29 protein-coding genes and 3 pseudogenes are annotated in these 45,440 nt (G+C 38.7%); 6 read left to right on the forward strand and 26 right to left on the reverse strand.

The features are described from left to right. The first annotated feature begins 216 nt into the window (after positions 1 to 216). Positions 217 to 1,677 (forward strand): pentapeptide repeat-containing protein, encoded by a 1,461-nt coding sequence (locus tag ACP6PM_RS25995; RefSeq protein WP_426589801.1) that lies wholly within the window; start codon positions 217 to 219, stop codon positions 1,675 to 1,677. A 445-nt stretch (positions 1,678 to 2,122) separates the two neighbouring features. On the opposite strand, the gene ACP6PM_RS26000 is transcribed toward ACP6PM_RS25995, so the two are convergent. The 7 genes and pseudogenes from ACP6PM_RS26000 to ACP6PM_RS26030 form a co-directional block, all read right to left on the reverse strand. After that, positions 2,123 to 2,953, reverse strand: a complete 831-nt coding sequence (locus tag ACP6PM_RS26000; protein WP_426589802.1) for a spondin domain-containing protein — start codon at positions 2,951 to 2,953, stop codon at positions 2,123 to 2,125. Positions 2,954 to 3,383: 430 nt separating this feature from the next. Beyond that, positions 3,384 to 3,530, reverse strand: a pseudogene (locus tag ACP6PM_RS26005) (multicopper oxidase domain-containing protein); the annotation flags it as partial. A 347-nt stretch (positions 3,531 to 3,877) separates the two neighbouring features. After that, on the reverse strand, positions 3,878 to 3,958 hold the full coding sequence (locus ACP6PM_RS26010; protein ID WP_426589887.1) for a helix-turn-helix domain-containing protein: 81 nt from the start codon (positions 3,956 to 3,958) through the stop codon (positions 3,878 to 3,880). Positions 3,959 to 4,153: 195 nt separating this feature from the next. Continuing rightward, positions 4,154 to 4,684, reverse strand: coding sequence for a hypothetical protein (locus ACP6PM_RS26015; protein ID WP_426589803.1), 531 nt, complete (start codon positions 4,682 to 4,684; stop codon positions 4,154 to 4,156). 229 nt (positions 4,685 to 4,913) lie between these two features. Then, positions 4,914 to 5,687, reverse strand: coding sequence for a 1-(5-phosphoribosyl)-5-[(5-phosphoribosylamino)methylideneamino]imidazole-4-carboxamide isomerase (gene hisA / locus ACP6PM_RS26020; protein ID WP_426589804.1), 774 nt, complete (start codon positions 5,685 to 5,687; stop codon positions 4,914 to 4,916). Positions 5,688 to 5,714: 27 nt separating this feature from the next. Further along, entirely contained in the window at positions 5,715 to 6,410 is a 696-nt protein-coding gene (locus tag ACP6PM_RS26025; protein ID WP_426589805.1) for a DUF2459 domain-containing protein, read from the reverse strand. A gap of 151 nt (positions 6,411 to 6,561) precedes the next feature. Continuing rightward, a complete protein-coding gene (locus tag ACP6PM_RS26030) occupies positions 6,562 to 7,233 on the reverse strand; it encodes a TetR/AcrR family transcriptional regulator (RefSeq protein WP_426589806.1) in 672 nt (223 codons plus the stop codon). 203 nt (positions 7,234 to 7,436) lie between these two features. Here ACP6PM_RS26030 and ACP6PM_RS26035 point away from each other — a divergent pair, with 203 nt between their 5' ends. Both ACP6PM_RS26035 and ACP6PM_RS26040 read left to right on the forward strand, forming a co-directional pair. Further along, a complete protein-coding gene (locus ACP6PM_RS26035; RefSeq protein ID WP_426589807.1) occupies positions 7,437 to 7,991 on the forward strand; it encodes a carboxymuconolactone decarboxylase family protein in 555 nt (184 codons plus the stop codon). Between the two features lie 431 nt (positions 7,992 to 8,422). Then, positions 8,423 to 9,376: a Rieske 2Fe-2S domain-containing protein gene (locus tag ACP6PM_RS26040; protein WP_426589808.1), complete on the forward strand. Its 954-nt coding sequence runs from the start codon at positions 8,423 to 8,425 to the stop codon at positions 9,374 to 9,376. 288 nt (positions 9,377 to 9,664) lie between these two features. Here ACP6PM_RS26040 and ACP6PM_RS26045 read toward each other — a convergent pair whose 3' ends face one another. The 8 genes and pseudogenes from ACP6PM_RS26045 to ACP6PM_RS26080 form a co-directional block, all read right to left on the reverse strand. Next, positions 9,665 to 10,831: a TPM domain-containing protein gene (locus tag ACP6PM_RS26045; RefSeq protein ID WP_426589809.1), complete on the reverse strand. Its 1,167-nt coding sequence runs from the start codon at positions 10,829 to 10,831 to the stop codon at positions 9,665 to 9,667. Between the two features lie 556 nt (positions 10,832 to 11,387). Next, a complete protein-coding gene (locus ACP6PM_RS26050) occupies positions 11,388 to 11,699 on the reverse strand; it encodes a muconolactone Delta-isomerase (RefSeq protein ID WP_426589810.1) in 312 nt (103 codons plus the stop codon). 747 nt (positions 11,700 to 12,446) lie between these two features. Next, on the reverse strand, positions 12,447 to 12,953 hold the full coding sequence (locus ACP6PM_RS26055; RefSeq protein ID WP_426589811.1) for a PAP/fibrillin family protein: 507 nt from the start codon (positions 12,951 to 12,953) through the stop codon (positions 12,447 to 12,449). Between the two features lie 51 nt (positions 12,954 to 13,004). Then, entirely contained in the window at positions 13,005 to 13,211 is a 207-nt protein-coding gene (locus ACP6PM_RS26060) for a hypothetical protein (protein ID WP_426589812.1), read from the reverse strand. A gap of 92 nt (positions 13,212 to 13,303) precedes the next feature. Next, complete coding sequence (locus ACP6PM_RS26065) at positions 13,304 to 18,796, reverse strand: trifunctional serine/threonine-protein kinase/ATP-binding protein/sensor histidine kinase (RefSeq protein ID WP_426589813.1); 5,493 nt, start codon at positions 18,794 to 18,796, stop codon at positions 13,304 to 13,306. Positions 18,797 to 18,971: 175 nt separating this feature from the next. After that, positions 18,972 to 24,395 carry a trifunctional serine/threonine-protein kinase/ATP-binding protein/sensor histidine kinase gene (locus ACP6PM_RS26070; RefSeq protein WP_426589814.1) on the reverse strand — a complete coding sequence of 1,808 codons (5,424 nt, stop codon included), beginning with the start codon at positions 24,393 to 24,395 and terminating at the stop codon, positions 18,972 to 18,974. Positions 24,396 to 24,745: 350 nt separating this feature from the next. Then, the gene (locus ACP6PM_RS26075; RefSeq protein ID WP_426589888.1) at positions 24,746 to 24,844 is read right to left on the reverse strand and encodes a hypothetical protein; all 99 of its coding nucleotides are present in this window, start codon (positions 24,842 to 24,844) and stop codon (positions 24,746 to 24,748) included. A gap of 55 nt (positions 24,845 to 24,899) precedes the next feature. Beyond that, positions 24,900 to 25,088, reverse strand: a pseudogene (locus ACP6PM_RS26080) (hypothetical protein); the annotation flags it as partial. Positions 25,089 to 25,163: 75 nt separating this feature from the next. On the opposite strand from ACP6PM_RS26080, the gene ACP6PM_RS26085 reads away from it, so the two are divergent. Next, positions 25,164 to 27,173: an EAL domain-containing protein gene (locus tag ACP6PM_RS26085; protein ID WP_426589815.1), complete on the forward strand. Its 2,010-nt coding sequence runs from the start codon at positions 25,164 to 25,166 to the stop codon at positions 27,171 to 27,173. Positions 27,174 to 27,326: 153 nt separating this feature from the next. On the opposite strand, the gene ACP6PM_RS26090 is transcribed toward ACP6PM_RS26085, so the two are convergent. From ACP6PM_RS26090 to ACP6PM_RS26130, 9 genes and pseudogenes are all read right to left on the reverse strand, one after another. Next, on the reverse strand, positions 27,327 to 27,506 hold the full coding sequence (locus ACP6PM_RS26090) for an ATP-binding protein (RefSeq protein ID WP_426589816.1): 180 nt from the start codon (positions 27,504 to 27,506) through the stop codon (positions 27,327 to 27,329). A 22-nt stretch (positions 27,507 to 27,528) separates the two neighbouring features. Beyond that, on the reverse strand, positions 27,529 to 28,818 hold the full coding sequence (locus ACP6PM_RS26095) for a hybrid sensor histidine kinase/response regulator (RefSeq protein WP_426589817.1): 1,290 nt from the start codon (positions 28,816 to 28,818) through the stop codon (positions 27,529 to 27,531). Next, the gene (locus tag ACP6PM_RS26100) at positions 28,808 to 30,889 is read right to left on the reverse strand and encodes an ATP-binding protein (protein ID WP_426589818.1); all 2,082 of its coding nucleotides are present in this window, start codon (positions 30,887 to 30,889) and stop codon (positions 28,808 to 28,810) included. Before ACP6PM_RS26100 ends, ACP6PM_RS26095 begins: the two co-directional genes overlap by 11 nt. Before the next feature lie 288 nt (positions 30,890 to 31,177). Continuing rightward, positions 31,178 to 31,363, reverse strand: a pseudogene (locus ACP6PM_RS26105) (ATP-binding protein); the annotation flags it as partial. Between the two features lie 19 nt (positions 31,364 to 31,382). Beyond that, a complete protein-coding gene (locus tag ACP6PM_RS26110; protein WP_426589819.1) occupies positions 31,383 to 32,732 on the reverse strand; it encodes a hybrid sensor histidine kinase/response regulator in 1,350 nt (449 codons plus the stop codon). Between the two features lie 2 nt (positions 32,733 to 32,734). Beyond that, positions 32,735 to 35,602, reverse strand: a complete 2,868-nt coding sequence (locus tag ACP6PM_RS26115; RefSeq protein ID WP_426589820.1) for an ATP-binding protein — start codon at positions 35,600 to 35,602, stop codon at positions 32,735 to 32,737. 29 nt (positions 35,603 to 35,631) lie between these two features. After that, positions 35,632 to 38,325 carry an ATP-binding protein gene (locus ACP6PM_RS26120; RefSeq protein ID WP_426589821.1) on the reverse strand — a complete coding sequence of 898 codons (2,694 nt, stop codon included), beginning with the start codon at positions 38,323 to 38,325 and terminating at the stop codon, positions 35,632 to 35,634. A gap of 259 nt (positions 38,326 to 38,584) precedes the next feature. Continuing rightward, entirely contained in the window at positions 38,585 to 38,788 is a 204-nt protein-coding gene (locus ACP6PM_RS26125; protein ID WP_426589822.1) for a hypothetical protein, read from the reverse strand. Positions 38,789 to 38,967: 179 nt separating this feature from the next. After that, positions 38,968 to 39,276 carry a hypothetical protein gene (locus ACP6PM_RS26130; protein ID WP_426589823.1) on the reverse strand — a complete coding sequence of 103 codons (309 nt, stop codon included), beginning with the start codon at positions 39,274 to 39,276 and terminating at the stop codon, positions 38,968 to 38,970. 206 nt (positions 39,277 to 39,482) lie between these two features. On the opposite strand from ACP6PM_RS26130, the gene ACP6PM_RS26135 reads away from it, so the two are divergent. Beyond that, entirely contained in the window at positions 39,483 to 40,880 is a 1,398-nt protein-coding gene (locus tag ACP6PM_RS26135) for an aromatic ring-hydroxylating dioxygenase subunit alpha (protein WP_426589824.1), read from the forward strand. A 657-nt stretch (positions 40,881 to 41,537) separates the two neighbouring features. Here the strand turns inward: ACP6PM_RS26135 and ACP6PM_RS26140 are convergent. Next, a complete protein-coding gene (locus tag ACP6PM_RS26140) occupies positions 41,538 to 41,711 on the reverse strand; it encodes a hypothetical protein (protein ID WP_426589825.1) in 174 nt (57 codons plus the stop codon). Positions 41,712 to 42,410: 699 nt separating this feature from the next. After that, positions 42,411 to 43,958, reverse strand: a complete 1,548-nt coding sequence (gene crtD / locus ACP6PM_RS26145; RefSeq protein WP_426589826.1) for a C-3',4' desaturase CrtD — start codon at positions 43,956 to 43,958, stop codon at positions 42,411 to 42,413. Positions 43,959 to 44,446: 488 nt separating this feature from the next. Here crtD and ACP6PM_RS26150 point away from each other — a divergent pair, with 488 nt between their 5' ends. Then, positions 44,447 to 44,608 (forward strand): hypothetical protein, encoded by a 162-nt coding sequence (locus tag ACP6PM_RS26150; RefSeq protein WP_426589827.1) that lies wholly within the window; start codon positions 44,447 to 44,449, stop codon positions 44,606 to 44,608. Positions 44,609 to 45,440: the final 832 nt, after the last annotated feature.

A 45,440-nucleotide genomic window follows, 5' to 3' on the forward strand; every position in this document is an offset into this window, starting at 1 on the left:
TTTTATGAGTTTGCAAACAGCTTCTAAAACCTTGAGATTGCTTCCTTTGAATCCGTTCCAGTCGCAATGACTTTACAATAATACAACCTATTTTCGTCATTGCGACCGATAGGGAAGCAATCTCAAGTCCCTAGTTTTTCGTACCTAATGCGTAAGTCCTGAATAACTAATTATCGGGACTTGATATGATAAATATAGTAGGCGGAAATATTAGAAATGACATTAAGCTCAAAAAACTTTGATTCTCTAAATCTGTATCGGGTGAATTTGTCAGGATTAGACCTGAAACAAGCTAGCTTTCGTAATGCTAATCTTCGCTATGTTGATTTGAGTAATACCAACCTAGATGGAGCTGACTTTACAGATGCCGATCTAACCCAGACTAATTTGGCAGGAGCGCAACTAAATGAGGTTAATTTCACTGATGCCAATTTATCCGAGGCTAACTTGCAAGGGAGTCAATTGTGTAATGCTATTTTAGAGCGTGCTTGTTTACAAGGTGCCAATCTCAATCAAGCCGATCTGACAAATGCCAACATTTGCAATTGGAAAATTAGCAGCTCCACAACCATTGAAGGAATACAAGGAATATCTGATAATGAAATTAATATTGACCTATCACAACAGCAATGGAAAAAGATCGACGCTACCCTAGAGGAACTCTACCAACTCAAAGGGATGGCCGATCGGGAAACCTGGAATGAACATTTTTTTGACAAAGCCAAAGATATGGAACTTCCGCCCCATATTTACAATCATCTGTTTAATAAATACTATGAGAGTCACCTTTTCCGAGAATCTCGAAATTCCTTCAGGGTTTACTTGCTGCGTGACTTACAATTTCTCAAAATAGAACGCTCGATCGAATCTCTGAACTATTCTATTGCTCACTTAGATATTTTTCCGATTTTGGAGAAGTTAGAGAAACTATCGATTATTGGTGCTTTATTTCTTCTGATTAATACATTAATTGAAGTTGACTATGAATCTCAGTATCGCACTTGGGAAATTATTAACTCTGATCAAGAAGAAGTTTTTGGTGGTACTCATCTAGGATTGGAAAGACTAGCCCAAGAAGGAAACAGTTTGGAGTGGCTACAGGCAGAGAATACAGAGTTAAACGGTATTAACCTGCGGAATGCCAATTTAAAAAAGGCTAATTTCAGCAAGGCTAAATTGAGAGAGGCTGACTTAAGAAATAGCGATCTAAGAGAGGCTGACTTGAGAGAAGCTGACTTAAGAAATGCGAAATTGAGAGGGGCAAAACTGGAAGGAGCAGATCTGGAAGGAGCAGATCTGGAAGGAGCAGATCTGGAAGGGGTTGACCTCAAAGACATTGACCTCAAAGGCGTTGTCCTTAAAGGGGCGAAGTTGACAAGGGTTCAACTAAAGGATCTTAAGCGAAAGAAGGCTAACCTGAGTGGGGTTGACCTGAGTAGTGCTAATCTGAGAGGGATTAACCTGAGTGAGGCTAATCTGAGAGGGATTAACCTGAGTGAGGCTAATCTGAGAAGGGCTAATCTGAGTAAGGCTAACCTGAGTGAGGCTAACCTGAGAGGGGCTGACCTGAGAGGGGCTAAAGGACTAACAGTCGAACAAGTACGCCAAGCTAAAAATTGGAAATCAGCAAAATTCGATTCATATTTCCAAAATCAACTAGATAACCCCAAACCTTAGAAGCTGTTTGAGAAATATTGCATAGAACCTATGAATCCGCGCAAACCTAACCCCCCTGCCCCCCTTCCCTTGTAGGGAAGGGGGGTCTCAAAGCCTCTCTCCTCCTAGGAGAGAGGTTTTTATAAGTTGACAAACAGCTTCTTAGAAAAATCTATGAACTATCCGTTCTACTAAACTTACCTAAAATTACCCAGTCTGGTAGGGTGCGTTAGGCAACGCCGTAACGCACCTTGAATTACACATATTTTATGATTACTGGTGCGTTACACTTCATTAACGCACCCTACTGGACTGTTTCAGCTAATATCCCAATGACAAAAAGAGCGATCGCCTTATTATAAATCCTGTTGTACCAGCCATCCAAAAAGAGCGATCGCCATTTACGCTATAATCAAAGGAGGTAAAAAAATACCCCCTGTATAATCTTTAGCCAGTAACTGTTTAATTACTTTTTAAAAGATTTCCGAGCTGAATTTCCCAAGAACAACAAGCCACCAAAAGCAAATAATCCTAAAGTGTTTGTAGGTTCAGGTACTGACTCAACAGTAATGCGTGCAATCTGATAGCCAGGAGCTGTGAAATCACCGTTTGGTGCTGCTGCTAGAATATTACCACCTTCTAGGAAACCGGGATGAAAAGTGACAACTCCATTCTCATCAGCACCAGTGTTAGGAGCAGCTTGGGCAAGGGCAGCAGTATTTTCTGGTATTTCATCATTAACTTCTGTTCCTGCATCCCAAACTCGATCGCCAGTCACAACAAAGTCAGCACCTAAGAAACTGCCATCATCATCAAAAATCTTGATTCCAAAAGGGTTTTCATTAGCAATAAAAGCATCATTACTAGGTAAACCCATTGCTGCATAACTGAAATAACGACTACTATCCAGACTACTATCTAGGTCAAATATCATAGAAGCAGTATCGCCAGAAGTCAGCACCTGAAAAGGACCTGTAGGTCCTAATATTGTAGCTTGAGTCTCGCCTGCGCCACTGTTGGCAAAAGCAGCAGTAATTGGTGCAGTATTAGCATCTTCGGCTAATGCTTCGAGATATTCAGGGGCAGCTACATCTAAGTCGAAAGTATCGAAGTTACCATTATGAAAGCCTACCCATAATGGAGAGAAAAAGAACCCTTGAGTAGGGGCAATATTTTCTACTGTAACTTTTAATCTTGCTGCTGTTGCTGCGGAACTAATAGTTAGGGTCGAAGTTACGGCCATTGCTGTGGCGATCGCTCCACGAATATTTAACCAAGTTTTACCATTTATATTCATTAGACATCTCCAAATTTATTTGATTATCTGTACTCTCCGTAAAATTTAGGATGAGTGCTTAGGTTTGATATTAAAAACCAGAGATTAAAATTATCTGAATTTTGTCTGAGTTTTTTCTCTGGATTTTTTATTGAATTTTCTCATTTTCTTGACTGATAATAAATCTCCAAAAAAAGTATGGAAGTTCAATGAAACTTACCTACAGGGGTTCGGTTATTATGTTTTCTGATATCATGTCCGGTAGCATCGGTATTGTATAGCAAAGCTAGGGAACAGGGAACAGAGAAGAGGGACCAGAGAGAGGAAGGTTTAAGAGCAAGAAAAAACTTAAATTTCCTGTTGATATTTACGCTAACTTTTACACAAACGATATAAACGGACATGATATGACTCCTTACTTCAATCATAAACCCTCCAGTCAAGTGGAAAGTCAAGCCTTAATTTCTAAATTTCCGATCATCCCCAAATCTTCGTGGTCGAGAATATGACAATGGTAAACAGTCTTTCGAGCAAAATCTCGTAATGGCATCCGAATTAAAACAGTCTCTGCTGGTCTGACTAATACTACATCTTTCCAGACGTGATAGGATTCTAGCCAATTCTTGGTAACTTAATACGATTAAAACCTACTGATATTGAACCGTCCAGAGTAAAACTATCATCTCTACCTTTTTTCTTAAGTCTAGGTTGACTAGACACAAGGAGTGAATCTTCGTTTCCAAGAGTAAAGACAAATGCCTCAAAGCATCCATACGGCTCTGTTTTAGATACTTAGTACCCACCAATAGTTATTCGGTTTAAGCATTGCTACTAAAAGTTTATGCAGGTCGATTGCAGTAGGAAATTTAAGTTTATTATCAGGATTATTTGAATTGTGCTATACGAATGTTTCTAGTCAACCACAATCCCCAATTGTAAGCGTACCTAGCTACAAAGCGCGTGTTTAGCTAGTAATGTTTTTTGTTCGTTTGTGGGGTGTAGTTCAGTTTTGAATCCAAGTAGCATAAAACAGATAATCCCAGATTTTTATAGACAATAGACCTCTCCGGAAAAGAGGGAGAAGGGAGCAGGGAGCAGGGAGCAGGGAGAAATAATTGATAATTTATACGAGATAATTGATTTAATTTTTGATTATCGGAGATGTCTAATACCAGATTTTAGCCAACAGTTACAAACCCTCTCCACGGGAACTTCAAAAAATCAACTAAACCAAACTAACCCACTTAAAGTCAGAACTATCAATAGTAAAGCGACCCAAACAAACTGATTATCTTTTGTATTGACCTTGCTGGGATCGACAACTTCTAATTGAGCAGTTTTTGGCTTCGGTGGAGGCGACTTAACTTGGGAAACTAGACCGCTACCCCTACGATCTTTAGCATCACTCTCAGATATTGCGCCCAAGTCAGGAATTTTTGTTACCCATTCTGGTCGGGTTCTCAGTACAGGTGCTTCCAGAATAGCTAATATACGTTTTGCTTGTTGCCTGGTTTGTAAATAAGAATGACGAGTGAGTTTTTTACAAAGGGCAGTAGCTTCTTGAACTTTGCCTGCAGCTTGATATGCTGTCACTAGCCATATTTGTGTCTCTCCTCCTAACCGAGAATTAGGATTGATATTTTCTAGGGCAGTTTCTAAATGCTGTAATGATTTGCTATATTGACCACGTTCAAAGGCGTGTTTCCCAGCTTTATATTCAGTTTCAAATAACTCTAGGTTTTCTGAACTCACAATCTCTATTAATTTTTTTAGATATTTAAAGTAATTTAATTAGGACTTACGCAAGTACAACATATTTTCGTCATTGCGACCGACAGGGAAGCAATCTCAAACCCTAGTTTTTCCTACCTGATGCGTAAGTCCTGTTTATATTATGTTCGGTTAAATAGTTATAATTAGAGCTTCCTAGTAGGGCTTGAACAATTAAAATAGATAGGGCTAAAGCCCTACTACAAACAAATTAGGCAAATGCAGAATAGCCCAAGTTGGGAGGGACATCTTGCCAACGCCCTTGACCTACTGCTTGATTTGCTTCTGTGATACTAATATCTCCAGTGTATAAGGCACGACCAACAATTGCGCCTTCAACGCCAATGGGTTCTAATGATAGTAAGCTTAATAGATCCGTAATTGAACTAACACCACCAGAAGCAATTACAGGAATGTTAACTGAAGTAGCTAACTCCCTTAAGGCTTCTATATTAGGTCCTTTGAGAGTACCATCCCGGTGAATATCAGTGTAGACGATCGCTGCAACTTTAAATTTGGCCATTTGACGCGCCAGGTCAGTTGCTGATACTTCTGAAGTTTCTAACCAACCTTTGGTAGCAACCTTACCATCTCTGGCATCAATACCTACAATAATTTGACCAGAAAATTCTTGGCAAAGGTTGGAAACTAACTGAGGTCGCTCTAGGGCAACAGTACCCAAAATAGCCTGCTGCACCCCAAGAGCAAGTAGACTTGCCACTGCGGAATAGTTGCGTAACCCACCGCCTACTTGTACTGGTACATCTACTGCTTTGACGATCGCTTCAATTGTCTTTTGATTAACTGGTTGTCCTGCTTTTGCACCGTCTAAGTCTACTAAGTGTAGCTTAGTTGCTCCTTCCTTTACCCATCTTTTCGCTACATCAACTGGATTATCATTGAAAACTTGCGTTCGCTCATAATCTCCTTGATACAACCTTACACAACGTCCACCTAATATATCGATCGCGGGAATTATATTCATAAACTTGATATTTTGTATACAAAACTACTAATTTTGTTCACAGTTGCACCCACTGTTAACATGATACATAATCGAACTAGAAAGTCCTGACCATAAAGGAGTTTTTACTCCTGCTAACCTCAGAGCTTCTGCAGTCCAATCATTACAAGCTCTTAAAATTGAATAAGTATCTTTTGCTGCATAAAAACCAACTCTATAATTAGGGTCTATGGTCAGACTTCTTCTATTACCCTGGGCATCAAACTGGAAAGAATCATTGATAAATTCCATTAGCCTATGGTAATTAGATTGGGTAATTATAGCACACTTAATTTCATATTGTTTAGGAACATTTTGATAAGCTAATACCCTCATTGCAGAAGGTGTGGGCAGGAATAGGGCCTGAAAAATTGTTACAATTGGTAATAATGTCCCAGTATAAGTTTCTAGAAAATAAGCTCTATCGCCAAAGCCAAAAGCTAGATAATTTATTGAAACTGATGGATTAACTATTAATTTTAAGTTTAAATGTTCTTGCCAATCCCAACTTTTAGTCTTGGCTGGAACTAGAATATCTGTATGGATACCTGTATTGTAAATGTATATTGGTATACCGTTTTTTAATAAGTTTAAATCACAAGAATTATTCCCCAAATTTCTAGGAGAAAAGTAACCAATATTTAAGCAAATAACTACAGATAAAATAAAAATTAATAAAATTTTAGTAATTCTCTTTTTTAGCATAAAAAAATTATGATTTATTGATTGGGATCGTCAACATAACCCCCCATAATGATTGGCTCATTTTTTGAATTTCACCCACATTCTCAAAAAAGTATCAATATAAAAATTAATGAGTTGAATTATGCAACAGTAATTGAATTTTGACTCTACCTTAAACTCTACAGGATTTTTCTGTATGCAGCAGCACTCCTCCTAGAACTAGATTGATTGCTTCTTGAGTTTGTTTTTCAATCATTTCTTGGCTCAAAAGTTCCCGTTCTGGCTTGAGATAATTGAGATTTTTCTGGGCATCAAAATAAAATACACAGATCCCCAGAATGTTAATGGCTGTTAAAAATGGATCGAGCTGCCGAAAATTTCCTTCTGCTATTCCTCGTTCGAGAATATTTACTAAACAGACAAAACTTTCTTGCCAACCACTTAGTTTACCATATTTACCCTGATTTTGGATCGCTTCGTGAAACCATAGTCTCCCTCTATGAGGATGAGATGCTTCGTAGGCGATCGCTGAACGTACTAGCATTTTCAATGCTACTTCTGCTGGTAACTTCTCTAGTTGCGACGGATGAATCATTTGATTAAGTTCTCTCGCCAGTCTTTGAAAAACCTCCTGATACAAACCTTCTTTACTGTTGAAGTAATAATAAATCATGGCCTTTGTTACTCCTGTACGATCCGCGATCGCATCTATTCTTGCCCCAGCTAAACCAGACTTAGCAAACTCTTCCTCTGCTGCATCTAAAATTTCGGCTTTTGTTGCTTCTCGATCTCGCAATTTTCGTTTCTTGTTAGGCAATGATTTTTCTTTGGCAGGATGGTTCACGAGTATATAGACTCCCAACAAATTTACTAGCTTGAACTGAAAAGGCCAAGCTTTACACTCTTAACTATGGCCAACACTTGGCCTTGACCCGTAGCTAATTAATATTAGCATTTGCTTCGTTAACTCTTGACAAAGCAAATTTAATAGTTTTATAGTAATTACTAACTAAAAATTTAGTTAGTAATTACTAAGAGGAGTACTAAATGGCATATATAGATATACCATCAGGTTTTCCCGGCATTGCCGGGTTAATGAAATATCGACCCGATACAGGCAAACTGCTGTTGGAATTGAGCGAAACTTTGTTGAGAGGAGACTCACCCCTATCACTAGAAGAGCGAGAAATCATAGCTGCTTATGTATCTCACCGGAACGAATGCAACTTTTGCACAGGTGTTCATGGAGCGGTAGCCAAACAATTGCTCAAAAACGATAGTAATGTAGTTGATACAGTTTACCAAAATCTTGAGAGTGCAAATATTACAGACAAACTCAAGGCGCTACTAAAAATAGCAGCAAAAGTGCAACTTGATGGTAAACAAGTTTCTGAGGATGATATTCAACAAGCAAAAAATTTAGGTGCAACAGATAGGGAAATTCACGATACAGTATTAATTGCAGCAGCTTTTTGTATGTTTAATCGTTATGTAGATGGTTTGGCAACTACTATACCAAAAGAACCTGGAGCTTATGAACAAATAGCTTGTCAAATAGTAGAATCTGGTTATAGTGGATCTAAAGAATTATTATTTGAATAGACATCTCCAGAAAAAAGGGAACAGGGAACAGGGAACAGGGAAAAAGAATTGATTTTATTTTTGATTTTTGGAGATGTCTAATAGTAATATATAGCTTTAAGTATTCAGCTATCAGCTAGCCTCTTGCCTTCTGGGTCGTAACTGCGAACTTCAGCTCAAATAAAAACTATTGGTTGTAAAGGATTTCAATTTTATCAATGTCCTAAAATTTTTTTGTATTGCTATACCAATTTCATAAAATGTTGCAGAGTGTGAGTTTGTTGGAAGGTGTTAGGTGTTAGAAGGAGTGCAAAAATATTAATAGTTTTGCAAATGATTTTACAGTAACTATACTTTTTTAAATTTGCTCTATTCTAGTTTAGAAACAAGATAACCCTATAGATAAATTTAGGGCAAACATTTTTTTAGTAAATCTGATTTGAGAGGAAGAAATGGAACCAATTTTACCAGGCGCACCTTGGTTGATTGCTCATAAATCAATGTTGGGTTTTAATCAACCACAAAAAATTACTTTAAACGGGAAAGATTATGTTATTTGGCAAAACCAAAAAGGCAAAGTTTTTGCCCTCGATAATATCTGCCCCCATTTACAAGCTCCTCTATCTGAAGGGTGGGTTTGTCAAGAACGAAACACAATAACTTGCCCCTTTCATGCTCTAGAATTTGATGTAGAAGGAAAATTATATAAAGAGGGTAAATTAGATACTCAACCAGTTACTCAAACTTTAGAATTAATAGTTAAAGATGATTGTATCTGGACTTACGGTGGCTATGAACCAAGACTGCCAATTCCTGAATTAATTCACAGAGTAACTAAGGAATATGAATTTCTAGGAGTAACTGGAGAAAAGAGTATTCAGGCAGATTTCTTAAGGAGTATGCTTGTGAACTACGATTATAATCATCAAAATGGTACTCATAAGGATTTATTTCAAATTACTTCATGTGATGTTAAGTCATACCAAACTGATGGATATTATGCCAAAGTAGAACAAAAAGCAACAAGAGCAAAAAATACTCTCGGAGAAATTTTGAAAAATCCAGCTTTGGGGATAATTCCTAAAGTTATGAATAATATTTTGGAATATTCTTTTCCTTCAACTACAGTTTTATTTGCTGAAGCACCAGTTGGTAGTATTGCTCAAACTCATATTATTTATCCAGAAAGAGAGAATCTAACAAAGACTTTTATTTTGTTATATGGAAAATTCAAAAATCCACTATTAAAGTTTTTGTTTCAAAAATCATTTTTGCAGGCAGCAGCTACTGTTATTGAACAGGATACAAAAGCAGTAGAAAATCTTTATCCGCGACAAAAACCTAAAATTAGATTGCCAAATGAAGAGATTATGTTTGATGCCGAAAAACTTTATTATGATTGGTGATATCCAGTCCACTAGCATCAGTATTATAAAGTAAGGGTCATTTCAGTTATCAGTTGTCAGTTGTCAGTAAGAAGGAAGAGGGAAAAAACTTAAACTTGGTATAGATATTTTTCCCAGGATTTATAGAAACCGACATGATGTAAAGTGTTAGGAAAAGGGAAGAGGAATTATTATTTTTCCCTCTTCCCGATCTATTGAATTGAAGTATTAATTTACTTTGCTATCTTTCTGTAATTTTCAGTCTCAAAACCCAATGACTATTATTTTGCCATACTAAAAGTATAGTTATTACCAGCCACCACCATCACCTCCACCATCACTGCCACCACCACCAAAACTACCACTATCATAGCTTCCAGAGCTACTGCTACTGCTACTGTGACTGTAGCTACTATCATCACTGTAAGAGCTACTACTACTGTTATTCGATCTACTACCAGTAGTTTTACGATCGCTACTGCTACTACTCAAGCTCTTACCTTTATTGCATCTAGAGCTACTGCTACTACTCTTGTAAGAACTATTGCTAGTTTGAGTCGAACTATTGTCAGCATTTTTAGTAATAGAGATGGAAGCTTTCTTACTACCAGAGGTGCTGCTGCCAGTTTGAGTCGAACTATTGTCAGCATTTTTAGTAATAGAGATGGAAGCTTTCTCACTTCCAGAAGTACTGCTACTACTATAGATGCTTTTCGCACTCATCTGGGTTTTGTTAAAACTTTTGAATATACCCCGGAACATCCATATCAGTAAGATACCTATGAAGATACCTATACTTATAAAGAAAGTCTGTGTATTTGGAAGTGCTGTTACAAATGCTAGGATAATATTTTCCAGATACCCTAGTTGAAGTACTGATACCAGAAAAATACTGATGAAGATACCCATAAAGATACCTGCGATGGAAGTTTTACTTAACTGAGATTTCTCTGTTTTCAGAGATGTTACTAATTCTTTTGTACCTGCAACCACACCATTTTCAAAGTTTCCTGACTTAAATTCAGGGATAATTTTAGTGTCGATAATATTACTAACCTTAGCATTTGGTAAAGTTTGCTGTATTCCCTTACCAGTTTCAATTTCCACACGGCGATCGCCTACAGAAACTAAAAACAGCACACCGTTATCTTGACCTTTTTTACCAATTCCCCAATAATTAAACAACTTAGTAGCAAATGCTTTGGGAGTTGCTGCTGGTTGAGTTTCTGGCACAGTTACAACAGCAATTTCCGAGCCATTTTTGGCTTCTAAGTCGGAAATCATTTGGTTAAGTTGATTTTCTGTACTTTGACTGAGAATTTCAGCCATATCTGTCACCCAACCATGATAATGTTGTCGGGGGTTTGATACTTGTTGTACCGTTAGAGCAAAACTAGGCAAAGGATGTATTAGCCAAGTTTGGACTACAAAAATTATTGGCAAGACACATCTCAAGATAATTAAAGGAAAATTCATAATTTCTACCTCTTGGAGAAACAAGAAAATGTTCGCTATTAATTACTCAGGTGCAGTTGATTAATTTATGATTTCTGGAATGGCCAGTTTGGTTAGAATCTTGGAATTTTTAGCTATGTAGCAATCCGCGCATTGGTTGTGACAATTTTTATAATAGACATCTCCAGAAAAGAGGGAACAGGGAACAGGGAACAGGGAACAGGGAACAGGGGGGAGTAATTGATAATTTATGGATAAGAATAGATTTTATTTTTCATTTTTGGAGATGTCTAATAGTTAATTTGAACTGAAAAGCTTTAAAATTATGACTCCTGTAGGGGGGAATGGCCATTCCCCCCTACCAGCAAAATATTACAACTTAAATAGGATTACTATAGAAGCCATTTGGTATTTTTACCTGGAAGTAAATTTTTGAAGTACGGAGTCATTTGTGGATATAGGAAATAGACCGAAAAGATGGAAAAATATTTCAATACACCCCATCTCCCCATCACCCTATCACCCCATCACCCCATCCATTTTTCAATAGACCTCAAATGGGTTCTATAGATGGCTCTTAGCTTTTTCTCGCTTTCAAATCGGTAGCAAAATCTTCATAGGGTCGTAATGATGTAACCTCGATATTCACATATTGTCCCAATTTTTTCACAATTGGTAAATCCATAATTATTTGGTCAAGTTGATCGGGAGATTCCACATCAACAATAGCTATTACTCTACGAGTTCCCACACACTTCCATAAATTTACTACAATTCCTGCTTCCTTAGCACTCATTGCAGCATCTGCTTCTTCGCTCCAAATAGTAAATAGTTCTTCTTGGCTCATAGTAGCAGGATATTCTACTCGAAAGTCTAAGTGATACAGCATAGATACCTTAGTTTAAATAATACATAAAATTATTTTCTGATCCTATCATACAAAAAGAGTTAGAGACTGTTTGTAAAGGAAATATAAAAAGGATATAGGGAACAGGGAACAGGGAACAGGGAATAGGGAATAGGTATGGAGGGAGGAAGAAATCAAGACAACTATTTGTAAGTTAAAAATCTGGGAATATATGTACCTTTAAACCTCTGGTATCTAGGAAATTTCAATCTCTTGAAGTACTACCGCTTTTAGATTTTAGTCATTATTTGCTCTGTTAAGACTTATTTTACAAACAGTCTCTTAGGAGTTAAGAGGGAAGAGAATTTAGAAAGATTTGGTAATGACGCTCAAATGGAACATTTTTTTATACCGAATTAACCGGATTTGATATAATACTTTACGTGGCTAGAATTTCTCGGTTGGTCAGTAGGGAAAACGCATCTAAATTCTGGAAACTTTTGCCATTAAGCTTTAGAGAAATGATGAGTATAAATACTCATAAGCTTGACATCCTTGCCCTATAAGAACTTCAAAATAAGATGCGTTTGCCCTGGGTTGCTCAGAAAGACTTTATCATCCACTAAAAACCTAGAAAATCATTTAGGAACTACGCGCGTATTTGATTCTTGATTATAATCAAGAATTTTCCTGCGCGACATTAAAGGTGGAGCAAATGCGGCAGCTATATCGCCTGACCACAATTTTATCACTACATATATAGGACTACCAATTGTTAATTATTAATTGTTAATTATTAACTTTTGAAGCCAAACGTTCACAGACTAAAACAGTTCCCTTTTCTCCCTTTGTAATGCGAAGTTCTTCATCTAGATAAAGGAGTTCTAAACGACCTTTAGGCGATCGCTTCATTGTAAAAGAAATTTCTCCTGTTTCTGTATTCATACCTTGGGGAGGTATTAACCCAAACATCAACTTTAAAAATACAGACATTAATTGTTCTTTTAACCCTTTCTTTGATGCTTTAGGTTGAACAAATATATCTTTCCAAATTGATAAATCTTCACCCTTTTGTGGAGCTAAAGTTCCTCCTGTAAATTCGACTTGTAAGTTTTTATTATCGGCAGGATAACAAACACCTAAATTACGAACTATACCTTTTAATGGTGGGAATAATTCATCAATAATACTAAACTCAACTACAATATCATGGCTACGTTTTTCTCCTTCTCCTAACAACACAACAGGTTGTCTAACAGAGTCAATAACTAACTTTAAATTGGTAGGTTCAAACATATTAAATGCTAATCTTCCCAGAGTATAAGCATATTTACCATTAGAGAGTTTCTATCCTTGAGGAAAAGAAGGGGCACTAATTAATAGCCAGTCTTGAGATTCTAAGAGTGAGCTATGGGTTGGGTCTACTATAGGGTTAAGTTGAGAAAGTTGCTCAATTTTTTCCTTAACCTTGTGCTGTTTAACATCTCCGTCATAGGTCTTCAAAGCTTCTCTCAAAGCGATTTTTGTTTCAAGTATTGTTGCTGTATCATTCATAATTTTTGCCCCAGATTATAGATTAATTACCTGTATTAAATTAATTTAACATTAATAGGGTAGGGATTTGCTCTCCAAAGAAGGGCAAGATTTTATCTGGGAATAATAATGGTAAAAATTGTACCTTCCCCAACTATAGAATTACAGGTAATCTTACCACCGTGTTTTTCTGTTACTATTTGATGAGCGATCGCCATGCCCAAACCCGTCCCTTTTCCTACTCCTTTGGTGGTAAATCCTTGCTGGAATATTTTTGCTTTTACCTCTTCTGTCATTCCCGTTCCATTGTCAGCAATACTCACGATCGCCTGCTTGTTGTCTTCACTCAATTCCGTTCCTATCGTAATCCGATTTGGTTCTTTTTCTATTTCTTGAAAGGTTTTTCCTTGATTGCTTCCATCTAAAGCATCGATGGCATTAGCTAACAGATTCATAAATACTTGATTTAGTTGCCCCGCATAGCATTTCACTTGAGGAATATTACCGTAATTTTTAACCACTTCAATAGCTGGACGGTTTTCGTTAGCTCTCAGCCGATATTTTAAGATTAATAAGGTGCTATCTATTCCGTCGTGCAGATTAAACTCGGTTTTGGCTGCGGTATCCGTGCGAGAGAATGTTCGCAGAGATGTGCTGATATGGCGAATTCGTTCGCATCCCTCTGCCATTGATGCCATCAATTTGGGAAAATCTTCAGCAATAAATTCAGGTTCTAGAGCCTCAATCTCTGCGATAATTGACTCTGGTGGAGATGTATTTTTTTGATATATTGAAAGTATAGTCAGTAAATCTTGCAAGTGCTCAAAACCTGCGTCAATATTACCTCCAATAAACCCAACAGGATTATTGATTTCGTGAGCCACTCCTGCTACCAAATTCCCCAAGGTGGCCATTTTTTCACTTTGAACTAATTGCAGTTGAGCCTCTTGTAAATCTTTCAGTGCTTGTTGCGCTTGTTGATACAATCTGGCATTTTCCAGGGAAATTGCTGCTTGAGCGCAGAGGGTATCTAAAATTTCTAGGCGCTCCCTAGTAAACGCATCTGCAGTTAAACGATTTTCTAAATAGAGAATACCGATTAATTTCCCTCGTTGGAGTAAGGGCATACACAGCAAACTTTGGGGATGAAAACGTAGCAAATAACTATCGGCAGCAAACTGTTCTTGAGCAGCTTTGGCATCTAAAAGTGCAGTTTCTGTGGTGCGTCTAACATAGTTAATCAATCCTACTGGTAAGTCTTGACTATCTTCCAGAGGAATGGATTGATTGAATGAATTTATAGTTAATTGACTGCTTTCTCCAGTACGAGTTGCAATCGCTTCTATGGTCAATCCTTGTGCCCCTGTTAATAATAATGCACCTTTGGTAGCTCCAGCATTTTCCAGGATAATATTCATCAGAGTGGAGAGCAGGCGATCTAGTTCGATTTCTCCTGAGAGATTTTGAGAGGCTTTTAAGAGGGAGGAGAAATCGAAAATAGAGGAAATATTGGCAACAGTTGCGGTTTGAGAATAAGAATTACTTGTAAGTTTGGAAATGCTGGTATTTGAAGACAAGGAAGTCAGATCGCGTTCTAGAATTGGTCTTAATAGTTCGGGATAGCGTACTTCGAGGTCTTTAACTTTAGCTTTAGCTCCCCATTGAGCATAGCAATAGTAGGCTTCTTGTAGATAAAGCATGGCAAATTTTTCTTTGCCCCAGTCGAGGTAGAATTTGGCAGCAAGTTCGTTAGCCAAGGCTTCTTCTTGGATATATTTGTTTTCTTTGGCTCCAGCAATGGCGCGATCGTAAAGGTCAATACAGTCTACTTCATTTCCTAACAAACTGTTCGCAGCCGCATCAACTAAAAAGTATTTGTGGGAAAAATTTTCAGGGCAACTTGCTGCCCACTGCCTGAGTTTTGCTTGGTTGAGCTTGACTTTTTCAAAATAATCATTATTTGAATTTAAGGAATAAAGACGACAATATTCTATCGCAGCTATCGACTGATAAAAATTAAGAGCTGCAACCTGATATTTACCGGGGATAACATTAATAATTTCATCTGCAGAGCGTGCTGCTATCAGAGCCTCTTCATAGCGACCATACAAACACAAAACTTTCGTTTTTAAGATCCAATAATGACAAATAGCATAGGTGCTGTTATTAGCCTTACAATTCTCTAAATACTCCTGTTCGGTGGAAAGATCGTTCGAGGACTTTTGGGTGATATCGGCAAGCCAAATATTCAAGCCAACCATAACATCCACCGCAAGTTGATAATTGAGCGTCTGAGTAGCAAACTCCAAATGTTGTGGAAGGATTTCCTGAATTTCTAGAATATTATCCCCCGCATAAAATGGGTTCAGGGACTTGTACATTAGAATATTTGCCGAAAAAATTAGTTCTCCAGACTCCAAACCTGCAACCAACCCTTCATTGAAAATAGATTCTGTTTCACGCAGAGGGCGCACCCAAGACAGGATGTTATTCCCAAGAATGTAACACGCTTTACAGAGATCGCTGCCCTGATGGAAACGTTTAGCTAAATTTTCTGCAAGTTTGCCAAATTCATAGCCCAATTGATAATTGCCCTGTTTTCCTCCCACATACATCCCATAGGAAGAAAATCCATAGCTTGATTCAGCGACCATACCAAAGTTGAGGGATATAAAAACAATCGATAATGTAATCAGAAAGTACAGGTCTTCTTTTTGCAGGACATAAGTTGGCACTAACAAATTATTGAGTATTTTTATAATTGCACGCTTCTCTGGATCGGTTGCTTCAGGCTCTGAAACGATCTCTTCTATCTTCCGATTACCAAGCTTGAGGTCAATCTGAGCTTGACAAGATTCAATTTTTTCTTTTAGGTTCGTTTCTGATAAGTCGAAATTCAAGCAGTCTAAGGCTTTTTTTCCATATTCAAGCGCTTGCAGGAATTCCCCCTGTAAGGTAAATTGCAAAACAGCTAGATTAAACGCTTCAGCTCGATCGATAGCCTGTTTTGTGGATTGCACGATCGATTCAACAAGCGCAAGAGATGTAGCAAACTTTCCTGACAGATAGTTAACTTCTGCTAGGTTAAGGTAAACCTCCAAAGTGACTTCATAGCACTGCTGCCAACTATCGGTTGGTAAAAGTTTCCTGGCTATTTCAAAATAGTCAATCGCCGATTCATATGCTGTGGTTTCTTTGGCTCTAATCCCTGCAATGCGGTTGAGACGAAGGAGTTCCGAGCGTTCTTTCTGGGTTTGAGGATTGTTAATCCCTTTATTTAAGTGATTGACAATTGCAAAAATGCGTTCGACAAGTCTATCTGGCGATATGTTAGCAAGCAACAACCGACCAATTTGAACGTGCGCGATTTGCTTTTTTTTCTCTGGAATTAAAGCATAAGCAGCTTGTTGAACGCGATCGTGTAGGAAACGATAATTTATATCAATTCTCTCAGCTTCAGCAGAGTTAATTTCACCTTGAAAAAACTTGTAAGCTTGGCTAGTCGGTAAAACCATCCCTTCTTGCAGCGCACTCCAAAGTTGGCTCGCCACTTCCTCTGATGGAGTTTCACAAACAACAGCCAAAGTTTCCAAATCAAACTGATTGCCAATACAAGCAGCTAACTTCAACACCTCTTGTGTCCCTTCTGGCAACTTCTGCAACCTTCCTGCCATAAATTCTACCACATCATCCGTGAGAGCTGCATCTCGGACCTTCACCAAATCGCATTCCCAATATCCCAAATGAGGATTAAATAAAATCAATTTATCTTCATACAACCCTTTCAAAAATTGCGTAGTAAAGAAGGGATTTCCTTGAGTCTTTTGATAAACCAATTCTGTCAGTGGTTGAGATTGTTCCACTTGACAAATTAGGGTTTCGGCTATGAGCATATCAATGTGATGTACGGACAAGGGGGCAAGAGTTATGGTGGAAATTGCTGCTTCCTGCTCTCTTGGTGCGCATTCCCTCTCTTGGTCAGCATTCCCTTGCGTCTTACACCGACGCGGGTTATGACCGCTTGCACCTGTCGGCGACGCGAGGTCGCACCGCTTTTCCAATTCTGCTAAGGTCAACATCAGAGGATGAGCGGGGAAAACTTCGTTATCCCGATATGCTCCCAGAAGTAGTAGATATCCTGTTGTACTATTCCTCATCAATATCTTCATTAGATTTAATGATGCCGAATCTGCCCATTGCAAATCGTCTAAAAATATTGTCAAAGGATGTTCTTTGCTAGTGAAGACGGCAATGAATTTCTCAAATAGTAAGTTAAAGCGATTTTGGGCGGCACTTCCGGATAGTTCGGGGACGGGAGGCTGTTTTCCAATAACTGCTTCGAGTTCGGGGATAACATCAATGAGAACTTGTCCATTATTTCCCACCGCTTCCAGGATTTGAGTTTTCCACTCAAGCAATTTGGTATCGGATTCTCCGAGTAATTGCTCCATTAAGCTGCGAAAGGCTTGGACAAAAGCAGAGAAGGGAATATTTCGATTGAATTGGTCGAATTTCCCTTTGATAAAGTAACCTCGTTGCCGGACTATGGGTTTATGAACTTCATTAACCACCGCAGTTTTCCCGATACCGGAGAATCCTGCCACCAGTACTATTTCGCTTTTTCCTTCAGCAACACGCTCAAAGGCATCAAGTAGTGTTTTGACTTCGGCTTCACGTCCGTAGAGTTTTTCGGGAATCAGGAAGCGATCGCACAAGTCCCGCTCTCCTAATTCAAAAGCCTCTATTTTACCACTTTCTCTATATTCCACCAGACATTTTTCTAGGTCATATTTTAGCCCCAAAGCACTCTGATAGCGTTCTTCGCCATTTTTAGCCATCAGCTTGAGGACTAGCTGTGATAGTGTTGGTGGACATAAAGAACCCCCTAATACCACCGAGTTACTGAGAGGGTCTGGGGACAAAGCTATATGAGCATGAATCAATTCTAAGGCATCATCCCTGCTAAAGGGTAAAGTTCCCTTCAGTAATTCATAAAATGTCACTCCTAGTGAATAGAAATCACTGCGATAGTCAATTCCTCGATTCATCCTTCCTGTTTGCTCCGGCGACAGATAGGCGAGGGTTCCTTCTAAGACATTGGGGGTTTGAATGCTTTGGATTTCTTTCGGTAAAAGGCTAGAAATACTAAAATCAATTAATTTTACTTGTTTGGTTTCTGGATGAATCAGGATATTTGCTGGTTTAATATCTTTATGAATAATCCAATTATTGTGGAGTTGGTGTAGAATTTCAGACATTTGAATAGCAATATCTAGAAATTCAGGGATACAGAAGGAGGATTTTCCTTCATACTCGGCCAAGGATACACCCCCCATATCTTCCATAATCAGGGCATAGCGGTTTTCGTAGCGCTCTAGGGCATAGGTTTTGATGATGTTTTCTATCTCTAGGTTTTTGCTAATTGCATATTGATTTCTAAACTGAACTAATTCTCTAAAGGAAGGATATTGATTGCGGATTAATTTGATAATGACTGGTTGTCCATTCTCCACATTCTGACCGCGATAAACTATGGTCCTATCGCTTTCGTGAATGAGTTCAAGGGCTTGATAATTGGCAATTTTAATTGTTTTTGTCTCAGTCATTGGCTCAGTTTGTTCGTCGTTGAGTCTAATTTTGGTTATATTTAGCCCAGTTTACTTCATTTTTGGCCAATAGTCTAGCTCATAGGAATATTTACAGTTGTCTGTTTGAATCAACTGCATAACCATAAATTTAGATATTGTTTGTCAACAATTATGAAGTGTTTTTGCCCCTTACTCATGCACTACCGGCGAGATTTGATCTCGGAATCATAATTGTAAAAATTGTACCTTGCCCAACTTTTGAATTACAGGTAATCTTACCACCGTGTTTTTCTGTTACTATTTGATAGGCGATCGCCATCCCCAAACCCGTTCCTTTTCCTACTCCTTTAGTGGTAAATCCTTGCTCGAATAGTCTGGCTTTCACTTCTTCTGGCATTCCCGTCCCATTGTCAGAAATTTGCACGATTGCATTCTGGAGGTCTTCGCTCAATTGAGTCCTGATTGTAATGCAATTGGGATTGTTTTTCATATCGGGATAGGTTTTCCCTTCATTGCTTTCATCTAAGGCATCAATCGCATTAGCCAACAGATTCATAAACACTTGATTTAGTTGCCCCGTATAGCATTTTACTAGGGGAAGAGCGCCATAATTTTTAACCACTTCAATAGCTGGACGGTTTTTGTTGGCTTTGAGGCGATATTTTAAGATTAATAAGGTGCTATCTATTCCGTCGTGCAGATTAAACTCGGTTTTGCTGGCGGTATCGGTGCGAGAGAATGTTCGCAGAGATGTGCTGATATTGCGAATGCGTTCGCATCCCTCTTCCATTGATGCTATCAATTTCCGAAAATCTGACGCTACAAAATCCAACTCTAGGTCTTCAATCTCTGCAATAATTTCATCGGGAATAGAGGCATATTTTTGATACAGAGAAAGACCATTAAGTAAATCTTGCAAATACTCAACAGCTATGTTAATATTCCCTCCAATAAACCCAACCGGATTATTAATTTCGTGAGCTACTCCTGCTACCAGATTACCCAAGGTGGCCATTTTTTCATTTTGTACTAATTGCAGTTGAGCCTCTTGTAAATCCTTGAGAGCTTGTTGTGCTTGTTGATACAATCTAGCATTTTGCAGGGAAATGGCTGCTTGAGCACAGAGTGTATCTAAAATTTCTAGGCGCTCCCTAGTAAACGCATCTGCGGTTAAACGATTTTCTAAATAGAGAATGCCGATTAATTTCCCTCGTTGGAGTAAAGGCATACAGAGCAAACTTTGGGGATGAAAATGCAGTAAATAACTATCGGCAGCAAACTGTTCTTGGGCAGCCTTGGCATCTAAAAGTGCAGTTTCTGTGGTGCGTCTGACATAGTTAATTAATCCTACTGGTAAGTCAATACTTTCTTCTAGGGGAATTGATTGATTTAGTGAATCAATGGTTAATTGACTGCTTTCTCCAGTACGACTAGCGATCGCTTCTACCATCAATCCAGTTTCACTGGTTAATAATAATGCACCTTTAGTTGCTCCGGCATTTTCCAGAATAATCTTCATTACTGTTGAGAGTAAGCGAGAAAGTTCAATTTCTCCAGAGAGAGTTTGGGAAGCTTTCAATAATGAAGAAAAATTGAGAATAGAGGAAATATTAGTAATTGTTGCTGTTTGAGAATAAGTATTACTGGTGATTTCAGAAATAGTGGCTTGAGAAGATACAGATTGGCGATCGCGTTGCAGGATGGGTTTTAGCAATTCGGGATAGCGTTGTTCGAGGTCATCTGTTTTAGCTTTAGCTCCCCATTGAGCATAACAATAATAGGCATCTTGCATATGAATAGCAGCATATCTTTCTTTTCCCCAGTCTAGGTAAAATTTGGCAAATAGTTCATTAGCAAGCGCTTCCTCTTGAATATAACCGTTTTCTTTCGCTGCCGATATCGTTCGATCATACAGTTCTATTGCTTCTTCTTTTTGATTCAAAATTCGAGATTTTTCTGCTTTAATCAGTTCAAGTTTATGGATATAGTTCATGGGTGCATTATTCGCCCATTTTTCCATTTTTAATTGATAGGATAAGATTTTGTCGAATGCTATTTCTTTTTCTTCATTATCTAGGTGACAATAAAGAGACAGCCACGATAAGGTAGTATAGAAATAAAATATTGGTACAAATACCTGTCCTGGTATTCCTTCTAAATAGGATTCAACTTGATGAGCAAGTTTTGTAGCTTCCAGACTATTTCCAAATAGATAACAAAGAAATAGTTTATCAATGTAAAACAACGCCAGAGAACTAAAGTCATTTTCTTGTTCGTGAATAGGAACTTTTTTGTCTTCATCATATGCTTTTCCTTTTAACAATGATGGTGTTGTATTTCCTTCGATCAAATTTAGAACGGTTTGTCGATGAAGTTCGTTTACATTAAAAATCATCGTTTGTTGAAGTTTCTCAATTGCCCTACTGTAATGGAACATCGTTCTTTCCATTTCAATAAGATTGATTCCTAACACGAAAGAATGAGCGCAGTAATCATAGGCAGCAAAAGCTGCAGACTCAAAATCTCCCAATTCCAAACCTGTATTATAAGCCTCTAGAAGCAGGGGTAGGGTTGAATTGATATGTTTTTTCCAATGTTGGACACAAAGACAAACAATTTCAATTGTTTTAGCATAAAATTCTCGAGAATCGATTTTTTCTAAGAGATTGAGTGCCAAATTACCGAAGCGATATCCTAGATCGAGATCGTTAACAATACTACAAAGAATTAAGCCATAGTTGGCGTAAGCAGAAGGGGAAACATCCGTATTGCCGTAGGTTATTGATAGATATACCTGTTTGGCAATAAGGATAGGCAGTAAATTGGGCTGTCCTAAATATGCTGCATTTAAAAGACTCGAAAGAATGCGCATTACCAGTATTTGTTTTTTATCAGTCGATATTGGTAAATTGTTTAATGACTCTATACAATCGCGATCAAGTTTTTGTTCGACTTCTAATAAAGCACGATCTACATCACGATCGTTGGGATCGATAGGAAGTTTGACATCCAATCCTCCAAGAAATTCCAAGCCAATTCTCATCGCTTCTAATAGCTGATTTTGACTTATTAACATCTGAATTTTGATTTCACAACCCTTTGCTCTATCTAAGACATCTCTTGCGCGTTCGCAAATCTCGTTAATCGCAATCTCTGCTGTTGGGAAATCCCCTATTAAATAAGCTGTTTCCGAGTATAATTCAAATATCGATAAGGTAAATTCAAAATCTTGTTGCCAACAATCTTCTGATAGCAAGCACCGTGCAGTGTCAGCATATTGATGAGCGGCAGCATAAGCTGTGGAAAGTTTTGCTTTTTTTCCAGCAATAAAATTTAATTTTGCCAACTGATACTTCTCGGATAGTTGAGTAATGAGTTCCAGACCAAGATTAGTTTGGTTGACAATATCAAAAATTTTTTCTTCAATATCTCCATCAGTAGTGCAACTCAGCAATTGTCTGCCAATTCTTAAGTGAGTCGATTGTTTTCGTTCTTCACGGATCATAGAATAAGCAGCTTGTTGAACGCGATCGTGCAAAAAACGATAGCTAACGTTGGTTGTCTCACTAGGTTGGGAATCAATGTCCCCTTGGAAAAACTTATAGGCTTCTCCTATTGGGAGTAAAATACCTTCCTGAAGGGCACTCCACAGCTCCGAGGCGACTTCTTCTAAACCACTATCTCGTACGATTGCCAACGTCTCCAAATCGAACTGGTTGCCAATACAAGCCGCCAATTTCAACACCTCTTGCGTTTCTACGGGCAACTTCTGCAACCTTCCCGCCATAAATTCCACCACATCACCAGTCAGATAAGCATCTTGTACCTTAATCAGATCGCATTGCCAAGATCCCAAATTGCGATTAAATACAATTAATTCATCTTCATATAATCCTTTTAAAAACTGGGTGCTAAAGAAAGGATTTCCTTGGGTTTTACCATAGATTAACTTCGTTAAAGGAACAGCCAACTCCATGGTACAACTGAGAGTTTCCGCCACTAACCGATTAATATGATGTTGAGTCAAGGGAGCGAGAGTAATGGTTGAAATAGCCGCTTGTTGTTTCTCTAACTCTGCCAAGGTTAACATCAGGGGATGAGCTGGAAACACTTCATTATCTCGATAGGCACCCAGCAACAGTAAATATCCTGTATCATTATCTCCTATCAATACTTTCATTAGGTTTAACGATGCCGAATCTGCCCATTGCAAATCGTCTAAAAACATCACTAAGGGATGTTCTTTTGTGGTGAAAACTGCAATAAATTTCTCAAAGAGCAAGTTAAAGCGATTTTGGGCTGCACTACCGGAAATTTCTAGGACGGGAGGTTGTTGACCAATTACTTTTTCAAGTTCGGGGATAACATCAATGAGCACTTGTCCGTTATTTCCCACCGCTTCCAGGATTTGAGTTTTCCACTCTAGCAATTTGGCATCAGATTCGCTGATGATTTGCCCCATTAAGCTGCGGAAGGCGATGACAAAAGCAGAGAAGGGAACATTGCGGTTAAATTGGTCGAATTTGCCTTTGATAAAGTAACCTCGTTGCCGGACTATGGGTTTGTGGACTTCATTAACCACTGCCGTTTTCCCGATACCGGAAAATCCCGCCACCATTACCATTTCGCTTTTACCTTCAGCAACACGCTCGAAAGCATCAAGTAGTGCTTGAACTTCAATTTCGCGCCCGTAGAGTTTTTCAGGGATGATGAAGCGATCGCACAAGTCTCTTTCTCCCAATTCAAACGCTTCTATTTTCCCACTTTCTCTATATTGTGCGAGGCATTTCTCTAAGTCATATTTTAGTCCTAAAGCACTCTGATAGCGCTCTTCTGGATTTTTAGCCATCAGTTTGAGGACTAGCTGCGATAGGGTTGGCGGACATAAAGAACTGCCTAAGAGCGCCAACTCACTCAGGGGTTCCGGAGAGATGGCTATATGAGCATGAATCAGTTCTAAGGTATCATTACTGCTAAAGGGTAGAGTTCCCATCAGTAATTCATAAAATGTGACTCCTAGTGAATAAAAATCACTGCGATAGTCAATTCCTCGATTCATCCGTCCTGTTTGCTCTGGAGATAGATAAGCTAGGGTTCCTTCTAACAGATTAGGGGTTTGAACTACTTGGGTTTCTTTCGCTAACAGAGTAGAAATACTAAAATCAATTAATTTTACTTGTTTGGTTTCTGGATGAATCAGTATATTTGCGGGTTTAATATCTTTGTGAATAATCGAGTTATTGTGGAGTTGGTGTATAATTTCTGAGAGTTGGATAACAATATCTAGAAATTGAGAGAGACACAAGGATTCTCTTGGCTGATATTCGGCTAAGGATACTCCTCCCATATCTTCCATAATCATGGCGTAGCGGTTTTCGTATCGTTGGAGGGCATAGGTTTTGATGATGCCTTCTATCTCTAGGTTTTTGCTAATTGCATATTGATTTCTAAACTGAACCAATTCTCTAAAGGATGGATATTGATTGCGCATCAATTTGATAATGACAGATTGTTCATTCTCCACATTCTGAGCGCGATATACTAGGGTCCGGTCGCTTTCGTGAATGAGTTCTAGGGCTTGATAATTTGCGATTTTAATTGTTTTTGGCTCTGTCATTGGCTCAGTTTGTTTGTCGTTAAGTCTAATTTTTATTATATTAAGCCTAGTTTACTTCATTTTTTGGTGAAAGTCCAGCTAGTTAAGAATATTTACAGTTGTCTGTTTGAATCATTAGTGCAGTCGGAATGCTTGCTTGGTGGTTCTGGCTACAGTTGAAAGAAGTGCGAGATTTTATCTAGGAATCATAATGGTAAAAATTGTACCTGACCCAACCAGAGAATGACAGGTAATCTGACCACCGTGTTTTTATGTGACGATTTGATAGACGATACTGCTAACGCAACGCTTTCCTATCGGAATGCTCCGCAAACGCGTTTCATGTCGCGTAGCGTTAACGAAGTTGTGCGTTAGCTAAACGCCATCCCTAAACCTGTTCCTTTGCCTACTTCTTTGGTAGTAAAACCTTGCTGGAATATTTTTGCTTTTACATCTTCTGGCATTCCCATTCCGTTGTCGGCAATTCGTACTATTGCCTTCTGTTTATCCTCGCTTAATTCTGTCGTAATGATGTAACCGATTATAAACGACTCCAATAGAGTTATTGGCCATTTGAGATATGTTTTTCCTTTCACTTGCCCCTAGTAATCCACCCAAATAATGGCGGAATCCGGTTTTTTGAGGTGGGTTTTTCCAACAATCATCAAACTGTTTGCACCACTTTTCGATCGAATTTCTATAAATTCTTGTTATATGATAATATTTCCTTAAGTTAAAATGATATTAATTCAGCCTTTTTCCAAAATTAGATATGTAAACTATATTTTTATGATTAATCTTTTTGAATCGAAGAATCTTCTAATTATCAGAGAAACATTCCTTTCTTTATTGCCGATTGTTTTAGTTATGAACACATTAGTCCTTTTGAGTGGCTTGACTAATTTATTAGACCCTTCAAAGATGACAGTCATATCTGCGCATGACAATGAATTACATCGATTATACTTTTTTTTAAAACCTTTGTTTGTCAACTTATCCCTTAGTCATTTATTAGCAAGGGAAAAGTCTCTTGACTCAATTGGTACAGTTTTAATTGCCATGGTCTGTTTTTTTCGGATTTCTGGTTTCCTCAGTATTAATGAATCAAGTCAGCTTGTTTCTTCAAATGGTTCAATTCTTATCAGTATTCTCTGTACTTGGATTGCCATCACACTACTACAGTATTTTTCAAGGATTTCCCACTTTCGGTTAATTCGCAATAAGTCTAATATTAATCCTCGTCTCATAAATACATTCAACCTAATGATACCTGGTCTCTTAACTGTTTTCAGTTTTGAATTGACAAGGCAACTTCTGGGATTTATTGTTAAAATAGATATTAGTAACATTCAACTAAGAGAAATTAGTGGGATTCAAGAACTGATATTATATAAGCTAATTTCACTTTTTGCATGGTGTTTTGGTTTACATGGAGAACATAGTGCAGATGGTATATTTCGGCTGATCAATAATATTCCATCAATAGAAATATATGGTATTCAGCTTAAAGCATTTCATGATGTATTTATGAACATCGGTGGATCTGGGTCAACATTTATCGTTCCATTCCTCATTCTTTTTAACAAACCCATGACTCCTTTCAAATCTATTGCACAGTTGAGCTTAATATTTTCATTTTTTAATGTCAATGAGATACTTTTGTTTGGGTTGCCTATTGTTTTAAATCCACTATTTGTGATTCCGTTTTGTTTAGCGCCGTTTGTCAATATGATGATCGCTTTGACTGCCATTCATTTTGGAGCCTTTTCCATTTCTCTAAATCCCATACACTGGATGTTACCCCCGATCTACAGTGCTTATATTGCCACGAATGGATCGGGATGGGCAATCGTAACTCAACTGCTCTGCATTATAATAGATGGGTGTATTTATTTCCCTTTTTTGGTGTTAGCATCTCGCCAATATCGTACTCCTCTGCGTTTACTCAAACTATTTGGAGAAGATGCCTATAGCTTTATCAATGAAGAAATTGATCGTCAGCAAGAACGCCTATTTCTAGCTAAACAAAAGTCCGCACTAAATGATATGACTGCAGCGCAAAAGGTTTTGCAACAATTCCAGGGCGGACGATTTATACTGTACTTTCAACCAAAGGTAGATGCGGTATCGTTGAAGTTATTAGGTTTAGAGGCATTACTTAGATTTGAGGATTCAAGAGGAAAGATTGTGCCACCTACGTTTTTACCGATACTTTATCAGCAAGGTTTATCAAAGGTAATCGATAAAAAAGTCGTAAGCATGGTATTCTCGCAAATCTTACAATGGCGACGCATGGGATTACAAGTTCCTGCGCTCGCAATTAACTTTGATAAGGATTTTCTGCTAGATCGAAAAGCGATTAAAGAATTCATTAGTCAGGCAAATAAAGAGCAGATATGCTTTTATATTGAAATCACCGAACATACCTATACTGTAGAATGGGAAACGCTAAAATCGGTTATTCATCAATTGCGAGCGGCAGGTCATCGAATTTCAATTGACGATTTTGGTGCAGGGTATTCTTCGTTAAATAGTTTGTTAGTCTTAGAAGCAGATGAAATTAAATTGGATCGAAAGCTAGTTGTTGCTCATGAAATTGAGGCTGAACGAGGTCAAGTGTTGCTAGCATCTACTATACAGTTATGTCACGATCTCGGTTTTGCTGTAGTGGCAGAAGGAGTAGAAACATCTTTCCAATTACAGCTACTTCAACGCTATGGAGTAGAGGTTATACAAGGATATTATGTGGGAAAACCAATGCCTTCTCATGAAGTCTGTCGGTTATTTAGAAGCTATTGATGAAGTAAATCTAAATAGCCTATGAATAATATTTGGTTAACTCAAACTGATTTTAATTCGGGATTTTTACAAAATTGAGATTCACCCGATTGTGAAAAATTTGTGAAAGTTGCTGGAAAAATCATCTGCGCTATCAAAAAGCAATCGCTTTCGTTATTCTAGCTGATGGGCAATGCAATCGCAAATTCCGTATTCTGATGTACAGGTAATTGTCCCCTTATGTTTTTCGGTAATAATTTGGTGGGAGAGCGCCATGCCTAGACCCGTTGCTTTTCCTACTCCTTTTGTGGTAAATCCTCGATCAAAGATTTTCGCTTTTACCTCTTCGGACATTCCAGTAAAGAAAGGGCAGATTTTATCTGGGAATTATAATTGTAAAAATTGTACCTTCCCCAATTCTTGAATCACAACTAATCATACCACCGTGTTTTTCCGTAATGATTTGATGGGCGATTGCCATGCCCAAACCTGTTCCTTTGCCTACTTCTTTGGTGGTAAATCCTTGCTCGAATAGCCTAGCTTTTTTTACTTCTTCAGGCATTCCCCTCCCATTGTCAGCAATTCGCACTATCGCTTTCTGTTTATCCTCGCTTAATTCGGTTAGAATAGTAATCCGATTGGGTTCTTTTTCCATTTCGTTAAAAGTTTTTCTGGGATTACTTTCATCTAAAGCATCAATCGCATTCGCCAAAATATTCATAAATACTTGATTGAGTTGCCCCGGATAGCATTTTACTGGTGGCATATCGCCATAATTTTTAATGACTTCAATGGCCGGACGGTTTTCGTTGGCTTTGAGCCGATATTTTAAGATTAATAAGGTGCTGTCAATTCCATCATGTAAATTAAAGTCAGTTTTGCTGGCGGTATCCGTGCGGGAGAAGGTACGCAAAGATGTGCTGATGTTGCGAATGCGTCTGGTTCCTTCCTCAATTGATGCAATCATTTGGGGTAAATCCTGTCGCACAAATTCTAGGTCAATTGCATCAATTTTTGCTTCAATCTCTTCGTCGGTATCTGTAAGTTTCTGTTGATATAAGTCAATTAACTCGAACAAATTCTGCACATAATCCCGAGCAAATTGCAGGTTTCCGGAGATGTATCCTAAAGGGTTGTTGATTTCGTGTCCCACACCTGCAACTAAATTTCCCAAGGCTGACATTTTCTCGCTTTGCGCTAGGTGCAACTGAAACTGTTTGAGTCGGTCGAGGGCAATTTGCAATTCGCGAGTGCGTTCGGAAACGTTGTCTTCCAAGGTTTTATTCCACTGTCGTAATTTGATATGATTTTTTACTCTGGCTAGTAGTTCCTGTTCCTGAAACGGTTTAGTAATATAATCGACTGCTCCTAGATCGAAGCCTTTTATTTTACTTTCAATATCATTGAGTGCTGTCATAAAAATGATGGGAATTACTGCTGTTTCTGGATTGGATTTTAATTGTTCGCAGGTTTCAAAGCCATTAATTCCTGGCATTTGAACGTCTAGTAAAATTAGGTCTGGAACGTAATTTTTAACACGCTTTAGGGCGCGATCACCACTAGTTACAGCAGCAACAGTATAGCCAACAGAGGACAGTGTTTCAGTCACGACCTCTAAGTTAGTCGGCATATCATCGACGACTAAAATTTCGATATTATGCTCCATGAGCTGCTTCCTCACTTAAATACTGCTGTAATAGTTCCTCGATTTCTTCTGTTTGAAATTGTCTGGATAGTTGCAAAATCGTTTCAGCAAAAGCCGTATAAGCTTTGTCCGTATCCAGCAATTGCTCAATTTGCTCTCGTAACGCTTTGATATTGTCTCGTCGAGCCAAATCCAAGAATACTTTCAGAGTCTGAGCAGGGGGTAAAATCGCTTCATTCTGTAACGGTTCCAGCGATACCGACTCCTTGTCTTGGGATTCGCAGATCCAATCCAAGTTTAAATGAACGGAAATGAGCTGAAATAGAGATTTGGCATCCACTGGTTTAGCCAGAAAATCATCACCTCCTTTATTAAGGGAGCGTTGTCGTTCGATTGGAGAAATTGAAGCAGAAGAGACCAGCACCTTTATCTGTTTGAGATATTCAGAGGCGCGAATGCACTCTAAGAACTCGAAGCCGTTCATCACAGGCATCACCAAATCAGTAATAACCAGATCGGCTTGCTGGGAAAGGAGTTTATCCAATCCCTCTCGACCATTTTCTGCTTCAAGGATCTCAAAGCCGAGAGGTTCTAATAGATTTGACAATACGGCACGGTTTTCCCAACGATCGTCTACAATCAAAATCTTATGGCGTTTTCCAGCATACCCAATAATACGATCGCCACCATTCAAGAGACTAAGTTGTTCGACCCAATTTTCCGTCACCGGCAACTCCAGGGTGAAAAAGAATTCGCTGCCTTTACCAAGTTGACTTTTTACCTGGATACTACTTCCCATAAGTTGTAGGATGCGCTTGCTAATGGCAAGCCCGAGTCCAGTTCCTTCTGATTGCTTCTGGCGATCGCCCACTTGCTGGAAAGGTTGAAACAATCGATCCAGATTTTCCTGGGCAATACCGATGCCTGTATCAATGACTGCAAAAAATAGAGATACTTGAGTATCGGAGCGTTTTAGCAGCTCTACTCGCAGCTTTACGGAACCGCTATCGGTAAATTTAATGGCGTTACCGATCAAATTGAGCAATACTTGCCGCAGGCGTTTTTCATCGGCGATAATACCTTCTGGTAGGCCGGAAGTTGGTTCGTAAATAAATGCAATCCCCTTGGATTCGGCTCGGATTTTACACATTTCTATGACACTTTGCAGCAGAGACGGCAAATGCACTGCTGTTAGCAAAAGTTCGAGTTTACGAGCTTCGATTTTGGAGAGGTCTAAAATGTCGTTAATCAGTGTCAGCAGATGAGAGCCACATTGATAGATAACATTTACTCCCTCTTGCTCTTTAACCTTGATATTTTGAGAGCGTCCTAGAATTTGCGCGTAACCGAGGATGCCGTTGAGGGGAGTGCGCAGTTCGTGGCTCATATTAGCGAGGAAATCGCTTTTGGCTTGATTAGCGCGATCGGCACTCTGTTTAGCTTGTTTTAGCTCCACAGTACGTTCTTCAACGCGCTCTTCTAGAAGTTCATTGAGCTGTTTTAATTGCAGTTGCGCTGCCTTGAGAGCCTTCACATCCTGTAAATTTTCGTACCCTTCGCGACGCAACCAAATCGCCAAATAAGCCATCATGCCAACGAACGGTAAAAAGTAGGCAACGTGGATACTAAACATCAACCAAAAATGGGAGTTGGCGAAGACATAAATGGGTAAACCTAGGGTTTGAGTGTAGCCCAGGACGAGATGGTGCAAATAGATGAAGACCGTTGCTGCAACGATAGTTCGCCAGTCGCGGTAGTAGAGTAGCACACCGATCAGACCGAAGGCTGAGAAATGTGCTTCGGTCATGCCGCCGTTCTGATGGATAATTAGTCCAGTATAAATCATGAAGCCACAGCCCATAAATAATCGGGCCACTAGGGTGCCGGGATGTTGGCGCATCAACCAGATGGAAAGCAGTAGGGTGGGTAAACCGACGAATAAGACAGCAACGAATGTACCTTGCAATGGCGCGAGAGCTAGACACACGTTCAGGAGGAAGAAATTCATGCCAACCATAATGCGATCTGCGCGAACGCGGTATGGTTCTAATAGTTGGTCGAAAGTTGCCTCGATCATGAAAATGTTAGGCATGGTTATAACAGCTTAATATTTACAATAGACTTGAGTGACATTTTATTATTAGGACTCGTGTAAAAATAACCTGAACAGTTTTTCTGATGGAAGCTATATTTCACAATTTATCCTAGATAAAATTTGTACAACTTATTTTTATATGGCTTCTTATTATTTAGTCTAGTTTACTTCATTTGTTTCTCAAAGTCCAGTTAGTTAAGAATATTTACAGTTGTCTGTTTGAATCATTAGTGTAGGGGTAATGCTTGCTCGAACTCTCGCCACAATTTAAAGAAAAGGTAGATTTTATCTGGGAATAATAATAGTAAAAATTGTACCTTCTCCAACTTTTGAATCACAACTAATCATACCACCATGTTTTTCTGTTACTATTTGATGAGCGATCGCCATGCCCAAACCCGTTCCTTTTCCTACTCCTTTTGTGGTAAATCCTTGATCGAAGATTTTCGCTTTTACCTCTTCGGACATTCCAGTAAAGAAAGGCTAGATTTTATCTGGGAATAATAATAGTAAAAATTGTACCTTCCCCAATTCTTGAATCACAACTAATCATACCACCGTGTTTTTCTCTGACTATTTGATTGGCGATCGCCATCCCCAAACCCGTTCCTTTTCCTACTCCTTTGGTGGTAAATCCTTGCTCGAATAGTCTGGCTTTTACTTCTTCTGGCATTCCCGTCCCATTATCAGAAATTTGCACGATTGCATTCTGGAGGTCTTCGCTCAATTGAGTGCTGATTGTAATGCAATTGGGATTGTTTTTAATCTCGGGATAGGTTTTCCCTTCATTGCTTTCATCTAAGGCATCAATCGCATTAGCCAACAGATTCATAAACACTTGATTTAGTTGCCCCGTATAGCATTTTACTAGGGGAAGAGCGCCATAATTTTTAACCACTTCAATAGCTGGACGGTTTTCGTTAGCTTTGAGGCGATATTTTAAAATTAATAAGGTGCTATCTATCCCGTCATGCAAATTAAACTCGGTTTTATCCTCGATATCAGTGCGGGCAAATGTTCGCAGAGATGTGCTGATATTGCGAATGATATCGTATCCCTCTTGCATTGACGCAATCAGTTTTGGGAAGTCTTCAACAATAAATTCTAGGTCAAGGTCTTCGATTTTTTCGACGATTTCATCATCAAGGTGGGAATGTTTTTGATAGAGAGAAAGTCCTGCAAATAAATCTTGCAGATATTCTTGTGCGACCCTGACATTGCCACCGATAAACCCAAGAGGATTGTTGATTTCGTGGGCAATTCCAGTCACGAGATTGCCCAAGCTTACCATTTTTTCATTTTGTACGAGTTGCAGTTGTGCCTCTTCAAGTTGTAAGTATTTCTCTTTCAGCTCTTTATTTGCCTTTTCCAGTTCTTGATTGAGTGTCTTTAGTTGTCGATTTTGTTGGGCTAATTTTTGAGACTGAATAAAGTTAGTTTTTTGGAGCATTTCTCGCAAGCGAAAAAGTTGTAAATGAGTTTCAACGCGAGCTAAAACTTCTTCTGCTTGTACTGGTTTGGTAATATAATCTACTCCCCCCACGCTAAATGCTTTAACTTTATCAAATATTTCGTTTAATGCACTGATAAAAATCACGGGAATATCTCGCCATTTTTCATCTTCCTTGAGATACTCGCACATTTCATAACCATTCATTTGTGGCATCGTAATATCCAATAAAATCAATTCCGGAAGGAAATTTTTCATTCCCATTAGGGCTAACTTTCCACTGGGGAAAGCTCTAACTTCATAATCACGTTCCTCCAAAAGATTAGATAATAAATGTAAATTAGCAGGGGTATCGTCAACAACAATAATTCGACCATTATTTTCAATCATAATTAATCTTTTTCAGATAAAATATTCAAAATTTTTTCATACTCGAAGTTATAAAGACATTTTTGTAAAGCCTCTGCTAACTCCTCATGCTCCACAGCAATTTTCTCCACTATACCATTCATGGTTTTGCGGTCTGAACTCAGAATAGCATCCTTTAATCCTAGAAGCCATTCTTCGGGTAATGTCCCTAAATTTTCTGGCGTTAATATCTCTGTTGTGAGTTTGATTTCTTTCTTCTGTACTTCTTCATAGATAAACTCGACACCGATATGTTCGTGCATGGCTTCAAATATATCTTCTTCTCGAAATGGTTTCCTCATAAAAGCATTACACCCTGCTGATAAGACTACCGCTTTTTCTTCTTCTAGAACGCTCGCTGTCAAGGCTATTATTGCTGGTGCTTGTCCTTTTGTTGTGGCTTTGATTTTCTGGGTGGCTTCATAACCGTCCATCATAGGCATCCGCATATCCATCCAAATCAAATGAGGTTCCCATACCTCGAAAATTTCGATGGCTTCTTTGCCGTTGCTGGCTTCTTTGAGTTCAAATCCAAGAGGATTAAGCAATTTCACTAATAGTTGTCGATTCAGGATTTTATCATCGACGATCAGGATGCGATAGCGGGGTTGGTTGGGGGCGAGGGCGATGACTCTCTGTTTGGGTTTTTGGCTTTCTATGGCTTCGGCTTCGACTTCTTGTGCTTGAATTTCCCAACTAAAGGTTGTGCCTTTTCCCACTTGAGAGGTGACTTGGATATCCCCGCCCATCAACTGTACGAATTTACGGGATATGGGCAACCCCAAACCTGTTCCTTCTTGTGCTTGTTTGCCGGTTTCGGTTTGGACGAAGGCTTCAAATAGTTGGTCGAGTTCTTCCGGGGCAATTCCCGCTCCGGTGTCTTCCACGACAAAGGATATCCGTTTTTGTACGGAACTATCTGGGGTTTCGATGGGAGTTGCTCGCAGGGTCACACCTCCTGATTCAGTGAATTTGATGGCATTGTTGAGCAGGTTGATCAATACTTGGCGCAGTTTCATTTCGTCGGTGCGCAGGTAACGTGGGATTGTTTCATCTCTTTCGAGTAACAGTTGCAACCCTTTGCCGTCAGCTTTGAGTTGGAACATATCGTGAATGTCGTCGAGGAGTTGGTACAGGTCGAAGTTCTTTTCGTTGAGAGTGGTTTGACCAGATTCTATTTTAGAGAGGTCGAGGACGTTGTTGATGAGAGTCAGGAGGTGTTCGCCACTGCGGTAGATGATGCCGACGTTTTCTTGGTGCTCAACGGGGAGGGTTTGGGAGCGGGTCATAATTTGGGTGAATCCCAGGATGGCATTTAATGGACTTCTCAACTCGTGACTCATGTTGGCAATAAATGAACTTTTGGCTTGGTTAGCTACTTCAGCTTTTTCTTTGGCTATTTCAAGTTCAGAGGTTCGCTCTTCAAGTTCGGCGGTTCGCTCTTGCACTCGTTGTTCAAGTTGGGTATTAGCTTGTTCTAAAGCACTAAAGGATGCTTGCAAGCGATCGGACATTCTGTTGAAGGATGTGCCGAGATTCTCTAATTCAGTGATACCTCGAATGTCAACTTTGTGAATGAGTTGGCATTCATTGGCGATCGCCCCTGCGGATTCTTGCAAGCGCAAGATTGGCTTGGCTATCCACCCGGATGAGAACAGACCTAGAGTGGTTGCTCCTCCTAGAGCCAGCAAACAGAGAGCGATGGTTTGCCGACGGTTGGCATCGATCTGTTCCATGAAGTCTTTTTCGGGAATGGTGAGAACAATCAGCCATTCAATACCCCGCTCGTCTTTAAGGGGAGTTACTTGCAGAAATTGATGCTCCCCATCCAATTTAAAGTCGAGTTTTTTAGGAGTTTTGATTTGGTCTAACGCGTCGAATTGCCCTACAATATAGTTAGCACTGGCACGAGTTAACTTGTTCTGGCTTTCTGTTGCTGTGATTCTTTCTGTAACTGACTCTTGATTCTCTTTTTTAATCAGGAGGGGGGATTCACCTGTAGATGTGGCAACTAAAGAACCATCCAATTCAACAATAAACACTTGCCCTGATTTGCCGATTTTTAGCTCTTCCAAGAAATTGCTAATGTGTTGGAGGGTTATATTGACTCCAGTGACACCCTTTACAGTTTTAGAGTCTGCTTCAAAGACAGGAGTTACAGCAGCAATGCCAATTTTTGGCTGACTCACAAACACAAAGATGGGCGACCACACCGCTTTTCCAGTTTCAACTGCCGATCTATACCAGGGACGCTCCGTCGGATCGTAATTAGGGCTTTGAGAAAATACTCGTCCGAGTTCTCCTTGCTCGTCAATCTCATAAACAACTTGAGTGAAACCTGTTGATTGACCGGATAGGGTGACGATCATCTTCTTGTCATCCCCAACGATTTCCTTCTCTAAATCAAGATATTCTAATTTTTCATTAGCATAACCAATAACACTAACTGTATCGAATTGTTGAATTTGATTGAGGAAGTAACGTCTTAAGGGCAAATTAATATCAAGGGAAGAATCTACATCCAAATAACCTTGACGAATAGCATCTAGATTAATGCGAGTAACTTGGTGAGGAACTTCTAGGAAGGAAAGGACTGTTGCTTCTACCCGGTCAGTCAGTTCTTGTTTTAACTGCTCTACAACATTATTCACTGCTTGCCGTCCATTGCGAAAGGAGAACCAACCCACTAATCCCACCGCTGCAAAGATTTGCAAAATAAAGGGGATAATTAAAACCGAACGCAGGGGGAGTTGGAAACGACGCGGGGCAGTTGAGGGACTAGAGGGAGTTATTCGTTGTAACATCGGAGTTAAGTGTTGAAGTACATTGATAAAGTCCAGTTGACTTTTCATACAAATATCACTACCATTATTATGCAGGACTACTCACATAAAATGTTCAAGATTTTTTCATACTCGAAGTTATAAAGACATTTTTGTAAAGCCTCTGCTAATTCCTCGTGCTCCAGAGCAATTTTCTCCAAAAAAGCATTCATGGTTTTGCGGTCTGAACTCAGAATAGCATCCTTTAATCCTAGAAGCCATTCTTCGGGTAATGTCCCTAAATTTTCTGGCGTTAATATCTCTGTTGTGAGTTTGATTTCTTTCTTCTGTACTTCTTCATAGATAAACTCGACACCGATATGTTCGTGCATGGCTTCAAATATATCTTCTTCTCGAAATGGTTTCCTCATAAAAGCATTACACCCTGCTGATAAGACTACCGCTTTTTCTTCTTCTAGAACGCTCGCTGTCAAGGCTATTATTGCTGTTGCTTGTCCTTTTCTTGTGGCTTTGATTTTCTGGGTGGCTTCGTAACCATCGATCACAGGTATCCGCATATCCATCCAAATCAAATGAGGTTCCCATGACTCGAAAATTTCGATAGCTTCTTTACCATTGCTGGCTTCTTTGAGTTCAAACCCGAGGGGATTAAGCAATTTCACTAACAGTTGTCGATTCAGGATTTTATCATCTACGATCAGGATGCGATAGCGGGGTTGGTTGGAGGCAAGGGCAATAACTTTCCGTTTAGGTTTTTGACTTTCTACGGCTTCGGGTTCGACTTCTTCGACTTGAATCTCAAAACTGAAGGTTGTCCCTTGTCCTACTTGAGAGGTGACTTGGATATCACCACCCATCAACTGCACGAATTTGCGAGATATGGGTAAGCCCAACCCCGTTCCTTCTTGTGCCTCTTTGCCGATTTCAGTTTGGACGAAGGCTTCAAAAAGTTTGTCGAGTTCTTCGAGGGCAATTCCGACACCAGTGTCTTCCACGGCAAAGGATATCCGTTTGAGCTGGGAACTCTCTGGAGTTTCGATAGGGGCTACTCGCAGGATCGCACCTCCTGCTTCAGTGAATTTGATGGCATTGTTGAGCAGATTAATGAGGACTTGGCGCAGTTTCACTTCATCAGTGCTAATGTAGCGGGGCACGCTTTCGTCTCTTTCGAGTAACAATTGCAACCCTTTACCGTCGGCTTTCAGTTGGAACATATCGTGGATGTCGTCAAGGAGTTGGTACAGGTCGAAGTTCTTTTCGTTGAGGGTGATTTTACCAGCCTCAATTTTGGAGAATTCGAGAACATTGTTGATGAGGCTGAGGAGATATTCTCCACTGCGGGAGATGATGGCAAAGTTTTCTTGGTAGTCGCGGGGGAGGTTTTGGGAACGGATCATAATTTGGGTGAATCCCAGGATAGCATTTAATGGAGTTCTCAACTCGTGACTCATATTGGCAATAAATCTGCTTTTGGCTTGATTGGCAACTTCGGCTTTCTCTTTGGCAACTACAAGTTCAGCATTGGTTTTTTCGAGGGTTTGAAAAGCTTCTTTTAATTGAGCAGCCATGCTATTGAATGATTGAACTAATTCTCCCAATTCATCGTGACGTTTCAAATGAACGGTGCGCTTCCATTTGCCTTGAGCAATATCTTTAGCTGCCTGGTTCAAGGCAATTAAAGGACGAGTCACCCAACGAGCTGTTAAAATTCCTATTGTGGCAGCAATAATCAATGCAATAATACAAAGAATGATTGTTGTTCGTGTATTCTGATTAATTTGTGCCATAAAATCTGCTTCTGGAATAATGACGACAATTAACCAGTCCAAACCTTTGGCTTTGGGATCTTCAAAAGGAGTAACTTGGAGAAAATAGCGTTCATCATCGATCAAGAATTCGAGATGTTGAGATTTTTCAATCTCGTTTAAATCGCCAAAATGATTTTGTAAATAATTTGCTGTCGATCGGATCGTGGGAATTTGACTATTAGTTGCATTGAGACGCACTAAATCTTCTCCTTGGCTCAGAAATGGCTCTTCTTCTGTTGAAGAAGCAACAATATTGCCATCGCGTTCGATAATAAAAATTTTTCCCGTTCGACCAACACGCAAATTTTTGAGAAAATCACCTATTTCTTCGAGAGTAATATCAATTCCCGTTACACCCAATAATTTTCCCGATTGGTTATAAACCGGTTTTGAGAGTGTCATCCCCAAGGTTTTATGAGAGAAGAAAATATAAAGACTCCATATAGAAATTTGAGATTGAAATGCTTCTTGATACCATGGTCGCAATCGCATTTTATAGTTAGGACGACCACTAACTTTTTTCGTGGGACGACCTCGAACGTCGATCGCATAGGATTGAAACTCTCGTTGAGTGGTTAATGGGTCGGATATCTTGTAGACTAATTTTCCATCTGTTCGTCCTACTCCGATATACTTTTCTTGTTCGTGTATGCCAATTTGAATGGTATTAATTTTTGGAGTTAATTTAACTTGTTTCCAAAAGTAATCTCTGATTTTTTCCGGATTTTCGACATTGAGAATATTGATATTAAAAGCCGAATCATTCAATGTATTGATAGTGTGAGGAATTTCCAGATAGTCACTAACATACTGCGTTGCTCTTGACGTTATTTCTTCCCGGAGTTCTTGAGTGATTTCACGGATCGCTTTCTGACTATTTTTAAATGACAAATAACTAACTATTCCAACCGCAGAAACAATTTGGAGAATAAATGGGATAACAAAAACTGTGCGAAGAGAAATAGAGGAAAAGAGTTTTTTCATTTTTTTATCCTTATTTTCAATCATAACTAATATCATGTCCGGATAATCAGTAATAAAAATTTTTTTGTTTGTAGTAGGGCTTCAGCCCGATTTATACTTAGGGCTTTAGCCCTACTACGAACCTTAATTATAACTATTCAACCGGACATGATATAATAGAATTATTGCAGAAGTCAGGGAATAGAGAATAGGGAATAGGGGGGATAAAATTGTTGATTTTATATTTTGAATTTGTTTAATTAAAAATTTGGCAAGAGGTTTAATCTTTTTCAGATAAAATATTCAGGCGTTGCTGAAACACGGTATGATTTGATAATTTGGGATTGTTTGAACTACTTGTTAATATTGACTGTTCCCAGTTAAGTGTTCCCTGTTCCCTATTACCGATAAACTTACTTTCATACCTTAATTCAGCAATGCCAATATTCAATATTTTTTCATACTCGAAGTGGCTTTGTTGCATGAATGTTGCGATATAGCTGCCGCACTTGCTCCGCCAACGCAAACTCCCCCCATAAGAGAAGTTAATTAGAATTCTATTTTGTAGCTTTCTGGTTTAGAGTTCTGTATCATATAGCGCTACGCATTAAGGTATTTGACATTTATAAATCCTCAAATCCTTTGATAGTCTCCTGTTCCCAGTTAAGTGTTCCCTATTCCCGATTCAAGTAGCGCTATACGATTAAGTACAGCACATTGTATGAACAACTCCACTGCCTGATTATCAAATTTTCGTCGTCGTAACTTGCCCCCAAATATCACTTTTAGTCTAAACATTGTCGTTTCAGATAGGGAGCGCCTATGGTAGCCACTTTCACCCTTCCATAATAAATAAGAATTAGCAGAATCTAAAAAAGTCATAATTATTGCAGCAGGAGGTAGTAGATAACCAAAATTATTACCCTTATAACAAATTATATTAACATTAACAAACCTTTTGAGATTTGACAAAATTTCAAATGCTAGAAATTTAATTTTAAGTAATTGAAACAACCGTAAATGATAATTTTAATTAAATGAGTTTGTAAATTCTATCACAAATGAAGGCTGGACAGGAGAATAGTGAAAAGGACGAGTAACAGATTACTTTTGCCCTCTGCCTTGGGCGTAAAGCTATATTATACTTAAGTAACTTAACTAAAATAATTAACATTCTGATGATTACTAACGCTGTAAAAAATTCCTACAATACCCCTTTAAGTGCAGGTGGAACAGACCCAGAATATTTTGATTGGCAAGAAGTTTGGTATCCAGTTCATTATGTGGAAGACTTAGACAAAACTAAACCTACACCATTTACATTATTAGAACTAGATATTGTGATTTGGTGGGAGGAAAAAACAAGTCAATGGCGCGTATTTGAAGACCAATGTCCTCATCGTTTAGCACCTCTTTCTCAAGGTAGAATTAATGAAGCTGGATGTTTAGAATGCCCCTATCATGGTTGGGCATTTTCCGGAACAGGAAACTGTGAAATTATTCCTCAACAAATTGCAGGAGGAGAGGCAGAAAAATCATCAAGAGCAAAAGTTAAATCTCTACCTACAAAAGTTTGTCAAGGTCTTTTATTTGTCTATGCAGGAAAAGTAGAAAATGCAGATCAAACACCTATTCCTACAATTGATGTTTTAGATGAAAATTCTAATGAATGGATTTGTTTAAATACTTTTCGGGATTTGCCTTATGATGCTTTAACATTAATGGAAAATGTTTTAGATTCTAGTCATATTCCTTACACTCATCATCGTAGTGTGGGAAACCGTGCTAATGTTGCTCCTGTAGAATTAGAAGTAGTAGAATCTGGAAAGTGGGGTTTTAAAGGAGTCTGGGAAGAAGGTCCGAGAAAAGGAACTTTGGGAAGACAAGAAACTACTTTTATTGCTCCTGCAATGATGTGGCATGACCTTACTTCTAAACAATTTGGTCGCACATTAACAGTTGTATATGCAACACCTATTCGTAAAGGAGAATGTCGTTTATTTGCCCGTTTTCCTTTTAAATTTTCTTCCCCCTTACCAAAATTTTTTATTCAATTAAGCCCCCGTTGGTATTCTCATATCGGGCAAAATGGAGTATTGGAAGATGACCAAATATTTTTACATCATCAAGAACGATACTTAGAAGCAAAGGGCGGTAGCGCTAATTTTGCCAAAGCTTTTTATTTACCGACAAAAGCAGATTTATTTGTATTTGAATTACGTTCTTGGGTGAATAAATATAATGCTCAATTATTTCCTAATGCAACTTTAAGTTCTGCTCTTGACTCAGAAATATTATTAGACAGATATCATTCTCATACCAAAAAATGTAGTAGTTGCCGCACTGCTTTAAGAAATTTACAACGGATAAAAATTGGGGTAATACTTGCCACTTCAGTTATGTGGGTAGTTATCCTTTTATTACTGTTAATATTGGATAATTTTAATATAACGTTGATGACTTTTTTGATTTTAAGTTTACCTGTTGGAGTTGTTTCTTGGTTGGCGTTAAGTAAATTAGAAAAACAGTTTTATAAAGGCCGAGAAATACCTCCAAGAAATTTACCAAATAATTGACATTTATCTATATAGAACCCTCACCGGAGTAGGTCGCTCGGTGAGGGTTCCCTCAATTACTAAAACCGTATTTTTAAAAGTTTTTCACCTATTTCTTCCCTTGATCTGATAACTCCCTACCCCCTAATATTATGTTCGTTTAAATAGTTATTATAATTAAAGTTCGTAGTAGGGCTGAAGCCCGAACTTTAGATAGGGCTTCAGCCCTACTACAAACAAAAACTTTATTATAAGTAGACATCTCCGAAAATTAAAAATCAAATCAATTCTCATTCATAAATTATCTATACTTTCTTCCTGTTCCCTGTTCCCAGTTAAGTGTTCCCTCTTTTCCGGAGATGTCTAGTGATTATCCGAACATGATATAATACCATTTCTCAAAAACTTTATCTATTTCAGAGTAGGGTCGGAGGGGAGTAGGTAGGGACATTGCATGCAACGTCAGTACGGGAGAAGTAAAAATAAGAATAATCGACATTAACCAGCCAGTAATTCTCAAAAAAGTTATTCTGCCTGTCTAAATTACTTAATAATTGAAGTTCCACCCAAGTATAGTATTAATGCATGGTAATTGGTATAATTCCTAAACTGTTGCCTATTGCCTGCTATATCAATCTTTGACATTGAGAAGCGAATAAAGACCGCTTCAAAGTTACCTCAAATCTGACGATCGCTACTCAAACAAGGAAGATATTTGTCAACAATTTTCTCATTGAGAATCTGCCTTTTCTCAGACAAGTTAATTTGCTGCGGTTGTTTACAGCTACTACGCTCTAAATCATATGTAATGATAGTATCAATTAAATAGCTGAGTTCTCCGTAATTTGTCATTTTGAAATTTTCCTTGAGTTCGTCATATTATTAGTATCAGTTATTTTTGGGTTTTAAGCGGTGATATCTATCCTCAGAATATGTGAAATTGATCCTAGTAAATTAATGAAGCACATCAGTAGTTATGATGAGCTTAGTAGGATTTTTAGGTGACAATTTTCAAGTTTCTGTGTGATTTAACTCACTACCTAATTTTAGTTATCACTTATCAGTTAAGTAGTCGTGCAAAATAAATTTCCTAGTTGAGAGAGGGAACAGGGAACAGGGAACAGGGAAAAGGGAGTCAATAGGATGTGTAATTAATTTTGCATAGGAACTTATATGATATTCGCTAAAACACTTATAATCAGGTTCGTAGTTGGGCTTTAGCCCAAAGATACATATTTAGGGGGCTAAAGCCCAACTACAAACAAAGGCTTAATTATAACTAATTATGGGAACGTGATATTATCAGTCAATAAAGTTCAGTTAAGGATTTTTTTTTGCACTTATGTAATCTGAAAAGCTACCAATCATGGTTCCATACCTTATCAGTTTTGGTCTTATCTAAACCTTAGAATTATATCAAATCTGGTATTCGTAAGGGTTGGGAGACCAAACCCCTACCAAACTTGGAGTTTTTGCCAATGGGGATTTGAGCTTATCAGTACCGACCGCTGAAGTCAAAGCCAAGAAAATCCAAAATTTCCTTTTTTTATCTCAAAACGCTGTAAATCCTTTCTCAGACTCAATCTGTCGAACCACAGTCAACGCTGAATAAGACACTCCCGCTGTACCCTCTCCCGGATGAGTCGAATCTCCCACTAACCACAAATCCTGAATCGGAGTTCGATTAGCAATCCCAAAGGGTCCGAAAGTTGTCAGACGCTGACCGACACCACCAACAATACCTTCATCCCGTGCTGTAAATTTGACAAAAGTACGAGGTGTGGCAGCTTCCTGATAGACTATTGTTTCTGGTTTTAAATAAAAATATTCACTCAAACGAGCGATCGCTTCTTCTGTATATTTCTGCTTTAACTCCTGATAATTTTGGCAATGTCGCCAAATTTGAGTATCGGTAAAACTTGATGCAGTAATTGTCGCTTTACCAGTGGGAGCGCGACCGTCTCCCGGATGACTTACTGAGACAAACAAAGAATTATTTTCCCCAATAGGGCCATCATAATCATAGAAAAATTGCAAGTGGGGCGGGCAGTTTGCTGGAATAGCACTTTCATCGACTCCTAAATACACCACAAATGCACCCCACGGGGAAGGGAGTTTATCAACTCGGCGTTTGTAACCAGGTATTGGGTGTAATGTTTGTGGTTGATTTTCATCTCCCACTAATTTTACTAAGTTTTGCACAGTGACATTTGCCACAACATGGTCGGCATTTTCTATCCAAGTTTCCCCAGTTTTCTGATTTCTGACTCTAATACCAGTCGCTTTGCCATTATCTATATATATATGTTCGATGGTATGACCCATAAACAATTTACCTCCATCTCTTTCTAGAGCTGCGACTAGGCGATCGCTCAAAACCTGCATACTTCCCTCTAGATGGTACAAACCTTGAGGAGCTTGAGAAACAGCTAAAGCAGTCGCAGCGTAAAGTAAAGCAGTTTCCTCCGTACCAACTTGAGAATAAAGTTTCAGTTGTAAATCTAGAAAAGTTTTCAACCGTAGATTATCATTTAAGCCATACAACCGTAACGCATCTGCCACCGTCATTAAAGTAAATGGCACTGTAATTAGAGTATCCGGACGCACTGCTTTTACTAACTGCCAAACATCCCAAATATTTCGCGGTGGCAAAACTGGGTCGCGTCCTTGAAATTTCCAACTTGCCTCAAACAATTTTGTCATTAATTGCCAAAAGGGTTCGCTACCAGGAAATTGCCGTTGTCTTTCTTCCTGCCATTTGTGGGGGTCGCGCCAAACGTTAATGGGTTCGGTTTCGCCAGGGAGAAATACGGCGCAGGCAGGGTCGCAATGGATGGCGTTCGGGATGTCTATTTCCAATTCTGAGAAAATCCGGTGATGGATGCCACCAGGTTCTAAACCTGCGACTTGAGTTGCGCCAACATCGAAAGTAAAGCCCCGCCGTTTGAAAGTTGAGGCGCAGCCACCGGGAATGATGGCTTGGTCAAATATCTGGACTTGGTAGCCTCTGTGGGCCAGTAAAGCTGCTGTTGTCAGGCCGCCAATACCTGCACCACATACCACAACTTTTGATTTTTGTATAGTCTTTTTAGAGAACATGGGATAATTATTAACATTTTTTAACTAAATATTAATATAATCTGTCCTTTTAGTTAATGGCAAGGATATGCAGTTCTAGCTCCGAGGATTTCCAGAACCATTCTGAGAAACCTACAACCAGATGTTGATTATTCCAAATATATAATACCAAATAAGGATTAGCTTCTAGTTATCATACTATTAAGCAAGCGATCGGTGATACAGAAGATGATCGGCTAGATTCTGCGGTGTTTATCTCAACGTTAGTTGAAGACCCGCGCTCTCCGGTCAGGGGATCTCAGAGATGGGAAAACCAAGCAATTTGCGGTTTTTAAAGTAATGTGCTAAACTATATATAATAAGGCTTTTTGCCTAGCAATCTATAGGGGATTCCTCGGATTGGCGATGTACTGCAGAGTGACCGTAAGACCGAAAAAAGGGAAAGGCAACGCAGGCAGGTGCTAGAAGCAGAAACCCCCTATCAGCGATCTTAGAGAATCCCGGTTGTCGTGCAAGCGCAACGTCGGGACAATTTCAATGAGGTCAAAAGTTTTAAAGAAACTGCAGATGTTCCTAACAATAATGTTGCCGAACCCGATCTAGTTATTGGGTTCTTAACAGTTGGTTTGGCCGGTTTGTTGCCCAAGAAACAAATCAACAAAGCGGTATAACTAATGTCTCTTACTAAAAATATTAAATAGCGATCACTGTCTGCTGTTGAGAGCGATAGTTTTTAATGGATATTTTAAATCGCTGGTTATTTCTAAAATAGTCAGGATAAACTATATCAAAATCAAATCTGGATAATTAGTTACTGTAAGTCTACAGTGACGGGAACGGAGTGGAATTAAGCAATCCCAAGTTTTGAGAGATTGCTTTCCTTTGGTTGCAGTTGCAATGACAATTATTCAACCGTACTTCATATCATAAGTATTTGGTGATTCTGGTGTTCCCAGTTCCCTATTACTACTTATGATATCAAATCCGGTAGTATTAGTATAAAAAAAGCTACTTCTCCCTATTATCTTGTATCTACCTTGTCTTCCCTTGTTCCCTAAAACCTAGAACTTTCTACCTCACGACTATGAGAAGTGCTATATAATTTATGTTATCTAGGCATTTTTTATCACACTTATGACTATCAGTCAATAAAAAACTGTTGTAGTTAATTGAATCTTCACATTAGTGGGTGTTTTTTTTAAAGATTTGGTGAAATATTGTTGTTTATTCAAAAAATACCTGAATTCACTGAGAACAGTTGATAAATTTATAGTGGAAAACACCAGTAATTCTACTGTGGAAAAATCAAGTTATGACTATTTCAAAATTAATCAAGAAACTTTCAATGACTCTCGCCGGATCAACTCTAGCTTAGAGGATTTCTATAACTCCCGACCGTGATAAGTCTAAGAAAGGATATATTGCAATATTGCAATCAGACCAATAGTCGATTATGAAGATTCGGTAAAATTCTGGAAAATTAATTCAAAAGTAATCCGGTTT

This window comes from Dapis brunnea BLCC-M229 (genome assembly GCF_050015995.1).
GTDB lineage: Bacteria > Cyanobacteriota > Cyanobacteriia > Cyanobacteriales > Microcoleaceae > Trichodesmium.

Excerpts from the sequence above, each read along its gene's own strand:
- ACP6PM_RS26035 (WP_426589807.1), top strand. The coding sequence starts at position 7,437 with ATGGCATATATAGATATACCATCAGGTTTTCCCGGCATTGCCGGGTTA.
- ACP6PM_RS25995 (WP_426589801.1), top strand. The coding sequence starts at position 217 with ATGACATTAAGCTCAAAAAACTTTGATTCTCTAAATCTGTATCGGGTG.
- ACP6PM_RS26120 (WP_426589821.1), bottom strand. The coding sequence starts at position 38,325 with ATGAAAAAACTCTTTTCCTCTATTTCTCTTCGCACAGTTTTTGTTATC.
- ACP6PM_RS26090 (WP_426589816.1), bottom strand. The coding sequence starts at position 27,506 with ATGTCCGAAGAGGTAAAAGCGAAAATCTTTGATCGAGGATTTACCACA.
- ACP6PM_RS26135 (WP_426589824.1), top strand. The coding sequence starts at position 39,483 with ATGATTACTAACGCTGTAAAAAATTCCTACAATACCCCTTTAAGTGCA.
- ACP6PM_RS26050 (WP_426589810.1), bottom strand. The coding sequence starts at position 11,699 with ATGCTGTATCACTTAGACTTTCGAGTAGAATATCCTGCTACTATGAGC.
- ACP6PM_RS26115 (WP_426589820.1), bottom strand. The coding sequence starts at position 35,602 with ATGAAAAGTCAACTGGACTTTATCAATGTACTTCAACACTTAACTCCG.
- ACP6PM_RS26100 (WP_426589818.1), bottom strand. The coding sequence starts at position 30,889 with ATGCCTAACATTTTCATGATCGAGGCAACTTTCGACCAACTATTAGAA.
- ACP6PM_RS26055 (WP_426589811.1), bottom strand. The coding sequence starts at position 12,953 with ATGTTTGAACCTACCAATTTAAAGTTAGTTATTGACTCTGTTAGACAA.
- ACP6PM_RS26040 (WP_426589808.1), top strand. The coding sequence starts at position 8,423 with ATGGAACCAATTTTACCAGGCGCACCTTGGTTGATTGCTCATAAATCA.
- ACP6PM_RS26095 (WP_426589817.1), bottom strand. The coding sequence starts at position 28,818 with ATGGAGCATAATATCGAAATTTTAGTCGTCGATGATATGCCGACTAAC.
- ACP6PM_RS26085 (WP_426589815.1), top strand. The coding sequence starts at position 25,164 with ATGATTAATCTTTTTGAATCGAAGAATCTTCTAATTATCAGAGAAACA.
- ACP6PM_RS26065 (WP_426589813.1), bottom strand. The coding sequence starts at position 18,796 with ATGACTGAGACAAAAACAATTAAAATTGCCAATTATCAAGCCCTTGAA.
- ACP6PM_RS26010 (WP_426589887.1), bottom strand. The coding sequence starts at position 3,958 with ATGCTACTTGGATTCAAAACTGAACTACACCCCACAAACGAACAAAAA.
- ACP6PM_RS26125 (WP_426589822.1), bottom strand. The coding sequence starts at position 38,788 with ATGCAACAAAGCCACTTCGAGTATGAAAAAATATTGAATATTGGCATT.
- ACP6PM_RS26000 (WP_426589802.1), bottom strand. The coding sequence starts at position 2,953 with ATGAATATAAATGGTAAAACTTGGTTAAATATTCGTGGAGCGATCGCC.
- ACP6PM_RS26140 (WP_426589825.1), bottom strand. The coding sequence starts at position 41,711 with ATGACAAATTACGGAGAACTCAGCTATTTAATTGATACTATCATTACA.
- ACP6PM_RS26075 (WP_426589888.1), bottom strand. The coding sequence starts at position 24,844 with ATGGGAATGCCAGAAGATGTAAAAGCAAAAATATTCCAGCAAGGTTTT.
- ACP6PM_RS26110 (WP_426589819.1), bottom strand. The coding sequence starts at position 32,732 with ATGATTGAAAATAATGGTCGAATTATTGTTGTTGACGATACCCCTGCT.
- ACP6PM_RS26025 (WP_426589805.1), bottom strand. The coding sequence starts at position 6,410 with ATGCTAAAAAAGAGAATTACTAAAATTTTATTAATTTTTATTTTATCT.
- hisA (WP_426589804.1), bottom strand. The coding sequence starts at position 5,687 with ATGAATATAATTCCCGCGATCGATATATTAGGTGGACGTTGTGTAAGG.
- ACP6PM_RS26045 (WP_426589809.1), bottom strand. The coding sequence starts at position 10,831 with ATGAATTTTCCTTTAATTATCTTGAGATGTGTCTTGCCAATAATTTTT.
- crtD (WP_426589826.1), bottom strand. The coding sequence starts at position 43,958 with ATGTTCTCTAAAAAGACTATACAAAAATCAAAAGTTGTGGTATGTGGT.
- ACP6PM_RS26070 (WP_426589814.1), bottom strand. The coding sequence starts at position 24,395 with ATGACAGAGCCAAAAACAATTAAAATCGCAAATTATCAAGCCCTAGAA.
- ACP6PM_RS26060 (WP_426589812.1), bottom strand. The coding sequence starts at position 13,211 with ATGAATGATACAGCAACAATACTTGAAACAAAAATCGCTTTGAGAGAA.